This is a genomic window from Pseudomonas sp. LB-090624 (genome assembly GCF_003205205.1).
Classification (GTDB): domain Bacteria; phylum Pseudomonadota; class Gammaproteobacteria; order Pseudomonadales; family Pseudomonadaceae; genus Aquipseudomonas.
This window is the reverse complement of record NZ_QJRL01000005.1, coordinates 55,051-109,952: the sequence shown is the minus strand read 5'-3', so window position 1 is coordinate 109,952 and position 54,902 is coordinate 55,051. Positions and strand designations below refer to the sequence as shown.

General features: G+C 61.0%; 58 protein-coding genes, 3 tRNA genes and 3 pseudogenes (2 of these 64 only partly in view). 22 read left to right on the top strand and 42 right to left on the bottom strand.

Annotated features, from left to right (window positions below):
- Both DMX11_RS07680 and DMX11_RS07675 read right to left on the bottom strand, forming a co-directional pair.
- Window positions 1-752, bottom strand: the 5' portion of a protein-coding gene (locus DMX11_RS07680) for a mandelate racemase/muconate lactonizing enzyme family protein (RefSeq protein ID WP_110743941.1). Its footprint begins 436 nt before the window's first position; the window shows 752 of its 1,188 coding nt (coding positions 1-752); it begins with the start codon at window positions 750-752; its stop codon lies beyond the left edge, outside the window.
- 16 nt (window positions 753-768) lie between these two features.
- Window positions 769-2,154, bottom strand: a complete 1,386-nt coding sequence (locus DMX11_RS07675) for an MFS transporter (protein WP_110743940.1) — start codon at window positions 2,152-2,154, stop codon at window positions 769-771.
- 282 nt (window positions 2,155-2,436) lie between these two features.
- On the opposite strand from DMX11_RS07675, the gene DMX11_RS07670 reads away from it, so the two are divergent.
- Window positions 2,437-3,465 (top strand): LacI family DNA-binding transcriptional regulator, encoded by a 1,029-nt coding sequence (locus DMX11_RS07670; protein WP_110743939.1) that lies wholly within the window; start codon window positions 2,437-2,439, stop codon window positions 3,463-3,465.
- Window positions 3,466-3,682: 217 nt separating this feature from the next.
- Window positions 3,683-4,162, top strand: coding sequence for a hypothetical protein (locus tag DMX11_RS07665; RefSeq protein ID WP_177410720.1), 480 nt, complete (start codon window positions 3,683-3,685; stop codon window positions 4,160-4,162).
- 200 nt (window positions 4,163-4,362) lie between these two features.
- On the opposite strand, the pseudogene DMX11_RS07655 reads toward DMX11_RS07665, so the two are convergent.
- A pseudogene (locus tag DMX11_RS07655) lies at window positions 4,363-4,644 on the bottom strand (N-acetyltransferase family protein); the annotation flags it as partial.
- 89 nt (window positions 4,645-4,733) lie between these two features.
- Window positions 4,734-5,771, bottom strand: a pseudogene (locus DMX11_RS07650) (MFS transporter); the annotation flags it as partial.
- On the opposite strand from DMX11_RS07650, the pseudogene DMX11_RS07645 reads away from it, so the two are divergent.
- Window positions 5,749-5,931: pseudogene (locus DMX11_RS07645) on the top strand (site-specific integrase); the annotation flags it as partial. The pseudogenes DMX11_RS07650 and DMX11_RS07645 overlap by 23 nt on opposite strands.
- Before the next feature lie 82 nt (window positions 5,932-6,013).
- Here the strand turns inward: DMX11_RS07645 and DMX11_RS07640 are convergent.
- From DMX11_RS07640 to thrS, 9 genes are all read right to left on the bottom strand, one after another.
- A tRNA-Pro gene (locus tag DMX11_RS07640) sits at window positions 6,014-6,090 on the bottom strand.
- Window positions 6,091-6,203: 113 nt separating this feature from the next.
- Entirely contained in the window at window positions 6,204-6,560 is a 357-nt protein-coding gene (locus DMX11_RS07635) for a MerR family transcriptional regulator (protein WP_044046958.1), read from the bottom strand.
- A complete protein-coding gene (ihfA, locus tag DMX11_RS07630; RefSeq protein ID WP_003250679.1) occupies window positions 6,541-6,843 on the bottom strand; it encodes an integration host factor subunit alpha in 303 nt (100 codons plus the stop codon). Before ihfA ends, DMX11_RS07635 begins: the two co-directional genes overlap by 20 nt.
- Before the next feature lie 4 nt (window positions 6,844-6,847).
- Window positions 6,848-9,229, bottom strand: coding sequence for a phenylalanine--tRNA ligase subunit beta (gene pheT / locus DMX11_RS07625; RefSeq protein ID WP_110743937.1), 2,382 nt, complete (start codon window positions 9,227-9,229; stop codon window positions 6,848-6,850).
- 33 nt (window positions 9,230-9,262) lie between these two features.
- On the bottom strand, window positions 9,263-10,279 hold the full coding sequence (gene pheS, locus DMX11_RS07620; RefSeq protein ID WP_110743936.1) for a phenylalanine--tRNA ligase subunit alpha: 1,017 nt from the start codon (window positions 10,277-10,279) through the stop codon (window positions 9,263-9,265).
- Between the two features lie 109 nt (window positions 10,280-10,388).
- Window positions 10,389-10,745: a 50S ribosomal protein L20 gene (gene rplT / locus DMX11_RS07615; RefSeq protein ID WP_003250671.1), complete on the bottom strand. Its 357-nt coding sequence runs from the start codon at window positions 10,743-10,745 to the stop codon at window positions 10,389-10,391.
- Between the two features lie 27 nt (window positions 10,746-10,772).
- Entirely contained in the window at window positions 10,773-10,967 is a 195-nt protein-coding gene (gene rpmI, locus DMX11_RS07610) for a 50S ribosomal protein L35 (protein WP_003250667.1), read from the bottom strand.
- Window positions 10,968-11,029: 62 nt separating this feature from the next.
- On the bottom strand, window positions 11,030-11,581 hold the full coding sequence (gene infC / locus DMX11_RS07605; RefSeq protein ID WP_016711338.1) for a translation initiation factor IF-3: 552 nt from the start codon (window positions 11,579-11,581) through the stop codon (window positions 11,030-11,032).
- Window positions 11,581-13,503, bottom strand: a complete 1,923-nt coding sequence (gene thrS / locus DMX11_RS07600) for a threonine--tRNA ligase (protein WP_110743935.1) — start codon at window positions 13,501-13,503, stop codon at window positions 11,581-11,583. The genes infC and thrS overlap by 1 nt, the downstream gene beginning before the upstream one ends.
- A gap of 337 nt (window positions 13,504-13,840) precedes the next feature.
- On the opposite strand from thrS, the gene DMX11_RS07595 reads away from it, so the two are divergent.
- On the top strand, window positions 13,841-14,146 hold the full coding sequence (locus tag DMX11_RS07595; protein WP_110743934.1) for a hypothetical protein: 306 nt from the start codon (window positions 13,841-13,843) through the stop codon (window positions 14,144-14,146).
- A gap of 162 nt (window positions 14,147-14,308) precedes the next feature.
- On the top strand, window positions 14,309-14,521 hold the full coding sequence (locus DMX11_RS07590; protein ID WP_003250656.1) for a cold-shock protein: 213 nt from the start codon (window positions 14,309-14,311) through the stop codon (window positions 14,519-14,521).
- 146 nt (window positions 14,522-14,667) lie between these two features.
- Here the strand turns inward: DMX11_RS07590 and DMX11_RS07585 are convergent, their stop codons facing one another.
- Window positions 14,668-14,988: an I78 family peptidase inhibitor gene (locus tag DMX11_RS07585; protein WP_110743933.1), complete on the bottom strand. Its 321-nt coding sequence runs from the start codon at window positions 14,986-14,988 to the stop codon at window positions 14,668-14,670.
- A gap of 276 nt (window positions 14,989-15,264) precedes the next feature.
- Between DMX11_RS07585 and DMX11_RS07580 the strand changes: the two genes are divergently transcribed.
- Entirely contained in the window at window positions 15,265-15,477 is a 213-nt protein-coding gene (locus tag DMX11_RS07580; RefSeq protein ID WP_110743932.1) for a hypothetical protein, read from the top strand.
- Here DMX11_RS07580 and DMX11_RS07575 read toward each other — a convergent pair.
- The 7 genes from DMX11_RS07575 to DMX11_RS07545 form a co-directional block, all read right to left on the bottom strand.
- Entirely contained in the window at window positions 15,449-16,450 is a 1,002-nt protein-coding gene (locus DMX11_RS07575; RefSeq protein ID WP_110743931.1) for a nucleoside hydrolase, read from the bottom strand. The two genes, DMX11_RS07580 and DMX11_RS07575, sit on opposite strands and share 29 nt — an antisense overlap.
- 116 nt (window positions 16,451-16,566) lie before the next feature.
- Window positions 16,567-16,965, bottom strand: coding sequence for a D-ribose pyranase (gene rbsD, locus DMX11_RS07570; RefSeq protein ID WP_110743930.1), 399 nt, complete (start codon window positions 16,963-16,965; stop codon window positions 16,567-16,569).
- A complete protein-coding gene (rbsK, locus tag DMX11_RS07565; protein ID WP_110743929.1) occupies window positions 16,962-17,870 on the bottom strand; it encodes a ribokinase in 909 nt (302 codons plus the stop codon). Before rbsK ends, rbsD begins: the two co-directional genes overlap by 4 nt.
- A gap of 15 nt (window positions 17,871-17,885) precedes the next feature.
- The gene (locus DMX11_RS07560) at window positions 17,886-18,908 is read right to left on the bottom strand and encodes a LacI family DNA-binding transcriptional regulator (protein ID WP_110743928.1); all 1,023 of its coding nucleotides are present in this window, start codon (window positions 18,906-18,908) and stop codon (window positions 17,886-17,888) included.
- 4 nt (window positions 18,909-18,912) lie between these two features.
- The gene (locus DMX11_RS07555; protein WP_110743927.1) at window positions 18,913-19,908 is read right to left on the bottom strand and encodes an ABC transporter permease; all 996 of its coding nucleotides are present in this window, start codon (window positions 19,906-19,908) and stop codon (window positions 18,913-18,915) included.
- The gene (locus tag DMX11_RS07550; protein WP_110743926.1) at window positions 19,905-21,458 is read right to left on the bottom strand and encodes a sugar ABC transporter ATP-binding protein; all 1,554 of its coding nucleotides are present in this window, start codon (window positions 21,456-21,458) and stop codon (window positions 19,905-19,907) included. Before DMX11_RS07550 ends, DMX11_RS07555 begins: the two co-directional genes overlap by 4 nt.
- Before the next feature lie 20 nt (window positions 21,459-21,478).
- Entirely contained in the window at window positions 21,479-22,438 is a 960-nt protein-coding gene (locus tag DMX11_RS07545) for a sugar ABC transporter substrate-binding protein (protein WP_110743925.1), read from the bottom strand.
- 390 nt (window positions 22,439-22,828) lie between these two features.
- Here DMX11_RS07545 and DMX11_RS07540 point away from each other — a divergent pair, with 390 nt between their 5' ends.
- Window positions 22,829-23,917, top strand: a complete 1,089-nt coding sequence (locus DMX11_RS07540; protein ID WP_110743924.1) for an asparaginase — start codon at window positions 22,829-22,831, stop codon at window positions 23,915-23,917.
- A 111-nt stretch (window positions 23,918-24,028) separates the two neighbouring features.
- Here the strand turns inward: DMX11_RS07540 and DMX11_RS07535 are convergent, their stop codons facing one another.
- Window positions 24,029-26,137 carry a TonB-dependent receptor gene (locus DMX11_RS07535; protein ID WP_256590526.1) on the bottom strand — a complete coding sequence of 703 codons (2,109 nt, stop codon included), beginning with the start codon at window positions 26,135-26,137 and terminating at the stop codon, window positions 24,029-24,031.
- Between the two features lie 136 nt (window positions 26,138-26,273).
- Window positions 26,274-26,513, bottom strand: coding sequence for a UTRA domain-containing protein (locus DMX11_RS07530; RefSeq protein ID WP_158286161.1), 240 nt, complete (start codon window positions 26,511-26,513; stop codon window positions 26,274-26,276).
- 376 nt (window positions 26,514-26,889) lie between these two features.
- Here DMX11_RS07530 and DMX11_RS07525 point away from each other — a divergent pair, with 376 nt between their 5' ends.
- Together DMX11_RS07525 and DMX11_RS07520 are read left to right on the top strand one after the other, a co-directional pair.
- Window positions 26,890-27,126: a DUF1654 domain-containing protein gene (locus tag DMX11_RS07525; RefSeq protein WP_110743922.1), complete on the top strand. Its 237-nt coding sequence runs from the start codon at window positions 26,890-26,892 to the stop codon at window positions 27,124-27,126.
- A 153-nt stretch (window positions 27,127-27,279) separates the two neighbouring features.
- Window positions 27,280-28,287: a zinc-binding alcohol dehydrogenase family protein gene (locus tag DMX11_RS07520; RefSeq protein ID WP_110743921.1), complete on the top strand. Its 1,008-nt coding sequence runs from the start codon at window positions 27,280-27,282 to the stop codon at window positions 28,285-28,287.
- Between the two features lie 54 nt (window positions 28,288-28,341).
- On the opposite strand, the gene DMX11_RS07515 is transcribed toward DMX11_RS07520, so the two are convergent.
- Entirely contained in the window at window positions 28,342-28,614 is a 273-nt protein-coding gene (locus DMX11_RS07515) for a PepSY domain-containing protein (protein ID WP_110743920.1), read from the bottom strand.
- 373 nt (window positions 28,615-28,987) lie between these two features.
- On the opposite strand from DMX11_RS07515, the gene DMX11_RS07510 reads away from it, so the two are divergent.
- Window positions 28,988-31,399: a TonB-dependent receptor gene (locus tag DMX11_RS07510; protein WP_110743919.1), complete on the top strand. Its 2,412-nt coding sequence runs from the start codon at window positions 28,988-28,990 to the stop codon at window positions 31,397-31,399.
- A 113-nt stretch (window positions 31,400-31,512) separates the two neighbouring features.
- On the opposite strand, the gene DMX11_RS07505 is transcribed toward DMX11_RS07510, so the two are convergent.
- From DMX11_RS07505 to DMX11_RS07490, 3 genes are all read right to left on the bottom strand, one after another.
- On the bottom strand, window positions 31,513-31,911 hold the full coding sequence (locus DMX11_RS07505; RefSeq protein WP_110743918.1) for an NUDIX domain-containing protein: 399 nt from the start codon (window positions 31,909-31,911) through the stop codon (window positions 31,513-31,515).
- A gap of 519 nt (window positions 31,912-32,430) precedes the next feature.
- A complete protein-coding gene (locus tag DMX11_RS07495) occupies window positions 32,431-32,955 on the bottom strand; it encodes a hypothetical protein (protein WP_110743916.1) in 525 nt (174 codons plus the stop codon).
- 157 nt (window positions 32,956-33,112) lie between these two features.
- Window positions 33,113-34,663 (bottom strand): sensor histidine kinase, encoded by a 1,551-nt coding sequence (locus DMX11_RS07490; protein WP_110743915.1) that lies wholly within the window; start codon window positions 34,661-34,663, stop codon window positions 33,113-33,115.
- 180 nt (window positions 34,664-34,843) lie between these two features.
- Between DMX11_RS07490 and DMX11_RS07485 the strand changes: the two genes are divergently transcribed.
- Window positions 34,844-35,206 carry a response regulator gene (locus tag DMX11_RS07485; protein ID WP_110743914.1) on the top strand — a complete coding sequence of 121 codons (363 nt, stop codon included), beginning with the start codon at window positions 34,844-34,846 and terminating at the stop codon, window positions 35,204-35,206.
- A gap of 44 nt (window positions 35,207-35,250) precedes the next feature.
- On the opposite strand, the gene DMX11_RS07480 is transcribed toward DMX11_RS07485, so the two are convergent.
- From DMX11_RS07480 to DMX11_RS07465, 4 genes are all read right to left on the bottom strand, one after another.
- Complete coding sequence (locus DMX11_RS07480) at window positions 35,251-35,676, bottom strand: GTP pyrophosphokinase (RefSeq protein WP_110744086.1); 426 nt, start codon at window positions 35,674-35,676, stop codon at window positions 35,251-35,253.
- A 143-nt stretch (window positions 35,677-35,819) separates the two neighbouring features.
- Window positions 35,820-36,389, bottom strand: a complete 570-nt coding sequence (locus DMX11_RS07475; RefSeq protein WP_003250559.1) for an SPOR domain-containing protein — start codon at window positions 36,387-36,389, stop codon at window positions 35,820-35,822.
- A 132-nt stretch (window positions 36,390-36,521) separates the two neighbouring features.
- Window positions 36,522-36,598, bottom strand: a tRNA-Val gene (locus tag DMX11_RS07470).
- 167 nt (window positions 36,599-36,765) lie between these two features.
- Window positions 36,766-36,842: transfer RNA gene (locus DMX11_RS07465), tRNA-Val, on the bottom strand.
- Between the two features lie 201 nt (window positions 36,843-37,043).
- On the opposite strand from DMX11_RS07465, the gene DMX11_RS07460 reads away from it, so the two are divergent.
- The gene (locus tag DMX11_RS07460; protein WP_110743913.1) at window positions 37,044-38,327 is read left to right on the top strand and encodes an FAD-binding oxidoreductase; all 1,284 of its coding nucleotides are present in this window, start codon (window positions 37,044-37,046) and stop codon (window positions 38,325-38,327) included.
- Window positions 38,328-38,381: 54 nt separating this feature from the next.
- On the opposite strand, the gene DMX11_RS07455 is transcribed toward DMX11_RS07460, so the two are convergent.
- Window positions 38,382-39,059 carry a peptidase C39 family protein gene (locus DMX11_RS07455; RefSeq protein ID WP_110743912.1) on the bottom strand — a complete coding sequence of 226 codons (678 nt, stop codon included), beginning with the start codon at window positions 39,057-39,059 and terminating at the stop codon, window positions 38,382-38,384.
- 223 nt (window positions 39,060-39,282) lie between these two features.
- Between DMX11_RS07455 and DMX11_RS07450 the strand changes: the two genes are divergently transcribed.
- Window positions 39,283-39,462, top strand: coding sequence for a hypothetical protein (locus DMX11_RS07450; RefSeq protein WP_110743911.1), 180 nt, complete (start codon window positions 39,283-39,285; stop codon window positions 39,460-39,462).
- Between the two features lie 52 nt (window positions 39,463-39,514).
- On the opposite strand, the gene DMX11_RS07445 is transcribed toward DMX11_RS07450, so the two are convergent.
- Window positions 39,515-40,267, bottom strand: coding sequence for a TerC family protein (locus DMX11_RS07445; protein WP_110743910.1), 753 nt, complete (start codon window positions 40,265-40,267; stop codon window positions 39,515-39,517).
- A 28-nt stretch (window positions 40,268-40,295) separates the two neighbouring features.
- Complete coding sequence (locus DMX11_RS07440; RefSeq protein WP_110743909.1) at window positions 40,296-40,535, bottom strand: hypothetical protein; 240 nt, start codon at window positions 40,533-40,535, stop codon at window positions 40,296-40,298.
- Between the two features lie 134 nt (window positions 40,536-40,669).
- On the opposite strand from DMX11_RS07440, the gene nhaR reads away from it, so the two are divergent.
- The 3 genes from nhaR (at window position 40,670) to DMX11_RS07425 (ending at window position 43,664) form a co-directional block, all read left to right on the top strand.
- Window positions 40,670-41,563 carry a transcriptional activator NhaR gene (gene nhaR, locus DMX11_RS07435; protein WP_110743908.1) on the top strand — a complete coding sequence of 298 codons (894 nt, stop codon included), beginning with the start codon at window positions 40,670-40,672 and terminating at the stop codon, window positions 41,561-41,563.
- 79 nt (window positions 41,564-41,642) lie between these two features.
- Window positions 41,643-42,854, top strand: coding sequence for a serine/threonine transporter SstT (sstT, locus tag DMX11_RS07430; protein WP_110743907.1), 1,212 nt, complete (start codon window positions 41,643-41,645; stop codon window positions 42,852-42,854).
- Between the two features lie 162 nt (window positions 42,855-43,016).
- Window positions 43,017-43,664 carry a YceH family protein gene (locus tag DMX11_RS07425; RefSeq protein WP_110743906.1) on the top strand — a complete coding sequence of 216 codons (648 nt, stop codon included), beginning with the start codon at window positions 43,017-43,019 and terminating at the stop codon, window positions 43,662-43,664.
- Window positions 43,665-43,668: 4 nt separating this feature from the next.
- Here DMX11_RS07425 and DMX11_RS07420 read toward each other — a convergent pair whose 3' ends face one another.
- The 8 genes from DMX11_RS07420 to DMX11_RS07385 all read right to left on the bottom strand — a co-directional run bounded on the left by DMX11_RS07420 (window position 43,669) and on the right by DMX11_RS07385 (window position 51,115).
- Window positions 43,669-43,857 (bottom strand): hypothetical protein, encoded by a 189-nt coding sequence (locus DMX11_RS07420; RefSeq protein ID WP_110743905.1) that lies wholly within the window; start codon window positions 43,855-43,857, stop codon window positions 43,669-43,671.
- 94 nt (window positions 43,858-43,951) lie between these two features.
- The gene (gene ahpF, locus DMX11_RS07415; RefSeq protein WP_110743904.1) at window positions 43,952-45,529 is read right to left on the bottom strand and encodes an alkyl hydroperoxide reductase subunit F; all 1,578 of its coding nucleotides are present in this window, start codon (window positions 45,527-45,529) and stop codon (window positions 43,952-43,954) included.
- 125 nt (window positions 45,530-45,654) lie between these two features.
- Entirely contained in the window at window positions 45,655-46,218 is a 564-nt protein-coding gene (ahpC, locus tag DMX11_RS07410; RefSeq protein WP_003250537.1) for an alkyl hydroperoxide reductase subunit C, read from the bottom strand.
- Between the two features lie 283 nt (window positions 46,219-46,501).
- A complete protein-coding gene (gene gorA / locus DMX11_RS07405) occupies window positions 46,502-47,857 on the bottom strand; it encodes a glutathione-disulfide reductase (protein ID WP_110743903.1) in 1,356 nt (451 codons plus the stop codon).
- Window positions 47,858-48,043: 186 nt separating this feature from the next.
- Entirely contained in the window at window positions 48,044-48,883 is an 840-nt protein-coding gene (galU, locus tag DMX11_RS07400; protein WP_110743902.1) for a UTP--glucose-1-phosphate uridylyltransferase GalU, read from the bottom strand.
- 233 nt (window positions 48,884-49,116) lie between these two features.
- Window positions 49,117-50,031: a c-type cytochrome gene (locus tag DMX11_RS07395; RefSeq protein ID WP_110743901.1), complete on the bottom strand. Its 915-nt coding sequence runs from the start codon at window positions 50,029-50,031 to the stop codon at window positions 49,117-49,119.
- Window positions 50,028-50,678 carry a cytochrome c gene (locus tag DMX11_RS07390; RefSeq protein WP_110743900.1) on the bottom strand — a complete coding sequence of 217 codons (651 nt, stop codon included), beginning with the start codon at window positions 50,676-50,678 and terminating at the stop codon, window positions 50,028-50,030. Before DMX11_RS07390 ends, DMX11_RS07395 begins: the two co-directional genes overlap by 4 nt.
- 77 nt (window positions 50,679-50,755) lie before the next feature.
- Window positions 50,756-51,115 (bottom strand): hypothetical protein, encoded by a 360-nt coding sequence (locus tag DMX11_RS07385; protein WP_110744085.1) that lies wholly within the window; start codon window positions 51,113-51,115, stop codon window positions 50,756-50,758.
- A 159-nt stretch (window positions 51,116-51,274) separates the two neighbouring features.
- On the opposite strand from DMX11_RS07385, the gene DMX11_RS07380 reads away from it, so the two are divergent.
- From DMX11_RS07380 to modC, 6 genes are all read left to right on the top strand, one after another.
- Window positions 51,275-51,577: a DUF1883 domain-containing protein gene (locus tag DMX11_RS07380; RefSeq protein ID WP_110743899.1), complete on the top strand. Its 303-nt coding sequence runs from the start codon at window positions 51,275-51,277 to the stop codon at window positions 51,575-51,577.
- Between the two features lie 7 nt (window positions 51,578-51,584).
- The gene (locus DMX11_RS26025) at window positions 51,585-51,755 is read left to right on the top strand and encodes a hypothetical protein (RefSeq protein WP_165944137.1); all 171 of its coding nucleotides are present in this window, start codon (window positions 51,585-51,587) and stop codon (window positions 51,753-51,755) included.
- A 54-nt stretch (window positions 51,756-51,809) separates the two neighbouring features.
- On the top strand, window positions 51,810-52,886 hold the full coding sequence (locus tag DMX11_RS07375; protein ID WP_110743898.1) for a nitronate monooxygenase family protein: 1,077 nt from the start codon (window positions 51,810-51,812) through the stop codon (window positions 52,884-52,886).
- A gap of 102 nt (window positions 52,887-52,988) precedes the next feature.
- Complete coding sequence (gene modA / locus DMX11_RS07370; protein ID WP_110743897.1) at window positions 52,989-53,747, top strand: molybdate ABC transporter substrate-binding protein; 759 nt, start codon at window positions 52,989-52,991, stop codon at window positions 53,745-53,747.
- Window positions 53,747-54,427 carry a molybdate ABC transporter permease subunit gene (gene modB / locus DMX11_RS07365; RefSeq protein WP_110743896.1) on the top strand — a complete coding sequence of 227 codons (681 nt, stop codon included), beginning with the start codon at window positions 53,747-53,749 and terminating at the stop codon, window positions 54,425-54,427. Before modA ends, modB begins: the two co-directional genes overlap by 1 nt.
- Window position 54,428: 1 nt before the next feature.
- Window positions 54,429-54,902, top strand: partial view of a molybdenum ABC transporter ATP-binding protein gene (gene modC, locus DMX11_RS07360; RefSeq protein WP_110743895.1) — the 5' portion only. The gene runs 618 nt beyond the window's last position; only the first 474 of its 1,092 coding nucleotides appear in the window; it begins with the start codon at window positions 54,429-54,431; its stop codon lies beyond the right edge, outside the window.

The window sequence follows — 54,902 nt, the reverse complement described above, 5'->3', positions numbered from 1 at the left end:
GGCTCTTCGATCCAGGTCAGGTCGAACTGTTCGAGCTTGCGGCAGAAGCGCTGGGCGGTGACCCGGTCCCATTGCTGGTTGGCGTCGACCATCAGCGGGAAGCCTTCGCCCAGCTGCTCGCGTACCGCCTGCACACGTTTGAAATCGACGCTGGTGTCTGGCTGGCCAACCTTGATCTTGATACCGCCGATGCCGTTGCCACGGGAGGTTTGGACGTTCTCCAGGACTTTCTCCAGCGGCGTCGACAAGTAGCCGCCGGAGGTGTTGTAGCACTGCACTGAATCGCGGTGAGCACCGAGCAGCTTGGCCAGTGGCAGGCCAGCACGCTTGGCTTTCAAGTCCCACAGGGCGATGTCGAACGGCGCGATGGCCTGGGTGGTGAGACCACTGCGGCCCATCGAAGCGCCGGCCCAAAGCAGCTTGTTGTAGAGTTTGGCGATGTCGTTAGGGTCTTCGCCCAGCAGGTTCGGGGCGATTTCCTGGGCGTGAGCGTACATGCCCGGGCCGCCGGCGCGTTTGGAGTAGCCGAAGCCGATTCCTTCATGGCCATCGCGGGTGCGGATTTCGGCGAAAATGAAGGCGATTTCGGTCAGCGGCTTCTGCCGCCCGGTCAGCACCTTGGCATCGCTGATCGGCGCACCCAGTGGCAGCACGGTATAGGACAGCTTGATCCAAACAATGCTGTCGGTGGTGGCTGGCCCTGGTTGCAGGGCGGCGATTTTCGGGTCGATGTAGACGTTGCTTTCGATCATGAAGTCGTCCTCTGAATCACTGAGCGTGGGAAGGTTTGCCGGTCAAATCGGACAGCTGCAGGCGCTGGATGCGGCCGACGATCACCAGGTAGGAAAACGCCGCCAGCAGGCCATGGGCGCCGACGTAGATGAGTGCGCTGTTGAACGAGCCGCTGGAGTGCAGCAGGTAGCCGATGACCACTGGGGTGACGATGCCGGCGGTGTTACCCAGGGCGTTGAACACGCCGCCGGTCATGCCGATCATCTCCCGCGGGGCGGTGTCGGCCACCACGCTGAAACCGAGGTTGCCGAAGCCTTTGCCAAAGAACGCCAGGCTCATCACCGCGATGACCAGCCACTGGGCGTCGACGTAGTTGCACAGCATCATCGTCGAGCTCAGCAGCACGCCAGTGATGATCGGCGTCTTACGGGCGATGCTCAGCGACTTCGTACGGCGCAGCAGGTAGTCGGAGAAGAAGCCAGAGGACACCGCGCCGATCAGCCCACACAAGGCCGGGATGGAGGCCACTAGTCCCGCCTGGAGAATGTCGAAACCACGCTCCTTGACCAGGTAGATCGGGAACCAAGTCACGTAGAACCAAGTAACCGCGCTGACGCAGTACTGGCTGATGAACATGCCCAGCAGCATGCGACTCTTGAACAGCAGGCCCACTTCAGCCAACGAACTGCGGCGTTTTTCCTTGGGCAGAGAGGCCTGGGCCTCGAGATCGACCAGCGCATCGCCTTTGCGCAAGTAGTCGAGTTCCTCGCCATTCATCTTCGGGTGACTGACCGGCAGGTAATAGTTTTTCCACCAGATCGTGGCGATCCCGAACCCGACGATACCCATGACGATGAACACATACTGCCAACCGAAGGCATAGCAAAGCCAGCCCATGAATGGCGTGAAGAACGCCAGTGAGATGTATTGGGCGCTATTGAAGATGGCCCCAGCCATGCCCCGCTCCGCCGACGGGAACCAGGACGCGATCACCCGGGTGGACGCGGGACCCACGGGGGCTTCGGCCACGCCAAGCAAAAAGCGCAGGGCTAGCAGTAGCGGCACGATCATGCCGACGTAGTGCACCAGGCCCATGCATACCGTGAATGCCGACCAGATGCAGATGGCAAGGGCCATGCTTTTCTTCGAGCCGAAGCGATCGGCCAGCCAGCCGGAGGGAATCAGGAAAATCACATAGGCCCAGCTGAAAATGGAGAACAGGTAACCCATTTCCACCGAGCTGATGCCGAGCTCTTTGCTCATGTCGGAACCGGCCACAGACAGAGCGGCGCGGTCACCGCTGCTCAAGGCCAGGACCATGGTGATCAGAGCCAGGATCAGATAGCGATAGCGGGTAGCCGTGGTGGACGCGGCCACGGCACCGGGGGCAGGCCCGGCGGCGTAAGTGTCGTGGTTGTGCATCGCGATTGCCTCATTGTTTTTATTGGCGTCGTGCAGGGCCTTGCACCGGCACCTGCTTCGAATTCTGGCAGCTTGCAGCCCTGATAGAGAGCTGCCTCGGCCAATGACAGCGCTATCAAATGACAGCGCTGTCATTTATCCTATGCGTGATTCAACGCAAGGTGCAAATGAGAGTCCAGGTGAAATTCCCATGCATTGGGAATACTCCAAAGGGGCAGGAAAGCAGATGCCGTTCCGGTAGAATCGATTTACCCGCTCAATCCGCCCGCCTTGAGGCTCCGCATGCTGGAAAACCCCGTAATCACCACCGGTCCGAAATCGGCACCCGCCACCCTCGACGACGTGGCGAAGATGGCCAAGGTCTCGCCCATCACTGTTTCCCGGGTGATTAACCGACCGGAGTTGGTGTCGGAGAAAACTCAGAAAAAAGTGCGCAATGCCATCCGCAAGACCGGCTATGTGCCGAACATGCTGGCAGGCGCATTGGTTTCACAGCGCAGCCGACTGATCATCGTGGTGGTGCCGAACATTGCCAACCGTGCCTTCGTCGACACCATCACCCAACTTGGCCAGCGCCTGGCAACGGCGCGCTACCAGTTGCTTCTGAGCCAGTCGGACCTGGCACACAGCAGTGAAGCGGAACTGATCGATGCGATCCTCGCCCGACGCCCCGACGGCATCGTGCTGACCCGCCAACTGCAGAGCCCTGAAGCGCGGGATAAGCTGATTGCCCGTGGCATTCCGGTGGTAGAGACGTGGGAGCTGACGCAGGACCCGATCGATACCGTGGTCGGCTTTTCCCACGAAGCCGCCGGCCAGGCCATGGCCGAGCACATCATTGCACGCGGCCACCGTCGCGTCAGCCTGGTGTGGAGCGACGACGCCCGCGCCACCCGTCGGCGTCAGGCGTGTGTCGACACCCTGCGCGCAGCCTGCGTCGAAGTGGTCGCCTGCGAGCTTGAAGCAGTGCCGGTGAACATGGGAAATGGCCGTGAAGCCATGGCCCGGCTACTTGCGGCCAAGGTGCCGATGGATGCGGTTATCTGCAGCATCGACCTGCTCGCCCAGGGGGTCATGGCCGAGGCCCAGGCCAACGGTCTACGGGTGCCTCAGGACTTGGCGGTGATGGGCTTCGGTAACCTGGAATTCGCCGCCCATACACACCCGCGCTTGAGCACGGTGAATGTTGACGGCGGGCGCATTGGCTTGCGTACCGCAGAGTTGCTGCTGCAGAGGATCGAAGGCCGCCTGGGACGGCGGGAGCAGGTAGAGGATGTGGGCTTCAGCCTGGTGGTTCGCGAGAGCACTTGAAAGCTGCGCGCATCAATCGTCAGCCCAGCACAGCAACCGAGTCGCCACGTGATCCCAAGCCTGCTCGACTTCGGCCACGCTGCTCGCTCGAATGCCCCACCCCCTCGCCCACCGAGGCTTGGGCAGTAAGACTGCCCCTTGTAAGGCATCGATCTAGCTCAGCCCGTGGATGTCGTTCTCGGGCGTGTCGAAAATAGCGAAGCGACCAGCGGGCTCCGTGCAATCCGCAGACACATCGGGTAACCCTGCCATCCCAAACCAAATTGCCATCATGCCAAAGGGTGTCACCGATCTGGACAGGGCCCAGCAGTTCACCCGGGACGGTGCTCTGGATCACCGCGACACCGACACCCCGTGGCCGAAGGACTACATCGACGCCAGGACGCGGATCGGCGGCGATTGTAAGTATGTCGAGATCCGCGAAGCGCTGGACCAGCATCCTGACTTTGCTGAGTTCTACATGCAGAAGCCGAAGGCCTGGAACGGCAACAATTTGATCGGGCTGAAAGCCAATGGCGGCTGCACAAGCAACCTGAGCAAGGCTGTGCGCGTCGCCCGAGCAGACACAAACATGATGGGGCGTTGCGGCCAGACCTGCGGCATCGCCTGGCCCTGCGCATCCATCGACGCGCTGCCCGCCAGCGCCTCAACGCTTCCTGATAGGGTTCGGGATATACGCCGACGCCAAAATGCATGACGCGAGCACTACCAGCCAGGCAAGGTGCTGGCCAGGATACATCGCAGATAGGCCTCCCCATATCGCCAACAGCGCAAAGGCGATACGGCGCAAACGCTTCGGTGTGAGCCATTCCTGCATGGTTCCGAACCTTTCTCTAAACCGCATACCACTCTCCTTGTTTGGCAAGCGGCGAAGTATATCACCTGCCTGCCACGTCCACCCAGACGGCGCTGACCCTCGGCGACGTAGACCGTCACATCCACCGCCCAGCGGTACGCCGCCCGCGCCCGGTGCTGACTGGCGTAGGCGTAGCCGACTACCCGTCCCTCCAGCACCGCTACCAGATAAGGGTAGGTTTGCAGGGTCGTGGCGATCCGCTCACGCATTTGCTCCACGCTCGGCACTGCCTCTTTGAATGAAGTGGCCGTGTGGAGCACGATAGGCGCGTAAATGGCCTGGATATCTTCTGCACCCTCTGATCTGGCGACACGGATCTCGATTTCGCTATCAAACTATTGTTAATCAGTAATGCATGGGCAATCCATTGCAGTCGCTCCTTGGTTAGAACTTGTAATCACGTTGATCGCAGCTACTTGGCCCGCTGCGTGCGCAATATGAGCGCTGCGACTGCGCACCCGATCAGCGCCAGGCAAGAAACATAAAAGGCATCGCTGTAAGCCAGCAGGTAGGCTTCACGACGCACCGTGGCTGCCAACACTTCGAGTATCTGTTGCTGCGCCGGCAACCACGTCTGCAACGTCTGCCCCAGCCGCTCCTGCAGCCCTGGCGAAAACGCCGATACATGCTCGTAAACGCGCTCGCTGTGAAAACGCTCACGCGTTGCTACCACCTGGGTAAGGGCCGCGGTGCCAATCGCTCCGCCAAGGTTGCGCAACATCGAGAAAACCGCCGACGCCGAACCCGCCTCACGCTTGTCCAGCCCGGCCACCGCCAGCACCGAAAGCGCCACCATGATGAAAGGCTGTCCGATACCCCGCACCACCGTGGACGGAATGATGACGTTGTCCGCGCTGTCCGCGGTCAGGCCTGCGCCCAGCCAGCAGCCCAGCGCCATGATCAGAAAGCCGCTGGCTACCATGAATTTGGCGCTGGTCCAGACCATCAGGCGTGGCATGAGCGGTGCCAATGACAGCTGCACCACGCCGTAGGCAATCAGTGCCACACCCACATCGCTGGCGCTGAAACCCTGCAACTGGGACAGATAGTTGGGAACCAGAAAGACAAGCCCGAATGTCGCAGCACCGAAAACGAACATGGCAACGCTGGCAACGCCGAAGTTGTAATGTCCAAGCAGCCGCAGGTTGATGAACGCCTGCTTACCGTAGAGCTGCGTGCCCACGAACACCACCAGCGCGATGGCTGCGACCACAGCCATGGCCAGGATGTAGCGCGAACTGAACCAGTCCAGGCGCCCGCCTTCTTCCAGGACGATCTGCAGCCCACCCAGGCCCAGCACCATGGCCGTGATACCCAGCCAGTCGCCCTTGCGCAACAGTTCGAGCTTCATGGGCCTGGCTTCGATCGACCAAGATATGGCTGCCAGCAGCGCGATGCCAGGTACCAGCTGCAGGTAGAAGATCCATCGCCAGGAAGCAGCAGCTGTTAGCTTGGAAGATCGGAAGTCGTTACTTGGCCACAAGAGCGGAAGCGTGACCAGTCACTACTCCGGCGCGGAGATCGGCCAGATGATCGAGGCGGCAAACAAGGTATCGGCCACAGATTCACGCGGGCCGGTTCTGACGATCTTGAAAAGGAGAATTGGATGAGAAAAAAGGCGAAGTCACTCGAAAAGTCACTAGCCCCAGAAACAACAAAGCCACCCGGAGGTGGCTAAGTCGTTGAAATATATGGTCGGGACGGAGTGATTCGAACACTCGACCCCTTGCACCCCATGCAAGTGCGCTACCGGGCTGCGCTACGCCCCGACTGGGCTTTAAAGCATGTTCTCAATCTTGCCGAGAACGTTGAAGAATGTACCCTAACCTCCTGATAAATGAAAGCTTTTTCTCAAAAAAATTTCCATTCATCAGAATCCGGTTCACTTCTTCAAAACCACCAACACATCCTCCAATTCAACAATCATCTGCCGAATCAGCTGCTTGTACTGGCTGGATTCATCTTTAGCCTCATCACTGGAGAGCCGTAACCGCGCCCCGCCAATGGTGAACCCCTGCTCATAAAGCAGCGCACGAATCTGGCGGATCATCAGCACATCCTGGCGCTGGTAATACCGCCGGTTCCCCCGCCGCTTCACAGGGTTCAGCTGGTCGAACTCCTGCTCCCAATACCGCAGCACGTGTGGCTTTACGGCACACAACTCGCTCACTTCACCAATGGTGAAGTAGCGTTTGCCCGGTATAGGGGGCAGTTCGTCGTTATGGCTTGGTTCCAGCATAGGCCTCAACCCGGGCCTTCAACTTCTGCCCTGGACGAAAGGTGACGACGCGCCGTGCGGTGATCGGGATCTCTTCCCCTGTTTTGGGGTTGCGGCCCGGCCGCTGGCGTTTGTCGCGAAGGTCGAAGTTGCCGAATCCGGACAGCTTGACCTGCTCGTTCTCTTCAAGTGCGTGCCGAATTTCTTCAAAAAACAGCTCGACCAGCTCCTTGGCCTCACGCTTGTTAAGCCCCAGCTCCTCGTACAGCCTTTCGGCCATCTCAGCTTTCGTCAGAGCACCCATGCCGTTATTTCCTTAACGTGGTGTTCAACCTTTGTTCGAGCGAGGTGAGGATGTTTTGCAGGGTAGTGTTCACCTCATCGTCGTTAAGAGTGCGCGATGGATGCTGCCAGGTCAAGCCAACGGCAAGGCTTTTTCTATCAGGATCAATGCCTTTACCTTGGTACACATCAAACAGCCTGAGGTCTGTGAGCCATTCGCCTGCATTGTCACGAATTAATTCAAGCACCGCGCTAGAAGCGACGTCACGTCCTGCGATCAAAGCCAGGTCGCGGCGGGTTTCCGGGAACTTGGACAGTTCGCTGAATTTCGGCAGGCGGCCTTCGACCACGTCGCCCAGCACCAGCTCGAACAGGAACACCGGGCGGTCCAGGCCCAGGGCCTTGGCCAGCTCTGGGTGGATGGCGCCGAGGTAGCCGACCAGTTTGCCGTCACGCTCGATGGCAGCGGTCTGGCCTGGGTGCAGGGCTGGGTGTTTGCCGGCGCTGAAGGTGAAGTCGCTCAGGGCGCCGGAGTAGCCCAGCAGGGCTTCGACGTCGGCTTTGACGTCGAAGAAGTCGACGCCGTCGCGGCCGTTGGCCCAGCCTTCTGGCAGGCGGCTGCCGGTGATGACGCCGGCAATCATTGGTTGCTGCTGCAGGTCACCCAGCTGGCCGACGAAGCGCAGGCCGCTTTCGAACAGGCGCACGCGGTCTTGCTGGCGGTTCAGGTTGTGCTGCAGTGCCTTGACCAGGCCCGGCCACAGCGAGGCGCGCATGGCGGCCATGTCGCTGGAGATGGGGTTGGCTAGCAGCAGCGGCTCTACGCCAGGGCTGAACAGTTCGAACAGTTTCGGGTCGATGAAGCTATAGGTGATGGCTTCCTGGTAGCCGCGGGCAACCAGCAGGCGGCGCAGGGTCGGCAGGTCACCGCGGGTTTCCGGCTTGCCCTGTGGCGCCAGGCGGGCTTGCGGGTAGCGGACCGGCAGGTTGTTGTAGCCGTACAGGCGGGCCAGCTCTTCGATCAGGTCCACTTCCAGGCTGATGTCGAAGCGGTGGCTTGGCACGCTGACGGTCCACTGCACTTCCCCGCTCTTGGTCGTGGTCAACTCGAGGGCGTTGAGCAACTGCTCGACCTGAGCTGGGTCCATTTCCATGCCGAGCATCTGGGTGATGCGTTCGGCGCGCAGGGTGACCGGAGCTACTTGCGGCAGGTGCTGTTGGCTGACGGCTTCGACGATCGGGCCGGCTTCGCCGCCAACGGTTTCCAGCAGCAGCTGGGTGGCACGCTCCATGGCTTCGCGGGCCAGCTGCGAGTCGACGCCGCGCTCGTAGCGGTGCGAGGCATCGGTGTGCAGGCCGTAGGAACGGGCTTTACCGGCGACGGAAATCGGCTCGAAGAAGGCGCTTTCCAGGAACAGGTCGCGGGTTTTTTCGGTATTCACACCGCTGTGCTCGCCACCCATGACGCCGGCGATGGCCAGGGCGCGGGTGTGGTCGGCGATGACCAGGGTGTCGGCGCGCAGGGCCACTTCCTGGCCGTCGAGCAGGACGAGTTTTTCGCCCTCTTCGGCCATGCGTACGCGAATGCCGCCGTTGATTTCTGCCAGGTCGAAGGCGTGCATCGGCTGGCCGAGTTCGAGCATCACGTAGTTGGTGATGTCGACGGCGGCGTCGATGCTGCGAACGTCGCTGCGGCGCAGGCGCTCGACCATCCACAGTGGGGTTGGCTTGCTCAGGTCGACGTTACGGATAACGCGGCCGAGGTAGCGCGGGCAGGCAGCCGGGGCGCTGACTTCAACCGGGCGTACTTCGTCGTGGGCAGCGGCTACGGCCGGCACTACCGGGCGAGTGACCGGGGTGTCGTACAGGGCGCTAACGTCGCGGGCCAGGCCGGCGATGGACAGGCAGTCACCGCGGTTCGGCGTGAGGCCGATTTCGATGCTGGCGTCATCCAGGCTCAGGTAGGTACGAATGTTTTCGCCTACCGGGGCGTCGGCAGCCAGTTCCAGCAGGCCGTCGTTCTCTTCGCTGATTTCCAGCTCGGCTGCCGAGCACAGCATGCCGAACGACTCGACGCCGCGCAGCTTGGCCTTCTTGATCTTGAAGTCGCCCGACAGCTCGGCGCCGATCATGGCGAACGGCACCTTGATGCCTGGGCGGGCGTTAGGGGCGCCGCACACGACCTGGAAGGTTTCCTGGCCGTTGGTCACCTGGCACACGCGCAGCTTGTCGGCGTCCGGGTGTTGTTCGGTGGCGAGGATCTCGCCCACCACGATGCCGCTGAACTGGCCGGCAGCGGGGGTAACGCTGTCGACTTCGAGCCCGGCCATGGACAGGCGGGCGACCAGTTCGTCACGAGAGACTTGCGGGTTTACCCAACCGCGCAGCCACTGTTCACTGAATTTCATGCTGTTCTCCTGAAAGTTGCGTCGGGCATTGACCTAGCGGAATTGCGCGAGGAAGCGCAGGTCGTTGTCGAAGAACAGACGCAAATCGTTGACGCCATAGCGCAGCATGGCCAGGCGCTCGGCACCCATGCCGAAGGCGAAGCCCTGGAACTCTTCAGGGTCAATGCCGGACATGCGCAGCACGTTCGGGTGCACCATGCCGCAGCCCATCACTTCCAGCCAGCCGGTCTGCTTGCACACGCGGCAGCCTTTGCCGGAACACATCACACACTGGATGTCGACTTCGGCGGACGGCTCGGTGAAGGGGAAGAACGATGGGCGGAAACGCACCGCCAGTTCTTTCTCGAAGAACACGCGCAGGAATTCTTCGATGGTGCCCTTGAGGTCGGCGAAGTTGATATCGCGATCGATCAGCAGGCCTTCGACCTGGTGGAACATCGGCGAGTGGGTGATATCCGAGTCGCAACGGTACACGCGGCCTGGGCAGACAATGCGAATGGGCGGCTGGGTGGACTCCATGGTCCGCACCTGCACCGGCGAGGTGTGGGTACGCAGCAGCATGTTGGCATTGAAATAGAAGGTATCGTGCATCGCCCGGGCCGGGTGGTGGCCGGGGATGTTGAGCGCTTCGAAGTTGTGGTAGTCGTCTTCCACCTCTGGGCCTTCGGCGATGCCATAGCCAATGTGGGTGAAGAACTGCTCGATGCGCTCGAGGGTACGGGTGATCGGGTGCAGGCCACCGGTGGCCTGGCCGCGGCCTGGCAGGGTGACGTCAATGCATTCGGCAGCCAGGCGAGCGCTGAGCTCGGCTTCTTCAAAGGCGGCCTTGCGGGCATTGAGCACAACGGTAACGCGCTCTTTGGCGTCGTTGATCAGCGCGCCGACTTTCGGCCGCTCTTCGGCTGGCAGGTTGCCCAGGGTCTTCATCACCTGGGTCAGCTCGCCCTTCTTGCCGAGATAATTAACCCGGATCTGTTCCAGGGCATTGATGTCTTCAGCGCGCTCCACGGCCTCTAGGGCTTGGGAGACCAGCGCATCCAGGTTTTCCATGTACAGACTCCAGATACGAAAATAGGGGAAGAGCTTTGAAGGCTCTTCCCCTATCGATGACGTTCAATGCCCGACGGCGCTAGCGCCGCCGGGTGATTGTCGCGGGTACTTAAGCCAGAACGGCTTTAGCTTTCTCGACAATCGCAGCAAACGCCGCTTTTTCGTTCACTGCCAGATCGGCCAGAACCTTACGGTCGATTTCGATCGAAGCCTTTTTCAGGCCAGCAATCAGACGGCTGTAGGACAGACCGTTGGTGCGGGCACCGGCGTTGATACGAGCGATCCACAGTGCGCGGAACTGACGCTTCTTCTGACGACGGTCACGGTAGGCATATTGACCAGCCTTGATGACAGCCTGCTTGGCAACGCGGAATACGCGCGAGCGTGCACCGTAGTAGCCTTTAGCCAGTTTCAGAATTTTCTTGTGACGCTTACGAGCGATGACGCCACGCTTAACACGAGCCATGAGTAACTTCCTCTATCTAAACCAGAATTAACGTACGCGCAGCATGCGCTCGACTTTTGCCACGTCAGACGGGTGCAGCAGGCTGGCACCGCGCAGTTGACGCTTACGCTTGGTCGACATTTTGGTCAGGATGTGGCTCTTGAAAGCGTGCTTGTGCTTGAAGCCGGAAGCGGTCTTCAGGAAGCGCTTCGCAGCACCGCTCTTGGTTTTCATTTTTGGCATGTTGGAACTCCGCATTCGATAAAAATTACACAATAATCATCAGGCCTGCCGTGCCCGGGAGATTACTTCTTCTTTTTGGGGGCGATGACCATCATAAGCTGGCGTCCTTCCATCTTAGGATGCTGCTCAACGGCGCCGTATTCAGCCAGGTCAGCTTCAACCCGCTTCAACAGCTCCATGCCCAGTTCCTGGTGGGCCATCTCACGACCACGGAATCTCAGAGAGATCTTGGCCTTGTCCCCATCGGTAAGGAAACGTACCAGGTTGCGTAGTTTTACCTGGTAATCCCCTTCTTCCGTCCCTGGACGAAACTTGATTTCTTTGATCTGGATCTGCTTCTGGTTTTTCTTGGCTTCGTTGGCCTGCTTCTTCTTCTCGAAGAGGTGCTTGCCGTAGTCCATCACCTTGCAGACAGGCGGTACTGCGTCTGCAGAGATCTCCACCAGATCCAGCTTCGCTTCTTCAGCGATACGAAGCGCTTCATCAATCGAGACGATGCCAACCTGCTCGCCGTCTGCGCCAATTAACCGAACCTCGCGGGCCGAGATATTCTCGTTGATCGGGGCCTTCGGTACAGCACGCTTATCGTTTCTCATTTCACGCTTAATAGTCATTACTCCGATTCTTGGCGACCACGCCGGGAAACCGCATGTGTCAGCAGCTCAGCGAACTGGGCGACGGGCATGGAGCCCAGGTCAGCGCCTTCGCGAGTGCGCACAGCGACGGTTTGCGTTTCGACTTCGCGATCCCCTATAACCAAAAGGTACGGGACCTTGAGCAAAGTATGCTCGCGGATTTTAAAGCCGATCTTCTCATTTCTCAAGTCCGACTTGGCACGGAAACCGCTACCGTTCAGGGTATTTTCCACCTCGAGGGCGAAATCGGCCTGTTTGTCGGTGATGTTCATGATCACCGCCTGGGTCGGCGCCAGCCACGCCGGGAACACCCCAGCGTAGTGCTCGATCAGCATGCCGATGAAGCGTTCGAACGAACCGAGGATGGCGCGGTGCAACATGACCGGGCGCACTCGGCTGTTATCTTCGGCGATATAGCTGGCATCCAGGCGCTCTGGCAGGTTCGGGTCGTACTGCAGGGTACCACACTGCCAGTTACGGCCGAGGCAGTCGCGCAGGGTGAACTCGATTTTCGGGCCGTAGAAGGCGCCCTCGCCTGGCTGGTATTCCCACTCCAGGCCCGATTCGTTCAGGGCGTCGGCCAGTGCACCTTCGGCGCGGTCCCACAACTCTTCGGAGCCCACGCGCTTGGCCGGGCGGGTCGACAGCTTCATGGCAATGTCGGTGAAGCCGAAGTCCTTGTACACATCCAGGGTCAGCTTGATGAAGTCGGCGGCTTCCTTCTTCACCTGTTCTTCGGTGCAGAAGATGTGCGCGTCGTCTTGCACGAAGCCACGCACGCGCATGATGCCGTGCAGGGCGCCGGACGGCTCGTTACGGTGGCAGGCACCGAACTCGGCCAGGCGCAGCGGCAGGTCGCGGTAGCTTTTCAGGCCCTGGTTGAACACCTGCACGTGGCACGGGCAGTTCATCGGCTTCACCGCGTAGTCACGGCTTTCCGACGAAGTGGTGAACATGTTCTCGGCATAGTTGGACCAGTGGCCGGAACGCTCCCAGAGAATGCGGTCGACAACCTGCGGGGTCTTGATTTCCTGGTAGCCGTTTACGCGCTGGACCTGACGCATGTACTGCTCGAGTACCTGGTACACGGTCCAGCCGTTGGCGTGCCAGAACACCATGCCCGGGGCTTCTTCCTGAAGGTGGAACAGGTCGAGCTGCTTGCCGATCTTGCGGTGGTCGCGTTTTTCAGCTTCTTCGATGCGCTGGATGTAGGCAGCCAGCTGCTTCTTGTCAGCCCAGGCAGTGCCGTACACGCGCTGCAGCTGCTCGTTCTTGGCATCGCCACGCCAGTAGGCGCCGGACAGCTTGGTCAGCTTGAATGCCTTGAGGAAGCGGGTATTCGGCACGTGCGGGCCACGGCACATGTCGACGTATTCTTCATGGTAGTACAGACCCATGGCCTGCTCATCCGGCATGTCTTCGACCAGGCGCAGCTTGTAGTCTTCGCCACGGGCGGTGAACACGTCGATGACTTCGGCGCGCGGGGTGACTTTCTTGACGACGTCGTAGTCCTTTTCGATCAGCTCCATCATGCGCTTTTCGATGGCGGCCATGTCTTCTGGGGTGAAGGGGCGCTCGTAGGCGATGTCGTAATAGAAGCCTTCGTCAATGACCGGGCCGATGACCATCTTGGCGGTCGGATACAGCTGCTTCACTGCGTGGCCAACCAAGTGGGCGCACGAGTGACGGATGATCTCCAGTCCCTCTGCATCTTTAGGGGTGATGATCTGCAGGGTGGCGTCTTGGCTGATCAGGTCGCACGCGTCGACCAGTTTGCCATCGACCTTGCCGGCCACGGTGGCCTTGGCCAGGCCAGCACCGATGGATGCGGCAACGTCGGCTACGGATACGGCGTGATCAAACGAACGTTGACTGCCATCGGGAAGAGTAATAACGGGCATGGCGCCTCCTCTCCTAGTGGTGACCCCTACCAAAGGTCACGTGGGTTGGGATGAGCCAGTACAAGATCCGACCTGCCTTCCTTAAAAGGAAGCCTGCCTCACAGTGGCAGAAGCCTTTCGGCTTGCGAGGGACGAACCAGAGTGACTGGAAAGAAAAAAGATAGCTGCGGCCGGCAACGGCGCGACCACAAGCCGAGCATGCTAGCACGCGGGTTGCACCCCAGGCAGAAATATTTGGCAATTACATCTTTCGGGTGAACTAACGCGGAAAAAGTCCTATCAGACCTTGGGAAGCAACCTACTCTTGATGAGACCTTAACCCAAGGAGTAACTGGTTATGCGAGTTCCGTCTCTTCTGGCCCTGGCGGCCGCTGGCGCCCTGCTGCTGCCGGTGGCTGCGAACGCTGGCAACTTCCCACCGGGGAAAGAGGCCGGTTACATGGCTCAGTGCACGCAAGTGGCCAGCGGCCAGGGCGTTGACGCTGCGACCGCGAAAAAACACTGCGACTGTGGCGCTCAAGCCATCAAGAAGAATTTCACCGACGCTGAAATTGCCGACCTGGACAGCCAGGATGGCGTGGACGCGAAACTGATGCAAAAGGCGCAAACCGTTGTAAAACAGGCCTGCGCGCCGAAGAGCTGAAACCTTAAAGCCAGGCCGGGCCGCCGATTCTTTGAGCTGGATCAATATCCTGCGAAGGTAAAAGGCGCTAGATGCGCAGAATTAGACTATGATGTGTCCCGTGCTCCGTAGCCTCGGCCGCATTGCACCACTGAAAAAACTAAATGTTCTGGAGATTCACCCATGTCCAATCGCCAACAAGGCACCGTCAAATGGTTCAATGATGAGAAAGGCTACGGCTTCATCACCCCAGCAGGCGGCGGCGACGACCTGTTCGTTCACTTCAAAGCCATCGAATCCGACGGCTTCAAGAGCCTGAAAGAAGGCCAGACTGTTTCCTTCGTCGCCGAGCGCGGCCAGAAGGGCATGCAGGCTGCACAGGTTCGTCCGGAGTAATTCGGATAGCTGTAAAAAAACCCGCCCTTGTGGCGGGTTTTTTTATGGCCGATTGCATCATCTGAGCAGGGACGGGATTGCCCGTGAAACAGACTGCAGGGTGGATGGCACAGGCTTCGCCCGCAGTGACCACGCCTGCCCGTGCATCAACCGCAGTTGACGCGGGTGACCTTGCCCTGCTCGTCCACGTTCAGGTTCAAGCGCTCGGAGCGGTATTCCAGCGTTACCACATCGTGCGGCTTGAGAATGCGCGCCATCTGCGAACCACTGGCCTTGCGTGCTTGTTCCAAAAGCTCGGCACTGCCCTGCTTGCCAATGGCGAAGTCTGCGCCGCTGGCTTCGCAGCGGCCATCGTTGCCAGCTGGGGTGGCCGGTGCAGCCCCCCCACCAGCGTCACCACCAGTGCTGCAACCAGCCAGGACAGCAGCCACCGCCAGGGTTGCCAGGTAAGCACGGGTACGGAACATGAAGCCTCCTAATTCGGTCTGGGAACTGTCTGATCCGACAGTTCCGCTCATCGTTTGTTGCAAAACCGATCAAGTCTGCCTGAATGCTAGCACCGAAGGCGAAACGCAATCGTGACTGGATTTTGCACAACCCGCTGCGTTTGCCATATGCTTAGCTCGCACGGTCACTGGCGCAAAGCCATGATTTGCTGCAAGAAGTGGAGCGCATCCCGCCTCCATCGAGCACCAGGGTCAGGTGTTCATTCCTTCGTTCCGGGCCCCTAGCGAGAGCTTTTCATGAGCAGCCACAGCATCGATGCCGATATCAAGGTCAAGTGGGCCGAGGGCCAGAGTGCGTACAGCCCAGGCACACCAGAGGAGTTGCTGCTGATTGGCATCGACCTGCTGGTGCGCGATCGCGGCGCCGAGGCGGCGCGCAGCTTCATCGAGCAAGTGCTGGAGCGCTATGCACCGCACGCGGCTATTCCAATCGCGCCAACCGGGCGCTGAGCAGGTCGAACAGGCCCTGGGCATCGCCCTGCTCCACCCACAGCACGTTGGCCGGCTGCTTGAGCACACCGTACCAGTCGGCGATGGTTTGCCCGAAAGTCGGGCCTTCGCGGCTGTCGATGCTCACATGGATGCGCCGCCCACTGAACAGTTCGGGCTTCAACAGGTAGGCGATGACACTGGCGTCGTGCACCGGGCCGCCGGGCATGCCGTACAGGTCCATGTCGTGGGTGATGTAGGCGTTGAGGATATCGACCACACGCTTGCTGGCCTGGTTGTTCACGGCGGCCAGTTGCTTGAGGCGCGCGTCGCTGGTGAGCAGCTTGTGGGTAACGTCCAGCGGCAGGTAGGTGAGCGGCACGCCACTGGCCAGCACCACTTCGGCCGCATGCGGGTCGGCGTAGAGGTTGAATTCCGCCGCCGGGGTGATGTTGCCGCCATTGAAATGGGCGCCGCCCATGACCACCACTTGCTTGATGCCTTTGACGATGTCCGGGCGTTGGATCAGCGCCAGGGCCAGGTTGGTCTGCGGGCCGAGCATGGCCAGGGTGATGCTGTGGGGCTTGGCAGTACCGAGGGTGTCGACCAGGTATTGCACCGCATTGCCTTGGGCCAGTGGCGCTTTGGGCTCGTGCACCTGCACGCCGGTGAGGCCTTCTTCACCATGGACCTCGGCGGCGTAGATGGGTGCGCGTACCAGCGGACGGCCTGCGCCTGCGTACACGGGAATGTCTTCGCGGCCGGCCCACTCACGGGCCAGGCGGGCGTTGCGCGAAGTTTTATCCAGGCGCACATTGCCAGCAACGGTGGTGATGGCGCGGATGTTGAGGTCTTCGGGCGAGGCCATGGCCAGGAACAGCGCGACCACGTCGTCGGCGCCGGGGTCGGTGTCGATGATCAGGTCGATGGGGGCGGCCTGGAGGGTGGTGGCTGTGGCCATGAAGGCGATTCCTTGTAGCAGGGGCTTCAGCATAAGTCAGGCACTCCTTGTTGCCAGAGCGGATCATGCAGGTAAACCGAATCTCTCAAGGGAGCGGGTATGCCCGCGCCCATGGGAATTGCGCAAGCCTTAAAGTACCGTTTCGGCTGTCAGAACGTGACGCCGGAGACCAGGGCGATGTTGCTGTACGGCTGGCACTCCCCCGTACGCACCACCGCGCGGGCACTGCGCGACAGCACTTTGAAATCCTCATGGTTCAACCATTCGCGCTTGCCCAGCTTGCCCTTCAGGCGCTCGATCTCGACCAACGCTGGCGGCACTACTTTCTGCATTTCTTCAGCCAGCACATGCCGCTCTACCTGCAACTCGCTCAACACCACCCGCAACACACTGGCGAAATCCGGCAAGCCCGGAGTAATTGCCAAGTCGATCAGCTCGACCCCGGGCGGCACCGGCAGCCCGGCATCGCCGATCACCAGAATATCGCCATGCCCCATGCCGGCGATGGTCCGCGACAGGGCCACGTTCAGCAGTTGCGTTTTCTTCATGGCGTCAACTCCGCAAGGTAAGGGATCGACGGTTGCGCGCCAGCCCGCGTAACCGACAGCGCAGCTGCACGCTGGCCGAAGGCGATAGCCTCGCCCTCTTCCCACCCTCGGACCAGACCCGCAGCAAAACCGCCGATGAAGGTGTCGCCAGCAGCGGTAGTGTCCAGCGGCTGCACCACAGGCGCCGGATAGTGCTGATGCCCATTGGCAGTAACCAGCAAGGCCCCCTGTGCGCCCAGGGTGATGATCACTTTACCCGCCCCAAGCTGCAACAAACGCTCACCGGCAAGCAAGGCGCTGCGCTGGTCGGTGACAGGGATGCCAGTCAAGGCTTCGGCCTCGCTTTCGTTAGGGGTGAGGTAATCAATGCAGGCGAACCAGTCCGCGGGCAACGGGCCGGTGGCGGGCGCCGGGTTCAGGATCACCTGCTTACCCAGCTGACGCCCCCTGGCCAGGGTCCAGGCCACGGTTTCTTCCGGCACTTCCAGCTGGCAGATGACCACCTCGGCTGCCTGCAACAGCGCATCGAAGCGCTGGACCACTTCCGGCGTCAGCAGGCCATTGCCACCCGGGATGATGACAATGCAGTTCTGGCTGGCGGCATCCACGGTAATCAAGGCCACCCCGCTGGACACCCCAGGGCAGGTGCTGACGCCCTGGCAGTCGATGCCCTCGACATACAGCGCCCGGTGCAACTGCCGACCGTAATCATCGTCGCCGACATTGCCGATCATCGCCACACTGCCGCCCAGCCGCGCCACCGCTACGGCCTGGTTGGCGCCCTTGCCGCCCGGCACGGTGAAAAAACTTTCGCCGGGCAGTGTTTCGCCTGCGCGGGGCAGGCGCTGGGCGCGGACCACCAGGTCCATATTGAGGCTGCCGACCACCACGACCTTGGCATTCATGACATTTCCTTAGCGTTAGCGGTAATCGTTGAACAGGTCCGGGCGCGGCCCGGTGGACTCACGCAGCACAATGCGCGGTGCAACAATGCGTTGCTCCGCCGCCCCTTGCCGGGGGGTGCCGATACGCGTCAGCAGCAGCGAGGCGGCGCTCTCGCCCAATTCGCGGATCGACTGGCCGACCGTGGTCAGCGGCGGGTACACGTAGCGGCTGAGTTCGATGTCGTCGAAGCCAATCACCGACAACTCGCCAGGCACGTTGATGTTGCGCTCGGCGGCGGCACGCAGCACGCCGAAACCGATCATGTCGTTACCGGCAAAAATCGCCGTGGGCCGCTTGCCGTCCAGCACCTGCGCTGCTGTCGCATGGCCGCCTGGGCTGGTGAAATCACAATGCCGCACGCGGTTGCCCAGCACCGGCGCCCCCACCTCGGCCATGGCCCGGCGAAAACCGCTCAGGCGCAGCTGGGTCACCCCGGTTTCTGCGGGGCCGCCAATATAGGCGATATCGCGATGGCCCAGCTCCAGCAGGTGCTGGGTGGCAAGGTAGGCGCCCTGCTCATGGTCGATGCGCACCAGGTCGGCATCGACGCCTTCCAGTTCACGGTCGACGATGACCATGGGTGTGCGCACGCTGGCCAGGCTTTGCAGCAGGTCGCTGTCCTGCCCCACCGAAGCCACTACCAGGCCATCGATGCGCTTTTCCAGCAGCACGCGCAGGTAGCTGCGCTGCTTTTGAGGGTTGTCGTCGGAGTTGCACAAAATCACGCAGTAGCCGTTGCGCTCGCAGGCGTCCTCGATCCCACGGGCCAGTTCGGCGAAGTATGGGTTGACGCTGTTGGGCACCAGCAGGCCGATGGTGGCAGTGCTGCGCGCTTTCAACGAACGCGCCACCGCGCTGGGCACGTAATCGAGCTCGATGATGGCGGCTTCCACTTTCAGCCGCACCTGCTCGCTGACGGGCCGGGTCTTGTTCAATACATGGGACACGGTGGTGTACGAAATACCGGCCAGTGCCGCGACGTCTTTGATGGTTGCCATGTTGTCAGTTCCGCCGGCCTGCACGCCGGCTACGGTAAGTGTCGAGCACCACGGCGATGACGATCACCGCCCCGGTGATGATGCGTTTGGTGGGTTCGCTGGCACCGATCTGGGCCAGCCCGGCAGCCAGGACCGAAATGATCAGTACCCCAAAGAACGTGCTGATGACCGAGCCGCGCCCGCCCATCAGGCTGGTGCCGCCGATCACCACGGCGGCGATCACCTGCAGCTCCAGGCCGGAGCCGGCATTGGGGTCGGCCGCTTCCAGCCGGGAAATCTGAAACAGCGCGGCCAGACCGGCGAGCAGGCCCATCAGGGCGAACACCAGCACTTTGTATGGGCGCGGGTCGATACCCGCGAGGCGAACGGCCTCTTCGTTGGTGCCGATGCCGATCAGGTAGCGGCCAAACACCGTGCGGGTCAGGACCAGATGGGCCAGCACGATTACCAGCAAGGCGATCACGAACGCCGGCGAAATGCCAAAGGCCACCGGGTTGGAGAACCAGGCATAGGCATCGCCGATATAGGCGGTGCGCGAGTCGGTGAACTGGTAGGCCAGGCCGCGGGCCATTTCCAGCACACCGAGTGAAACGATGAACGACGGGATGCGCCAGGCCACGGTAACGCCACCGGTGATGCTGCCCGCCAGCGCGGCCACGGCCATGCCCAACAGCGCCGAAGGCAGCACGCCCCAGCCCCAGCCGAGAATCGCCACACTCACCGTAGAGGCGGCCAAGGCCAGCACCGAACCCACCGACAGGTCGATGCCGCCGATGATGAGCACGAAGGTCATGCCCACCGCCAGCACCATCAGGTCGGGGATCTGGTTGGCCAGGGTGCTGAAGGTGTTGTACGACCAGAAGTGGCTGCTGAGGAACGAGAAGAGCACGATCATCGCCAGCAAGGCGCCGGCCAGGCCCAAGTAGGTGCCCAGGCCAAAATAAGTGCCACTGCGGCGCACGGGGGCGGCGCCTTGGCTGTCGAGCGGGGTGGTTTTCATGCGTTCATCCTGGGGGCTGCCTCATGCAGCAGTGCGTCACGTTTCTGGTAACCAGCAAAGGCAGCGGCCAGTAGCTGGTCCTGGCTCCAGTGATCACGGTCGAAGGTGTCGATCAGACGGCCGGCAGACAGCACCGCAATGCGGTCGCAGATCAGCATCAGCTCGCGCAGGTCGCTGGACACCACTACCAGCGCCTTGCCCTGGCGTGCCAGTTCGGCCAGCAGGCCATAGATGTCGAACTTGGCGCCAACGTCGATACCACGGGTGGGTTCGTCGAACAGCAGCACCTGGCAGTCGCGCTCAAGCCAGCGGCCGATCACCACCTTCTGCTGGTTGCCGCCAGACAGCTCACCGACGATTTGCTGCGCGCCGGCACTGCGAATGCGCATGGCCCGGATCTGCCGCTCGGCCAGGGCCTTCTCCGCCTCGCCATCGAGTATGCCGGCCCGCGACACGGCACCAAGGTTGCCCAAGGCGATATTGGCGCTGATCGACTGAGTCAACAGCAGACCTTCGCCCTTACGGTCTTCGGTAATCAGCGCGATACCGGCCCTGACCGCAGCCTTGGGCGAATCGATGGAGATGGGCTGCGGGGGCTGGCCCAGTGCAATGCTGCCGCTTTCGGCACGGTCGGCGCCGTAGATCAGGCGCAACAGCTCGGTGCGCCCGGCACCGATCAGGCCAGAGATACCGAAGATCTCCCCTGCCCTGACCTCGAACGAGACCTCACGCACCTTGTCACCACGGCTGAGCCTGTCGACCTTGAGCAATGGTGCGCCGATCTGCCGGCGGCCAAGGTCAATATGCTCGCCCAGCTCGCGGCCAACCATCAGGTTGACCAGCTCGGCGCTGCTGTAGCGCTGGATAGGTTCGTCGCACACCAACTTGCCGTCGCGCAGCACGACGATGCGCTGGGCCACGCGTTGCAGCTCTTCCAGGCGGTGCGAGATGTAGACGATGGCCACGCCACGCTCGCGCAGGCGCTCGATCTGGGTGAACAGCAGCTCCACCTCACGTGCGGTGAGCATGGCGGTGGGTTCGTCGAAGATCAGCACATGGCAGTCACCGATCAGGTTGCGGGCGATTTCGACCATTTGCTGATGGCCGATGCCCAGCTCACCAACCGGTGTATCCGGGTCGATTGCGTCGAGGCCGACCTGGGCCATCGCGGCCGTCGCCAGTTGGCGCAGGCGCTTGTGGCTGATCCAGCCAAAGCGGCTGGGTAGGTTGTCGAGGAACAAGTTCTCAGCCACCGTCAGCGTAGGCAGCAGGTTCAGCTCCTGCATGACCATGCGCACCCCAAGGCGCTCGGCGTCTCGCCGGCTGGCCGGCGCGTAGGCCTGCCCGCGATAGACCATCTGCCCGGTGGTGGGGGTTTCCAGGCCGCTGATCAGCTTGGACAACGTGCTCTTGCCCGCACCGTTTTCGCCGGTCAGGGCCAGCACTTCGCCGGCCCGCAGGGTCAGGCTGACCTCGCCCAGCACCGGCTGGGCGTAGGTCTTGCCCAAACCGCTGGCGGCTAGCACTACTTCATTGGCCGATGCAGGCATGGCCGTTTCTCCAGGCAGTGTCAGGGCTTCTTGGTGATAAGTTCGACCGGGGTCTGGATCACGTTGTCGGCATCCACGTCAGGTTTTTCGCCATTGACCATTTTCAATGCCGCCTGAATACCGAATACGGCTTGTTGGCTGGCAGCCTGGTCGAGGGTGGCGAGCACACGGCCGTCGGCGAGCATCGGCTTGATGGCGTTGATGTTGTCGTAGCCCACCACTTGCACCTGGCCAGCCTTGCCAGCAGCACGAACGGCCGACACGGCGCCCAGCGCCATGCTGTCGTTACCGGCCAGCAGGGCCTTCAGGTCGGGGTACTCGTTGAGCATGGAGGCGGCGACGGCGTTGCCTTTGTCGATTTCCCAGTTGCCGCTTTGCACCGACACGATTTTCATCTGTGCAGCGTTCATGGCGTCTTTGAAGCCGGCGGTGCGCTGCTGGGCGTTGGTGGTGGTCGGCACACCTTCGATGATGCCGACCTGGTCGCCGGGCTTGAGCTTCTGGCTGGCCAGGTAATCACCGACCAGACGTGCGCCCTTGCGGTTGTCGGGGCCGACAAAGGGCACGCTGATGCCCTTGCTCTTGAGCAATTCAGGGTCCAGGCGGTTGTCGATATTGACCACCACCACACCTTTGTCCATGGCCTTCTTCACTGCCGATACCAATGCTTTGGAATCGGCCGGGGCAATCACCAGGGCCTTGGCGCCGGAGTTGACCATTTGCTCGACGATGCGGATCTGCTCGGATGTGTCGGTTTCGTTCTTGATGCCGTTGGCGATCAGGTCGAAATCATCAGCGTGGGCTTTTTGGTAATCCTTGGCGCCGTCTTCCATGGTGCGGAAAAACTCGTTGGCCAGCGATTTCATGACCAGAGCGACCTTGGGCTTTTCTTCGGCGTGGGCGGCCGACACAGGCAGGGCGAATGACAACGAGGAAAGGACAGCGAGGACGAGCAGACGACCGGGGAACGGCAGTTTCATGGACGATGACTCCGAATCTTGTTTTTTTATCGGATCGCAAACGTTTGCGGTACCTAACTATGGAAACAGGACCGTGGTTTGTCAAATCCGTTTGGCTGTCGGAGGCCAACGACTTCTGCTGCTGATTATCCAGATTTTTCCGAAAAACCGAACACCTTTTCCTATGCTTGTTCGGATTTACGAACGTCGCAGAAGCAGCCTGCCGTCGTAATGGGCCGCGTAACACACCCAACTGCCTGTGCCGAAGCGCCGATTTCCCGGGGCAATGCTCCCCTTTACCGATGGCAGGCTGCCACTGTGCAAGCAGCGCATACCGGCTTGGTACGAAAGATGCCTTGAAGCCTGGGCGACTCAATAATCATCTCACCGGAAAGAGAGAGAACAATAACGATGAATGCCGCACTTAAAACCTTCGCCCCCAGCGCGCTCGCGCTGCTGCTGATCCTGCCCGCCACCGCCTCCGCCAAGGAAGCCGAAAACCAGCAAAAGCTGGCCAACGTGGTCATCCTCGCCACCGGCGGCACCATTGCCGGTGCCGGCGCCAGCGCCGCCAACAGCGCCACCTACCAGGCTGCCAAGCTGGGCGTAGACAAACTGATTGCCGGCGTCCCGGAACTGGCCGACATTGCCAACGTGCGCGGCGAGCAGGTCATGCAGATCGCCTCGGAAAGCATCAGCAACGACGACCTGCTGAAACTGGGCAAACGCGTCGCCGAGCTGGCCGATAGCAAGGATGTCGACGGCATCGTCATTACCCACGGCACCGACACCCTGGAAGAAACAGCCTACTTCCTCAACCTGGTCGAGAAGACCGACAAGCCGATCGTGGTGGTTGGCTCGATGCGCCCGGGCACCGCCATGTCCGCCGACGGCATGCTCAACCTTTACAATGCCGTGGCCGTTGCAGGCGACAAGCAGTCGCGGGGCAAGGGCGTGCTGGTGACCATGAACGACGAGATCCAGTCCGGCCGTGACGTCAGCAAGTCGGTCAACATCAAGACCGAAGCGTTCAAGAGCGCCTGGGGCCCGATGGGCATGGTCGTGGAAGGCAAGTCGTACTGGTTCCGCCTGCCGGCCAAGCGCCACACGGTCAACTCCGAGTTCGACATCAAGCAGATCAGCAGCTTGCCGCAGGTGGACATCGCCTATGGCTATGGCAACGTCACCGACACCGCCTACAAGGCATTGGCACAGAACGGCGCCAAAGCGCTGATCCATGCCGGCACCGGCAACGGTTCGGTGTCGTCGCGGGTGGTGCCGGCGCTGCAGGAACTGCGCAAGAACGGTGTGCAGATCATTCGCTCGTCGCACGTCAACCAGGGTGGTTTCGTGCTGCGTAACGCCGAACAGCCGGACGACAAGAACGACTGGGTCGTGGCCCATGACTTGAACCCGCAGAAGGCGCGGATCCTTGCGATGGTGGCGATGACCAAGACCCAGGACAGCAAAGAGCTGCAGCGCATCTTCTGGGAGTACTGATTGCAAAATGGGTCGGCCGGTGCCCCTGTGCACCGGCCATCCCTTGCCGCCCAGGTAGCGAGCTGCGCCGCTGACACATGGGTGTGGGTAAAACATCCAGCATGTTGGCGGCTACCTGAACTGGTACGCCAACCCAGCCCCTGCGTACCACGAGCGCCCAGGCGCAGCCTCGTAGTAACGCCCGTTGCTATCCCCGACAATCACCGACCCCACATATTGCCGGTCAAACAGGTTGTCTAGCCGCACCAGCTGGTGGAACGTCCATGCCCCCACATGCTGTTCAAAGCGTGTACGCCAGTTGAACACCGCGTATGCCGGTGCTGCCTTGGCGTCGTTGCTGTCGTCCACATACACCTTGCTGCGGTACTGCCCTTCAATCCCCATGCTCACCGACGCAGCAGGCTTCCACACCAGCTCGCCATAAAGGTTGTCCAACGGCACACCTGGAAGCCGGTTACCACTTTCGATGGCCTGGCTGACATCCTCGGCGTAGCGTGCATCGGTGCGGGTGTACACCACGGTAGCCTGCCACTGCGCATTCAAGTCGCTCTGCAGGCTCGCCTCGAAGCCTCGCCGTAGGGTACGCCCGGCATTGCGGTAGCTGGTGCGGCCGTCGGTAGCGCTGGCCACGACAATTTCGTCATCGGTATGAATCTCATAAAGCGCCGCATTCAGCCGCGTACGTTCGTTCAGCCGATACTTCACACCCATTTCATACTGCCGGCTGGTAGCGGGCTTGAGCCCGAAGTTGAAGCTTTCGACTTCCCCCGGCGCGTAGGCCATCTCGGCTTGGGTGGGCGTCTCGAAGCCCTTGCCAACGCTCACGTAGCCACGCAGGTCTGGCGTGAACGCGTACATCACCGACAGCGAAGGCGTGGCCTGCTGATACTTTTTCGAACCGCTGGCATCGCCGTTTACCAGGTAATGGTCATCGACGCGCATGTTCATGGTGCTGTAGCGCAGCCCCAGTTCGCTGGTCCAGTTGCCGATTTCCCAATGCGCCTGCAGGTAAGGGTCCAGGCTGGTGGCGGTGTCCTGCTCGTCACGCCGCAGTTCGCCTTTCACGCCCAGCTGGTCACCGCTGAAGTTCTGGTAGCCGCGGCGCTCGTCCTTGCTCTGATCGTAATCGGCGCCCACAGTGAAGGTCAGGTCGCCAGGCACGTTGGCAACCGGCTGGATCCAGCGCAGGGTGCCGCCATGGAACTCACGGTCAAAGTCGACCACGCCGCCGCCACGCTGGCTGTTGGAGGCCACCGACCTTGGAATGGACAAATACTGCACGACGCTGCGTTGCCCCGCGTACAGGTTGAACTGCAAGGTAGCGTCGCCGAAGTAGCGCTCGTAGTTCATGCCCACCTGCTGGTGGTCGATGCTTTTGCGCGTGTTGTAGGTTTGCGCCGCTGCGGCGGTGGAACGCGGGTCGTGCTTGTAGGCCTCCCAGGTCTGTCCTAGCGGGTCCTGGGTGTTGTTCTGTTCAAGGCTGCTGTAGATCAGCGCCATGCGCGAATCGTCATCAGGCTTGAAGTTGACCTTGGCGAAGGTCTGGTCACGGCGCGCGGCACTGTGGTCGCGGTAGCCATCGGTGTCCATGCGCGAGGCATCCAGCACGAACCCGGCAGCGTCGTTGCCGCCCTCGGCGGACAGGTGGTTCTTGTTGAAGCCGTCGCTGCCGAACGTGGTTTCGGCCCCCACACGGGCCGGGCCCTGGCCATCGCGGCTGAACATCTGGACCACCCCGCCGGCGTTGCTGCCATACAGCGTGGCGGCCGGGCCGCGCAACACCTCGATGCGCTCGGCCACGTCCAGGTTCAGCGTAGCCGCCTGCCCTTGGCCGTCGGGGGTACTGGCCGGGATGCCATCACTGATCAGCTTGATGCCGCGCACACCGAATGCCGAGCGTGCGCCATAACCTCGCGAGGAAACCTGCAGGTCCTGGGCATAGTTCTGGCGGTTTTGCACCACCAGCCCTGGGACCTTGGTCAGCACCTCCGACAGGTTGACGCCAAGCTGGCCATCGGTGCCACGGGACAGGTCGACGGTGTCGACCGAAAACGGCAGGTCGAAGGAGCTGGTCGGCGCGTAGACGCCGGTGACTACCACTGGGTCGATCAACAGTGCATTGGAACCCTCGGCAGCGGCATGGCACGGGGCACTGATGCCCAATGTCAGAAAAACCAACCGCCCACAATGGGCGGGTAAGCGTAAAACAAGCGGATACATTCAAAACTTCCATAAACCCAGCGGCCTTCAGGGCCGCTTCGCAGCTCGTCGTCGGCAGGTCAGGCGCCCACACGTACAGCGCGAAACCTCTCAGCTGCGCTGCACCTTTGGGCGCCCGGTTTGCCGGGAACGGGCACTAAATTCGATTGATGTAGCAATGGCCTTGAGTGCTGACCACAGACACCCGCTTTTCGATCGCCCTGCCCTGGTAATCCAGGGCGGTACGCACGATCTGCAGCAGCGGCGCCCCAGTTGCGATACCCAGCGCCTGCGCCTGGCTGGCATCGGCGCTAATGGCAAAGATCCGCTCCTGGGCATGGGCGACCGTCGCGCCAAAGCGCTGCTGGTACAACCGGTACAGGGTGTTGGGCAACACCTCGGGCTGCCGCTCGAGGCCAATACGAGCACCTGCACGCGCACAACGTCAAGACCAAGCGGTGGTAAGCATGCAACTCAATGGGCGCACTTTCCTGGGCTACTGGGCCAGCGGGCAGCAGAGACTTTGTGGCAGTGGATCCGCAGCGGGCAACCGCCGCACAGCGAATGCCTGCCGATCGAACCGGTCGTGCGCGGCACCACTGCACCGCCGCAGCCTGGGTAACGGCGCCTCGCCGGTGTAAGTGGTGGCTTACGCTGGACACAACCGCGCATGGCTCCACGCAGGCCTGAACGCAGCTTTCACCTGACAAGCTGTTGCGAAATTACTTACACTCAAATACTGTACGCACATACAGCACAACAAGGAAACTCCTGTGTCCAGCACCGCCACCCCGAGCAGCTATGAACAGCTGGGTGTACGCATCCAGAAGATCATCAACAGCCCCACCGCCCAGCGCAGCCGCGCGGCGCTGATCTTCCGCCTGGAACAGGAAAGCCCGGACGACTGGGAAACCTTGCTCGAAGAAATCGCCGAGAACGACAATGTCACCCTCGCCCACCGTGACGATGGCGGCGTGCAGATTTTCTGGACCGTGCCAAAGGAAGACTGACCACGCATGCGCAGTCGCCGGTCTGCCAGTGGCATCCGTGCACTGCCGCCACTTTCACTCCAAGCGACAAAGTCTTACTGCTTTGAGGCTGTTTTTCGAGGGAATAGAAGCGAATAGCCTAGGCCCACTTTCGAATCAGATAGAGGTAGTGCCATGAAGGCTATCGTTTACTCCCAACCCGGGTTACCTATCCAGCACGCCCAGTCTCTGTATGACGCGGAACTCCCGCAGCCAATCCTCGGCGCCCGTGATCTGCTCGTCGAAGTCCGGGCTATTGCCGTCAACCCGGTCGATACGAAAATCCGGGCCAGCCGTGGTGGTGAGCAACCGCAGGTTCTTGGCTGGGATGCGGTCGGTGTTGTCCGCGAGACGGGCTCGGAGGTCACGCTTTTCAGCCCTGGGGACGAGGTGTTCTACGCCGGAGCCATCGACCGACCTGGCAGCTATAGCGAACTCCATGTGGTGGACGAGCGCATCGTCGGCCACAAGCCTCGCAGCCTGGACAATGCCGGTGCTGCCGCTTTGCCACTCACCTCCATCACTGCATGGGAATTGCTGTTCGACCGTTTGGCAGTAGCAGAAAATGGCGGCGCAGGCCAGAGCCTTCTCGTCATCGGGGCTGCGGGTGGGGTAGGCTCGATCCTGGTACAACTGGCAAGGCAGTTGACGCAGCTTACCGTCATAGGCACCGCGTCCAGGCCCGAGACGCAAAGCTGGGTGAAAGCGCTGGGCGCCCATCATGTGATCGATCACTCTGAGTCGATCCCGCTTCAGCTCGAAGAGCTCGCGCTGACGTCTGTTGATTACGTGATCAGTCTGACCCACACCGACACCTACTTGCCGCAGTTGGTGGAAGTGCTTCGCCCACAAGGCAAGCTCGCGCTGATCGATGACCCCGCGCAGCTGGATGTCATGCCACTCAAGCGCAAATCGCTGTCATTGCACTGGGAGCTCATGTTCACCCGCTCGCTGTACAAAACCGACGACATGGTCAAGCAGCACCAACTTCTCGAACGGGTTTCGCAACTGGTCGATGAAGGGGTACTGAAAACGACTGTTGGGGAGCATCTCGGACGCATTTGCGCCGACAATCTCAAACGTGCCCACGCTTTGATCGAAAGCGGCAAGGCCCGAGGCAAGATTGTCCTGGAAGGGTTTTGATCCATGCTCAAAAAAGCCCGCGTGATCGCGCGGGCTCTCTTGCATGGCGCGTAATCAGTTATCCAGTTCGTCCTTGATGACTTTGCCATCGTGTGGGTCGACCTGGAACTCATATTGTTTGCCGTCAGCTTTCAACCCCTCACCTTCCCAATGACCATCATCGGCCTCGATCTTGGTGATCTGCGTGTAGCCGGCGCCTTTCAGGGTGGCCTCAGCCTGGTCCTTGGTTACCTTCCAGTCAGCGCCAGGCTGGTCTGCCCACGCTGAAGTGCTTGCCAGTGCGCCAACAATGGCAAGGCCAGTGAACAGTCGGGTCATCGCTTTCATCGCTAACATCCTTTCTGGTGACAGTTAACGATCCGACCCGCCCCCTGCTCTCGTCGTTCACTTTATGTGCGCAGCGACGATATGGTGCAGGACGTGGCTCACCTCAAGGGCGCCAACGGCGTTCACGCCCGGGCAATGCAGCGCAGGCCTGGCCAGATTTTGATGCACGTGAAGATCCTCGCTTAGCCCTCGTTGATGTGGTGGGGCCTCTTGAGCTCGTGCTCTAAACGTGTGGCGAGCCATCCAAACCGAAAAACATTCATTGACACTGCGACTTCAAGGAAAGAATATCACGCCGCCTTATGGGAAGTGTTCTCATTATCATTACACTTCCTATTGGAGGCCTGCTTTCCTTACAAACTGGAGTCAATGGATGTCCGCTTGTTTGTCGTCTACCGCTATCAGCATTCGCCGAGCTGCACTGGCGTTCAGTCTCTCAGGGTCTTTGCTAGCGGCTACCAGTGTCCACGCGGACGCTGTCAGTTACAGCATTCCGGCAGGGTCTCTGGCCAATGCCCTGAACCACTTTGCGAGTGCCAGCGGAGTGGCGGTCAGCTTCAGCAGTGAGGACGTAGCCGGGTTGCGCAGCGAGGGGTTGCGAGGCAATTACGACCTGCAACAAGGTTTCGCTCAACTACTGGAAGGTAGCGGCCTGCAGGTACAACAGGCGGGTGGCAACCGCTACAGCGTGGTTCGCCCAAGCCAGAACGGCTTGATGGAGCTTTCCGCCACGACGATTTCCAGCGCCGGGCTGGGTGCCACCACTGAAGGCACCGGCAGTTACACCACAGGCTCGGCCAATACCGCGACCGGGCTACGACTCTCGCACCGTGAAACGCCACAATCCGTCAGTGTGATCACACGCCAGCAGATCGAAGATCAGAACCTCAACAGCGTTGCCCAGGTGCTTGAACAAACCCCGGGTGTAGTCGTTGACAGCATGGGCCCTGCTGGTAGTGATGCAAACCATATCTACGTGCGCGGTTTCGAGGTAGACAGCATCCAGGTGGATGGTATCAACAGGCCCGATAGCTACGGGTTCCGGGACGACCTCGCCGACATGGTGTCCTATGACCGGGTAGAAGTGGTACGGGGTGCCACAGGGCTGATGTCCGGCACAGGCGATCCTGGTGCGACGGTCAACCTGATTCGCAAGAAGCCGACGCTGGAAACGCAACGGAAACTGACCCTCAAGGCTGGTTCCTGGGACGACTACCGCCAGGAATTGGACATGTCTGGCAAGTTGTCGGAAAGCGGCAGCTTACGCGGGCGGATCGTCGCGTCGAACACCAACAGCCAGAGCTACGTCGACCGCCAATCCTTGGAAAAGCAAGCGTTCTACGGGGTACTGGAATGGGACATCACTGAAAGTACGATGCTTACAGTGGGCGCGGAATACCAGGAGATGGACAACGACGGTGCCGGTAACCACGGTTTCCCGATGTACAACTCCGACGGCAGTCACTTCAGCCCGTCCCGCTCGTTCAACTCCGCCTCGGACTGGAGTTATCACAAGCGTCGCACCAAGACGGTATTCACCACACTGGAGCATCAGCTGGACAACGGCTGGCAGTTGAAGCTCAATGCCGAGCACAACCGCCGCAGCTATGACGACGCCTTCGCTACCGCAGCCAGCGGCACCGTCAACCCCGACGGCAGTGGCATCACTACCTGGACAGGGCGCTGGGCGGGCGAGCCGCGTCAGACCTCGTTCGACCTGTCAGCCGCAGGCCCTTTTGAACTGTTCGCCCGCGAGCACCAGGCTTATCTTGGGGCCAGTCACTACAGGGCCTATTACCGTAACGACGGCTACCCGCTGTGGTCATACCAGACCATCGACGACATCAACAGCTGGGACGGATCGCTGGCGATCCCGGAGGCCATTCACACCAAGTCGACGCAAGACGCCCTAGATGAAACCCAGGATGGTTTGGTCGCCTCGGTGCGCTGGAGCCTGGCCGACGATCTGTCGCTCATCACCGGGGCACGGGTAATCGACTGGAAACGTGATGAAACCTCGACCACCCTATCCAGCGGCGACACCAGCCGCACCTCGCGAAGCGAGACGGGGGTTGTCACGCCGTACCTTGGCCTGGTGTACGACCTCGACGACAACTGGTCGGCTTACGCCAGCTACACCACCATTTTCAAACCACAGAGCAAACAGACCGTCTCTGGCAGTTACATCGACCCATTGGAGGGTGTGAACTACGAGCTGGGCCTGAAAAGCGAGTTCTGGGACAAGCGTCTGAATACTGCATTCAGCATTTTCGAAGTACAGCAAGATAACTTCGCGGTTGCAGATGGCGACAATCCGGCGCCGAACGGCGACCAGGCCTACCGTGCCGAATCGGGTACCAAGACGCGCGGTTTCGAAATGGAAGTGGCCGGCGAGATCCTTCCCGATTGGCAGGTATCGGCCAGCTACACCTATGCCGTCAGCAAGGATTCCGATGGCGACCGCCTGAACACTGAGGTACCGCGAGACACCCTTAAAATGTTCACCACCTACCGTCTACAGGCGCTGCCGCAGGTGAAGGTGGGCGGCGGTGTGCGCTGGCAGGGGCGCGAGTACTACAAGGGGGCTGGCCCAAATGGCGAGACGTTTACCCAAGATCCCTACAGCATCGTCGACTTGATGGCGCAATACGCGTTCACCCCTCAAACCAGCGTCTCGTTGAACCTCAACAACGTCTTCGACAAGACCTACTACACCGCCATCGGCGCACGTGGATGGTATGGGTCGCCGCGTAGTGCCACCGCCACATTGGTATACGCGTTCTGAGTCATCGCCTGCTGAAATGGGGCCGCTCATCGCGCAACCGATCAGCCAGCGCTGATGCATGCTCTAGTTCCAGGACCCTGGCAAACGTCCTGGCCAGGGGCTTGAAAGAAGTTCTACGCAATCAGCGCTGGCAATTGAGTCGATAGCAGCCCAGCGGCTGTTGCATTCAGCATCGATGGGTTCAGCTTGTCTCTGAGCACCCACTTGCAAGCCACGATCTCGTTGCGAGCCATGGGCCTTTCTTCATCATCGAAATGCGTGGTGAACACGTGGTGCACAGTCAACCCGACCTGAACAGTGCACAGAGGAAGCAAGCCATGGCCCGCAATGGACGTTTCTTCATGGAGTTCCCGGGCAGCGGCTGCAAGAGGCGACTCTCCCGGCTCGATGAGACCGCCAGGAAAATTCCATTTCCGGCTCTTTTTCCTGACCAAGAGAATTCTGCCACTTCGAAGACAGATGATCGTTGCCCTGGCCTTGATCTTGACCTTACGCGCCTTTTTGTCCCGCATGCACACACTCAGCTCGTCAATAGGTTCATATCCGTCTCGTTGTAGCGACTGGAGACTGACTCCCTGAAGACTCACCTTGATGACGACTCGTTCAACCTGATAGGCACAGCCAACATCTGGGGATATCGAAGCCGGCACTAGTTGTCTGAGTCAGATAGAGGTTGAAGGGGCCGACAGAGTGCCGACAACCTGTAACCCTTGCTGCGGGTCGGAAGACACAAACGCTCACATCAGAAACTGAACGAGGTCGAAAAACATGGTAAATCAGATTGCCGAGCTCGACGGATACCTGGCACTCCTCGCCCAGATAGCTGACGAGCTTGAACAGCAAGTAGCGCCCTGCCCCATGACTCAGCCGTTGCTGATAGCGTGGTTGACGGAGTGGGTTCGAAGCCCAGATGCATTAAGGGAAATCAGGCGCGGGTTGCCTCACCTTCCCCCGGCATTGATCTCGGGCTACAGCAGCTGGATCCACCTGGGTGGCGGTCAGTAGGTCGCTGCGCAGGCGCAAGCAGCCGATCATGCCAGTTGAATGTAAACCGAGTAACTCCCAAGCAGCACCCAGAATACAAGGAAGATCCATGGCGTGCGGAGGGAAAACAGCAAGGACTTGCGATGCCCCGCCTGCGATGTCTCCGCCTCGCAGAACAGCGGCGACTCATCATAGGCCAAGCCCATCATCGGTTCGCTGCGCAGCAGATGGCTCTGTTTCAGCTGCCAATGCTCGATGATTCGATAAGCTGCACGAATGCCTGGCCAGGCATTCAGAGAACTGAGGATGCCCAACAACGCCAGGAAGGCCGGCACCATCAGGGTGAACATCTCTCCCCAACTCTGGTTCAGGTTACCCATGGATGAAACGAACGCGATGACCAGAAAGGACTGCGCAGCCAAGTAGGCGTCCGTTCGGTTGGCCAGAATACTGGTTTCGTATTGAATCTCTCTGCGGTAAAAATCCAGGCGTTCCTTGGGTGAACCGAACATTCTGGCATTGCGCTCGGCGACCTCATGTTCTGGGGTTTCCGGCGTGATGATTCGAGGCACTGCACTGCTCCTGAACGTCGTTCACGCCTGGGGCATGAGTGATGACCGACTGTCTGCAGTAGAACGGTGCCGCGCCTGAAAATTCATTGCGAGATGCAGTGGCGCCCCCTTCAGTCACATCCCGAACCCCACCGCCATTGCCACATTCACCCGCAGCCTAGAGTTTGAAACGCACATGAATGCAGCTCTTGCCGTCCAGTCGCTCCACCGTCACCGCTGAGCTTCCATACCCGGAATAGCTTCTGACCAGCCGCATTCCCAGGCCTGTGCCCGTGGGTTTCGGATAGGTATCAGGAAATCCCTGGCCTTCGTCCTTCACCGTCAGGCGGGCATGATCCCCAGCGTGCTTGACCACGACCTCAACGGTACCTTTGCCATACTTCAGTGCATTGGTGATGAGCTCAGAGAGCACCAGGCCCAGAGGTGCCATTCGCTCGGGCGGCAACAGGAAGTCGTCAGCCTGGAGGACAATTTCTCGATCAGCCAGAGCGCGGCCAAGATCGCCCAACAATGCGTTCAGGTACACCGCTGCCATGACGCCTTTGTCTGCTGCAGAGTGATAAAGACGCTCATGCACGCTGGCTATGGTGACCACCCGGCCTGCCGCCGTCTCCAGCTGTTGCTTCACCGCCGTATCCGGCGTGAGATTCGCCTGCAGCAACAGCAATGTATTCACCAGGTGCAGGCTGTTCTTCACCCGGTGGTGTATCTCCTCCAGGTAAAGGTCACTGGCATTCTGCCGGGAATTCTGGGCGTCAATCAGCGATAGCAATTGATCTTCGTACTGATGACGCTCGGTAATGTCTCGGGACACCGCGATAAGCCTTTCCAGCTGACCGTCTGCGGCGAGGATCGGTGCCACCGTTACATCCCACCATTTGGGCTCGTCCGGCGCGGTCGGGAAAAACGCTTCGAACCTCGCCGTCTCGCCTAAAGCGACCTTGGACAGCGCATCCTGCACCAGCGGCTTGGACTCCTCAGGCCAAAACTCAGACCAGGCCTGGCCTTTGACGTCAGGTAAAGCGGCCAGGTGCATGAGCTCCAGACCTTTTTCATTCATGAACTCAATCACGCCATCGGGCGACAGAATCTTCACGCAGTCAGGGCTGGCATTCAGAAAGCTTTCTGAATAGGGATCGGGATGCGGTGCATTAACGCCTGTCGCAATGCGGTCAACAGCCAGGGAGATGACGTTGGCAATCCCCTCCAGGAAGACCAGGTCGCTTTCAACGAAATCATCGCCATTGCTGCTGTCCGCTTCAAGCACACCGAACGGCCCCAGCGGGCCCCGTATGGGGACATTAATGGCCCGCTCGATCCCGTATTTTTTCAGCAGATCCGGGGTACGAAAGCGCTCCTCCAGGCCCAGGTGGTTGGACAGGACGGGGCGGTAGGTGGAAAGTGCATACCCTGCCGGGCTGGCTATGTCGCCGCCAACGGTCGCATGCCCGATGTCAGACTCATCCCAGCCCACCCCATGGGACAGGACATAGTCATCACTGTCCGCAAGCGGCTGAAGGATTTTGGCGAAACGCGTGTTCATGCCTTCCGCGACCACGGCGCAGGCTCGGGTGAGCAAAGCATCAACGTCGTCCACCTTGAGGGACATGACGCCGAACTCCACAACCAGCTCATGCTGTCGGTGCAGCCTGGCATGGGATTTTTTCAAGGCAGCCCGAATAGTTTCTTCCGGCGGTAGCTGTTGCATAACCTCTCCATCCAGATGCGCAGTGACAACAGAGTGTGACTTCTGCCGTGCCAGCGTTTCGCTTATCGCCCTGAAACCATAGACGTTAATCGGGGCAAGCAGGTGCTATGCCACTCATCGCCCGGCAGCAACCAAGCAGAGGCGCTACAGCCCAATGGGTATGAGACACGAGTTCGCCCCATGCCCAGCCATATTCTGCTAGTCGAAGACGATGAATTACTAAGGGAGCTGACTGCCGAAAGCCTTTCGTCACTGTACGCCCTTCAGATTACATGTTGCGCAAATGGTGACGAGGCGTTGGCATTTCTGTGCAACGGGCCGGCCGTCAAGCTGGTATTCACCGACATCCACATGCCAGGGAAGGTGGACGGATTGCAGCTGGCTCGGGAGGTCTGGCGCAGGTGGCCCGCTGTTCCCGTACTGCTCACCTCGGGCGATGCAGTGATTCCGCCCGAGTCCTTACCCTGCAAGGCTGCATTTTTGCCCAAGCCCTGGACTTTTGAGCAGGTGGCGGAGGAAATTGAAAAGCTGCTGCATGCCTGATCACCCACTGGCAATGCGACCCCAGAAAGGCGTGTGGCTGAGCCTCAGGCCAATCCCTGCAGGTAGGCGCTTGCCTCCCGGTAACGGGCCAAACGTGCCAGATCGGCGGGGCCTGGGCATGGGATGCGCGAAAGATCGCTATTGTCGGCAAGGTCAGCTAACTTGACGGTGCGCGCCAATGGGTCATCGCCCAAGCGCACCACGAAGTCCTGGTAGGCTTCACCCTCGCGGCGGCTAAGCGCCAGCAAGGCGGCAAGAATCTTTAGTGCGAAGCCCTCACGCGCCAGATCCGAAAGGGTCAGCGGGGTATCTTCGATCACATCGTGAAGCACCGCGACAATTCGTTGTTCTGGTGTGGCAACCCGCATCATCACGCGTAGCGGGTGAAGGATATACGCCGCCCCACCCTTGTCGTATTGCCCTTCATGCGCCCTGGCGGCCACGGCAATGGCCCGTTCCAGTGTAGACATGCGGCGCTCCCCGTTCAGCATCACCCAACCCAAGCATAGCCAAGATGTGTGAACAGGGTCTATCACGTGCTCTGGTACGGCGGTTTGCCCGACCTCCACGGCCAAGCGCGGCCCAGGACCGCTTCGAATTGCGGGCTTGGGGCTTAGCGTGCTGCCCCGTGCTGGATAACCACCGAGTCAGTTCCCAGCTTGGCCATCACTTCATCCCGGCGCGCCTGCGCTTCTTCACGGGTGGGGAACGGCCCCATCAGCACCACCGGTTTGCCGTCGCGGTACTCCACCGAAGACGGGATGCCCTTTTCGATCAGGCGTGCAGTCATATCGCTGAGGGCACCCATGTTGGCCCCCTGAACCACTTCAACATCCCAGCCCTGGGGTGCCGGTTGGTCGGCCAGCGCTTCTGCGCGGCGCTGCAGGTCAGCGCCGCCGCACAGCTCGCGGATGCGCAGGTTGTTGCCGGTGTCGTCGACAATGATGTCGTACTGGCCATCGCGCTTGATCGCCACGTAGCTGCGATAGGCCTCGTACTGCCCGGCATCGTCCTTGCCGCGGACCTGGCCGCAGATGGTGCCCTGGGTGTCGATCCGCACGTTGCCGAACTTGGCCGTCTTGGGGTTGTGCAGGTGCTCGGCCACCTGCTTGTGCACGCCTTCGACCTCGTTCTCACAGCCCGCCAGGGCGAGCACTGCCATTACCACAGCCAGTTTGCGCACGCGTGTACCTCCAGATTCGAAGGTGCGGATTCTAGCATGCCGGGCCATGGCCGAAGCGCGACCAAAGGTTACAGGCTGCTTCGTGGGCAAATGCAAAAAGGGCGATCATTGCTGATCGCCCTTTTTGGGATTTGGTAGGCACAATTGGACTCGAACCAACGACCCCCACCATGTCAAGGTGGTGCTCTAACCAACTGAGCTATGTGCCTGTCGTGTGGTGCGCATATTAGTGACCGGATGCGTACCTGTAAAGCGTTTTTTTCAGAAAAATCAAAACCTTTCGAAGGTACTGCGGAATGCCTGGACGATGATCATGGGCTACGAAACAAGCCAATGAAAAAAGGGGCGACCCTTGCGGATCACCCCTTCTTCGATTTGGTAGGCACAATTGGACTCGAACCAACGACCCCCACCATGTCAAGGTGGTGCTCTAACCAACTGAGCTATGTGCCTGTCGTGTGGTGCGCATTCTACGCATTCCAAAAACCCTGTCAACACTTTTTTTCGCGCTAAGCTACTGAATCTAAACCTCTTTATAGAGAAGCGCTGGTCGGGGCCCAGTAAAGGATTTTCAACAGACGACTAGCGGGTGTTTATTATTATTGATAGCATCGGTACATTCGTTAAAAATATAAAACACGAGGTTTCTGCAGCATGGCTAACACCCCCTACCCCCAGTCCTACTACGCCGCCTCGGCCAACCCGGTGCCGCCACGTCCGGCGCTGCAGGGTGAGGTGGAAACCGATGTGTGCATCATCGGCGCCGGCTACACCGGCCTCTCCAGCGCCCTGTTCCTGCTGGAGAATGGCTTCAAGGTGAGCATCGTGGAAGCGGCCAAGGTCGGCTTCGGCGCGTCGGGCCGCAACGGCGGCCAGATCGTCAACAGCTACAGCCGTGACATCGACGTCATCGAACGCACTGTCGGCCCAAAGCAGGCACAATTGCTGGGCCACATGGCCTTCGAAGGCGGCCGCATCATTCGTGAGCGTGTGGCCAAGTACAACATTCAGTGCGACCTGAAAGACGGTGGCGTGTTCGCTGCCCTGACCAGCAAGCAAATGGGCCACCTGGAGTCGCAAAAGCGCCTGTGGGAACGCTTTGGCCACAACCAGCTGGAGCTCATGGACCAGAAGCGCATCCGTGAAGTAGTGGCTTGCGACAGCTACATCGGCGGCATGCTCGACATGAGCGGCGGCCACATCCACCCGCTTAACCTGGCCCTGGGCGAAGCTGCCGCAGTCGAGTCGCTGGGCGGCATCATCTACGAACAAACCCCGGCCATCCGCATCGAGCGTGGTGCCAACCCAGTGGTGCACACCCCGCAGGGCAAGGTCCGCGCCAAGTTCATCATCGTCGCGGGCAATGCCTACCTGGGCAACCTGGTGCCAGAACTGGCGGCCAAGTCCATGCCATGCGGTACCCAGGTGATCACCACCGAACCGTTGGGCGAGGAGCTGGCACGTACCCTGCTGCCGCAGGACTACTGCGTAGAAGACTGCAACTACCTGCTCGACTACTACCGCCTGACCAGCGACAAGCGCCTGATCTTCGGCGGTGGCGTGGTGTACGGCGCGCGTGACCCGGCCAACATCGAAGCGATCATCCGCCCGAAGATGCTCAAGGCCTTCCCGCAGCTGAAGAACGTGAAGATCGACTACGCCTGGACCGGCAACTTCCTGCTGACCCTCTCGCGCTTGCCACAGGTTGGCCGTATCGGCGACAACATCTACTACTCGCAGGGTTGCTCGGGCCACGGCGTGACCTACACCCACCTGGCGGGCAAGGTACTGGCCGAGGCCCTGCGTGGCCAGGCCGAGCGTTTCGACGCCTTTGCCGGCCTGCCGCACTACCCGTTCCCAGGTGGCCAGATGCTGCGTGTACCGTTCAGCGCCATCGGTGCCTGGTACTACAGCCTGCGAGATCGCCTGGGCTTCTGATACCAGCAGGGTCCTGTCGTGGGCAAGCCGGCGACAGGACCAGCACAGGTAACACTACTTATCCAGGCTGCTCACCGCCTGCCTGGCCGCAATCTCCTGCCCCGCCCGCGACAGCTCATCTGCCGCCTGCAACCAGCGCTGGCGATCCACCTGGGCCGGCAATTGCCGGGGTGGCTGCACCAGCACTGCCCAACTCCCCTGCTTCGCCCAGGCCGAGGCAAAATCGTCGAACGCCATGACCTGCCGCCGGTGCATGCCCGAGCGCAACAGTACCCGCTGCTTGTAGCGGTCATAGCCGATCAGGACCGCATAGCGTGGCTCGGCCCACCAGGCCGAACCGTCTTCGTAACGCAGCAGCACCGGGTTGCCCGCCGCCACTTGGGTCAATAGCGCGTCCAGCTGTTTGTCCAGTGGGTACACCACCATGCCATAGTCCCGCGCCACGCGCGGTATGCCGGTGTCCAGCGCCTCGGCCCCCTGCGGTAGGTTCAACGGTTTGTCCAGCAGCCCCGGGGTGATCGGTGCACCCTGTTGCGACAGCACTGCCGCCAGGGCCATGGCCCCGCTATGGTTGGCGTTACCACGGTAGAACGGCACGCTACTGATTTCGACCCGCTGCGGCAGGCCCTTGAGGTTGGCGGGCGGCGCGCTGGCACAGCCAGCCAGTGAAGCCGCCACGACAACGGCAGCCAGCCACCGACGGTGAGCGGTCTTGAAGGAATGTTGCGGCATGGACACTCGCTTGCTTCAACGCCAGGCAGGCAGCGCCCGGCTCTGGCAAACGATCATAGGTCCCACAGCGGCGCGGGTATAGTCCGACAGCGGCTTGGAGCGAATCGGACCAAGAGATAGACCTTTGTTCGATGGAACGTCACAGGCGAAGGGCTAGACTAAAGCAGTGTCTGGAAGGCAAGCACTGGCCAATCGAGGGCTTGCCGTAGAGATGGAGGCACAAATGAGCCTGACCCTGGCAATCCTCATGCTGGTAGGCATGTGGCTGAGCGTCGCAGCCGCCATGCTTTGGGGCGTACTGCGCATCGTGCGGCGTCATGCACACCATCACCACCTGCCACCTCAGGCCCCGCCCAAGCCAGAGCCCGTGCGGCGGGCGCGGCGGCATGCCGGGGTGCACTGACACTGGATTTGATCAAGACTGGGAACGGGGCGCCAGGCGCCCCGTCGTTACATCAGCCTTCAGTCGCTTCACGCTTCAACCGCGCCCGACGCGCCAGGATGTTGAGGATCTCGATCACCGTCGAGAACGCCATCGCCGCATACACATAACCTTTCGGTACATGGGCGCCAAAGCCTTCGGCGATCAGCGTCATGCCGATCATGATCAGGAAGCCCAGGGCCAGCATCACCACGGTCGGGTTGTCATTGATGAAGTTCGCCAGTGGGTCGGCGGCCACCATCATCACGATCACGGCAGTGATCACGGCAATGATCATGATCGGCAAGTGCTCGGTCATGCCCACGGCGGTGATGATGCTGTCGACCGAGAAGACAATGTCCAGCAGCAAAATCTGGAAAATCGCCGCTGCAAAACCCAGGGTAACTGTCGAGCCGACCTTGGCTTCTTCCTTGGCGCCGTGCGGGTCGACGTTCTCGTGGATCTCTTTGGTCGCCTTCCACAGCAGGAACAGGCCACCGGCGATCAGGATCACATCCTTCCACGAGAAGGCGTTGCCAAACACTTCGAACACCGGGTCGGTCAACTGCACGATCCAGGCCACCGTACTCAGCAAGGCCAGGCGCATGATCAGGGCCATGCTGATACCAATCCGCCGCGCCTTGGATCGGTACGCCACCGGCAGTTTGTTGGTCAGGATCGAGATGAAGATCAGGTTGTCGATACCCAGTACAACTTCCATGGCTACCAGCGTAGCCAGGGCAATCCAGGCGGTAGGGCTAGCGGCGAGTTCCAGCAAATATTCCATTGTTCAGATCCTGCAGCGGCGGTTAGGGTCAAATTTCCTGGGTTTCTTCTTTCTTTTCGGCATCCTTGGGCTTTTGCCCTTGGGTGCCAATGGCATCGCTCAACGCTTGCTGGGCGGCCTTGTTGGTGTCGTCGATGGCCTGCTTGGCCGATTGCGCTGCCTGGTCGAGCATTTGCTGGGCGGATTTCTCGGCTTGGTCGCAACCGGCCAGGGTGAACAGGGCCAAGGCCAGTACCAGCGGCGTGCCGATGGATTTGAATTGCAGCATGGGTTCCTCGCTTGTCGATATTCCGGCGGCGCACAGGGCGCCTGATGGAGGTGAATTCTAGACAAGGCAATACATCAGGAAAATTCGTATTTTCAGCGGTTATACTTCGGTTTTTACGAACCTGGAAAGCACTGATGCTCAACTATCGGCAGCTGCACTACTTTTGGGCGGTGGCCAAGACCGGCAGCATCGCCCGCGCCAGCGAGCAACTGAACCTGACCCCGCAAACCATCAGCGGGCAGATAAGCCTGTTCGAACAAACCTACGGTCTGGAATTGTTCCAGCGCGTGGGCCGGCAGTTGGAGCTGACCGAAACCGGGCGCCAGACACTGGTCTATGCCGAACAGATGTTCCAGCTGGGCGGTGAGCTGGAGGCCATGCTGCGCGCTGGCCCACAGGAGCAGATCCTGTTCCGGGTGGGTGTGGCCGACGTGGTGCCCAAGTCCATTGTGTATCGTTTGCTGGCACCGACCATGGAGCTGGACGATGTGCTGCGCATCAATTGCCGCGAAGACAAGCTCGAGCGGCTGCTTGCCGACCTGGCGATCCAGCGCCTGGACCTGGTGATTTCCGACAGCCCCATGCCGAACAACCTGGACATCAAGGGCTACAGCCAGAAGCTTGGCGAGTGCGGGCTGAGCTTTTTTGCCACCCCGGCGCTGGCCCAGCGTCACGGGGGGGCCTTCCCAGCCTGTTTGCAGGACGCCCCACTGTTGATTCCCGGCCCGGAAACCGTGGTGCGCAGCCGTCTGCTGCGCTGGCTGGGCGAGCAACACGTACAGCCGCGGATTGTCGGCGAATTCGATGACAGCGCCTTGATGCAGGCGTTCGGGCAGTCCGGCAGCGGGATATTCGTCGCCCCCAGCGTCATTGCCGAAGAAGTGTGCCGCCAGTACGGCGTGCGGCTGATCGGGCAGACGGAAGCCGTTCATGAGTCGTTCTACGCGATTTCGGTGGAGCGCAAGGTCAAGCATCCAGGAATCGTGGCCATCACCGAGGGCGCGCGCCGGGAGTTGTTTCACTGGTGACCGTGCAGCGGGGGGCGCAGGCCAGCACTGCGCTTATGGTAAAGTCCGCCCCTTTCCAGAATTCGAGACGCTGCTGCACATGACCCCTGTTTTCCGCTTCCTCAACCGCACCAGCCTGGTGACGCAAATCGTCATCGGCCTGCTTGCCGGTATCGCCCTGGCCCTGCTGGCGCCCAGTGTGGCCCGCGACCTGGGCTTCTTTGGCAAAGTGTTCGTCAGCGCCCTCAAAGCGGTGGCGCCCGTGCTGGTGTTCATCCTGGTCATGGCTTCGATCGCCAACCACCGGCATGGCCAGGAAACCCACATTCGCCCGATCCTCTGGCTGTACCTGCTGGGCACCTTTGCCGCAGCAGTGGTGGCCGTGTTCGCCAGTATGCTGTTCCCGTCCAACCTGGCGCTGAGCACCGGCGAGGCTACGTTGAGCGCGCCTGGCGGTATCAGCGAGGTGTTGCTGAACCTGCTGCTGAGCGCAGTCGACAACCCGATCAACGCCCTGCTCAATGCCAATTTCATCGGCATACTGACCTGGGCCATCGGCCTGGGCATAGCCCTGCGTCATGCCGGTGAAACCACCCGTACCGTGGTCGACGACCTGTCCAACGGCGTAACCTTGATCGTCCGCGTGGTCATTCGCTTCGCCCCGCTGGGCATCTTTGGTCTGGTCAGCGCTACCCTGGCGCAATCCGGCCTCGACGCTCTGCTCGGCTACCTGCACCTGCTGGCGGTGCTGATTGGCTGCATGCTGTTCGTGGCACTGGTGATGAACCCGCTGATCGTGTACTGGAAGATTCGCCGCAACCCTTACCCGCTGACCCTGCTGTGCCTGCGCGAAAGCGGCATTACCGCATTCTTCACCCGCAGTTCGGCGGCCAACATTCCGGTCAACATGGCACTGTCGGAGCGCCTTGGCCTGCATGAAGACACCTACTCGGTGTCGATCCCGCTGGGTGCGACCATCAACATGGCCGGTGCGGCGATCACCATTACCGTGCTGACCCTGGCGGCAGTGCATACCTTGGGTATTCCGGTAGACCTGCCTACCGCCGTGCTGCTCAGCGTGGTGGCGGCAGTGTGTGCCTGCGGTGCTTCGGGTGTGGCGGGTGGTTCGCTGCTGCTGATACCGCTGGCATGCAGCCTGTTTGGTATACCCAGCGAAATTGCCATGCAGGTGGTGGCGGTGGGCTTCATCATTGGCGTGCTGCAGGACTCGGCCGAGACGGCACTGAATTCCTCGACCGATGTTCTGTTCACCGCGGCGGCCTGCCTGGCTGAAGAGCGGCGTAACGCTTGATGATACCCGGGCCGATTTGCGGCCGACCGCGACACCAGCCCGCCCCTACAGAAGAGCGCATTGCTCTGTAGCGGCGGGCTTGCGCTTTCAAGACGCAGATGATTGCTTAAGCCAGGCGCTTTACCTAGGCTAGTGGCCTTTCCCCAGCAATGAGACAGGGCCATGTCAGAACACGAAACCGCCGGCGAAGGCCGCTTCACCAGCATCGAGATTCGCGTGCTCGGCGCGTTGATCGAAAAGCAGGCCACCAGCCCCGAAAGCTACCCGCTGACCCTCAATGCCCTGGTCCTGGCCTGTAACCAGAAGACCAGCCGCGAGCCGGTGATGAACCTGACCCAGGGCCAGGTCGGCCAGGCCTTGCGCGCCCTCGAAGGGCAGGACATGACCCGCCTGCAGATGGGCAGCCGCGCCGATCGCTGGGAGCAACGGGTGGACAAGGCATTGGAGCTGGTGCCGGCGCAACTGGTGCTGATGGGCCTGATGTTCCTGCGCGGCCCACAAACCCTCAACGAACTGCTGACCCGCAGTAACCGCCTGCATGACTTCGACGACACCGAGCAGATCCAGCACCAGCTAGAGCGCCTGATCTCTCGTGACCTGGCCTTGCACCTGCCACGCCAGCCCGGCCAGCGCGAAGACCGCTACACCCATGCCCTGGGCGACCCGGCAGAGATCGAGGCGATCCTCGCTGCACGTCAGCACGAAGGTAGCGCCCGCAGCGGTGGCGGCAGTGTGTCGGAAGACCGTATCGAAGCCCTCGAAGCCCGCATCGCGGCGCTGGAAGCGCGCCTGGCCGAGCTGGAAGGCTGAGCCTTTACGGCTCGAGGTCGGGGAAGTGACGGCAGCTCTTGCGCTCGGCCAGCTCCCGGTCACTGGGGCGCTGGTCGACGAACACGGTGCGGCCGTCGGCGTAGATTTCCAGGTATCCCCAGTGCAGGTCTTGCTCTGTTTGACCGGGCTTTGGCGGGACTAGCCACCAGGGTTCGCGGCTGATCAGGGTCATGCGGGTGATTCCTGAGGGTATTTACAGTAATCATAGACACCCCCAGGCTTCAAAGGCCCTATCGCTGGCGTGCCGGCGATAGGGCAACGCAGGCTTATGCGGGCGCCGAGGTGCGAATCAGGTGATCGAAGGCCGCCAGCGAGGCCTTGGCCCCCTCTCCCACCGCAATCACGATCTGCTTGTACGGCACAGTCGTCACGTCACCCGCGGCGAACACACCCGGGATGCTGGTCTGGCCCTTGGCATCGACCATGATCTCGCCACGCGACGACAGCTCGACAGTACCCTTCAGCCAGTCTGTGTTCGGCAACAGGCCGATCTGCACGAAGATACCTTCCAGCGCCAGTTCATGCTGCTCGTCCGTGGAACGGTCCTTGTAGCGCAGGCCAGTCACTTTTTCACCATTGCCCAGCACCTCAGTGGTCAGTGCACTGGTGATCACTTTCACGTTTGGCAGGCTGTGCAGCTTGCGTTGCAACACCGCATCGGCACGCAGCTGGCTGTCGAACTCGATCAGCGTCACCTGGGCAACGATACCGGCCAGGTCAATGGCCGCTTCCACGCCCGAATTGCCGCCACCGATCACCGCCACGCGCTTGCCCTTGAACAGCGGGCCGTCACAGTGCGGGCAGTAGGCCACGCCGCGTGCGCGGTATTCCTGCTCACCCGGCACGTTCATTTCGCGCCAGCGAGCCCCGGTGGCCAGGATGACGGTCTTGGCCTTGAGTGAAGCACCGCCAGCCAGGCGCACTTCGTGCAGACCGCCATCGTTAGCCGGGATCAGCGCTTCGCCACGCTGCAGGTTCATGATGTCGACATCGTATTGCTTGACGTGCTCTTCCAATGCCGTGGCCAGCTTCGGCCCTTCGGTTTCCTGCACCGAGATGAAGTTCTCGATGGCCAAGGTGTCCAGCACTTGGCCACCAAAACGCTCGGCAGCCACACCTGTACGGATGCCTTTGCGTGCTGCGTAAATGGCAGCTGCCGCGCCAGCGGGGCCACCGCCGACCACCAGCACGTCGAAAGCGTCCTTGGCGTTGATTTTCTCGGCCTGGCGGGCCCCGGCGCTGGTGTCGATCTTGGCGAGGATTTCTTCCAGGCCCATACGGCCCTGGCCAAAGATTTCGCCGTTCAGGTAAATGCTCGGCACCGCCATGATCTTGCGCGATTCCACTTCAGCCTGGAACAGCGCACCGTCGATGGCCACGTGACGCACGTTGGGGTTCAGCACCGCCATCAGGTTCAGCGCCTGGACCACGTCCGGGCAGTTCTGGCAAGACAGCGAGAAGTAGGTCTCGAAGGTGAACTCGCCTTCCAGCGCCTGGATCTGCTCGATCACTTCGGCACTGGCCTTGGACGGGTGGCCACCGACTTGCAGCAGCGCCAGTACCAGAGAGGTGAACTCGTGGCCCATGGGTATGCCGGCGAAGCGCAGGCTGATGCCGTTGCCATTCAGGTCAGCACCCGGGCGGTTCAGCGAGAACGATGGGCGACGGGCATCGGTACCGTCCGCGCTGAAGGTAATAAGGTTCGACAGGCCGGCGATTTCCACCAGCAGGTCGTGCAATTCGCGGGACTTCGCGCCGTCGTCGAGGGAGGCAACGATCTCGATCGGCTGGGTGACCCGCTCCAGGTAGGTTTTCAGTTGCGATTTAAGCGTGGCGTCCAACATACGGGCGATTCCTTTTTCAAAACTCGGATACAAAAACGCCCAGGCGATGTCGCCCGGGCGCTTTTACGGGGCGGTAGGTACTTCAGCTTTGGCGGCTGGTTACCGCCCGCGGGGTGCGCATGACCTTAGATCTTGCCTACGAGGTCGAGCGATGGCGCCAGAGTGGCTTCGCCTTCTTTCCACTTGGCCGGGCAAACTTCGCCTGGGTGGGCGGCAACGTACTGTGCAGCCTTCACTTTACGCAGCAGTTCGGCAGCATCGCGGCCTACACCACCGTCGTTCAGTTCGACGATCTTGATCTGGCCTTCCGGGTTGATCACGAAGGTACCGCGATCGGCCAGGCCGGCTTCTTCGATCAGCACGTCGAAGTTGCGCGAGATGACGTGAGTCGGGTCACCGATCAGAGGGTATTCGATCTTGCCGATGGTGTCGGAAGTGTCGTGCCAGGCTTTGTGGGTGAAGTGAGTGTCGGTGGACACACCGTAGATTTCCACGCCCAGTTTCTGGAATTCGGCGTAGTTGTCGGCAAGGTCACCCAGCTCGGTCGGGCAGACAAAGGTGAAGTCGGCCGGGTAGAAGAACACGACGGACCACTTGCCTTTCAGGTCGGCTTCGCTGACCTGCACGAACTCGCCTTTGTGGTAGGCGGTGGCGTTGAACGGTTTGACCTGGCTGTTGATGATTGGCATGAGAGACGCTCCTTCATGGGGTTGGAATCAGTTGATGGATAGAATCCTAACTAATCATCCCGCTGAAGGCTCATTGGCAAAGCTCATGCTTGTGATTGGTTTTGGCTATAACCATTGTTTATTAATAGAAGGGAATGGGCTGAGCAAAGGATTGCGGAGTCTGTAGCGGAACAAGGAGGGCCAAGCCCAAGTCCCCGGAAACCGACGCCGTGGTGGATGGCAAGGGCTTCGCCCGTGTTCGCGGGACAAGCCCGCTCCCACAGGGATCGCGCTTGATTCGCGGTCAGCGCGTGGCTGTGCGCATGGTCACGAACTCTTCAGCCGCCGTGGGGTGCACGCCGATGGTTTCGTCGAACTGCTGCTTGGTTGCACCGGCCTTCAGGGCAATCCCCAGGCCCTGGATAATCTCACCAGCGTCAGGGCCGACCATATGGCAGCCCAACACCTTGTCAGTCTCGGCATCGACCACCAGCTTCATCAGGGTCTTTTCCTGAATGTCGGTCAGGGTCAGCTTCATGGCGCGGAAGCGGCTTTCAAACACCTGCACCTTGTGCCCGGCCTCCAGTGCCTGCTCCTCGGTCAGGCCAACGGTACCGATTGGCGGCTGGCTGAACACTGCGGTCGGGATGTTCTGGTAGTCCACCGGGCGATACTGCTCCGGCTTGAACAGACGCCGCGCCACGGCCATACCTTCGGCCAAAGCCACCGGGGTGAGCTGCACACGGCCGATCACATCACCAATGGCCAAGATCGACGGTGCAGTGGTCTGGTACTGCTCGTCAACCCGGATATAGCCGCGTCCATCCAGCTCGACACCGGTATTTTCCAGGCCCAGGCCGTCCAGCATCGGGCGCCGCCCAGTGGCGTAGAACACGCAGTCGGCGACCAACTCGCGGCCGTCCTTGAGGGTGGCCTTGAGGCTGCCGTCCTCCAGCTGGTCGATACGCTGGATATCGGCATTGAACTGCAAGTCGAGGCCACGCTTTTCCAGTTCTTCCTTCAGGTGTGTGCGCACCGAACCATCGAAGCCGCGCAGGAACAGGTCGCCGCGGTACAACAGCGTGGTATCGGCACCCAGCCCCTGGAAGATACCGGCGAACTCGACGGCGATGTAGCCACCGCCCACCACCAGCACACGCCGAGGCAGGTCCTTGAGGTAGAAGGCTTCATTGGAGGTGATGGCCAGTTCCTTACCCGGAATGTCCGGCACCTGCGGCCAGCCACCGGTAGCGATGAGGATGTGCCCGGCGCTGTAGCGTTGGCCGTCCACTTCTACCTCATGGTCGCCGGTAAGGCGCGCATGGCCCTGCAGCAGGGTCACCCCGCTGTTGACCAGCAGGTTGCGGTAGATGCCATTGAGGCGCTCGATCTCGCGGTTCTTGTTGGCAATCAGGGTGCCCCAGTCGAAATGCCCTTCTTCCAAGGTCCAACCGAAACCTGCAGCCTGCTCCAGTTCGTCGGCAACATGCGCGCCGTACACCAGCAGTTTTTTCGGTACACATCCGACGTTGACGCAGGTACCGCCCAGGTAGCGGCTTTCGGCCACTGCCACTTTTGCGCCGAAGCCGGCGGCAAAGCGCGCCGCGCGCACCCCACCGGACCCGGCGCCAATCACGAACAGATCAAAATCGTAGGCCATGTATTCACTCTCCTAGGCAGGCGCCCAGCATAACGCACTGGGGCCGCTTTGCGACCCTTCGCCGGCACGCTCGCTCGCACAGGACTACGCAACCTAGAAGGCCTGCACGTACCTGTAGAGCGGGCATGCCCGCGAAGGGCCGCAACGCGGCCCCAGTTATGAACGCTGATACGAGTAGCGGCTTACTCAGTAAGCCTTGCCAGTCTTGTAGTAGTTCTCGAAGCAGAAGTTGGTCGCATCGATGTAGCCTTCGGCACCACCGCAGTCAAACCGCTGGCCCTTGAACTTGTAGGCGATTACGCAGCCGTTTTGCGCCTGTTGCATCAGCGCATCGGTGATCTGGATTTCGCCGCCCTTGCCTGGCGGAGTGTTCTTGATGATGTCGAAAATGTCCGGGGTCAGGATGTAACGACCGATGATCGCCAGGTTCGACGGTGCATCTTCCGGCGCAGGCTTCTCTACCATGTTTGTGACACGGTAAATGTCGTCACGGATCATGTCGCCGGCAATGACGCCGTACTTGTTGGTTTCCTGCGGATCGACTTCCTGAATGGCGATGATCGAGCAGCGGAACTGGTTGTACAGCTTGACCATCTGGGTCAGCACGCCGTCACCTTCCGGATTGACGCACAAGTCGTCCGCCAGCACCACGGCAAACGGCTCGTCACCGATCAGCGGGCGACCCGTGAGGATAGCGTGGCCCAAGCCCTTCATTTCGGTTTGACGGGTGTAGGAGAACGAGCACTCGTTGAGCAGGCGACGGATACCGACCAGGTATTTTTCCTTGTCGGTGCCCTTGATCTGGTTTTCCAGCTCGTAGCTGATGTCGAAGTGGTCTTCGAGCGCGCGCTTGCCGCGCCCGGTAACGATGGAAATTTCGCTCAGACCCGCATCCAATGCTTCTTCAACGCCATACTGGATCAGTGGCTTGTTGACCACCGGCAGCATTTCCTTGGGCATGGCTTTGGTAGCAGGCAGGAAACGAGTGCCGTAACCGGCTGCCGGGAACAAGCATTTCTTGATCATATACGTCCTTACAAAAGGCTAGGCCTGTGGAATTCGGCGCAGTCTAATCAGGCGGCACGCACCTTACAATGCCTCACCTGTGGCCGACCGATGGGAAGATAGAGATAACCCAGTGTAGATAGTTCCGGGGGATCGTAAATATTGCTGTCATACATGACCGGTGGATGACAGCACAAGCCTCTGTGCCGGCCCCGCGGCGTGTGAGCCCTGGCGGAGGCCGGCACAGATACGCATCAGTGACCAGTCCCTTGCCCGATCAGCCCCCCATCGACCTCTTGACCATACAGGTTCACCCCGTCGTTGGCATGAAACTTCACCCGCGTCTTCTCGATGGAGCCTTCTACCAGCCGCGGGTCCTGTGGGCGCTCATGGCGGTTGATCCACGCCGCCACATCCCAGGCCTGCTCGTCGCTCAGGCTGCCCGGCTTGCCCAACGGCATGTTGTACTTGATGAACGAAGCGGCGGTGTTGATACGGTGCATGCCAGCGCCCCAGTTGTAGGAATCCTTGCCCCACAGCGGTGGCATCACGTACTCGCCAGCCACTTTCTGCCCTTCGCCGTTGTTGCCGTGGCAGATCGCACACTGCTCAGCGTAAACCTGCTGGCCGCGCTTGAAGTCATGACCGCCCTTGGGCTGCGCCACCTCGGGGTAGCCACGCCCGGCAATTTCCACACCGGTCGGCGCCTTGGTCGACAGCCAGTATGAATACACCGCCAGCGCAGTCATTTGCGGGCTGTCGGCAGCTGGCGGCCTGCCGTTCATGCTGAACTGGAAGCAGCCCTGGATACGCTCGGCAAAGGTGTTGACCTTGTCGTTTTTCTTGCGGTACGCCGGGTACATCGGGTACGCACCCCAAAGCGGTGCAGAGTGCGCGAGGCGCCCCTGGTCGAGGTGGCAATTGCTGCAGTTCATGCCATTGCCTACGGCTTCGGGCATCAGCCGGCGGGTGTCGACGAAAAGGGCATGCCCTTCGCGCACCATCTTGCCAAAGGCATTGTCAGGCAGCTCGCGCTCAGCGGGTGGCACGAACCGTGGCGGCGCCTGCACGCCGGGCACCCTCAGCTGCGATTGGTCTTCCATGGCGATGGGCGCGGCCTGGGGGCAACTCACAACCAGCAGTAACAAGGCGGGAATCGTCGCTCTCATGGCTTGACCTCCTGGCTGACGGGGCGGGCGAAGAACTCGGCAACGGCCTTGATTTCGTCTTCGGTCATGGCCTTGGCCACGCCGACCATCAACTGGTTGGGGTCATTACGGCGGCTGCCGTCGCGCCAGGCATCGAGCTGCGCCGCCAGATAACTGGCGGGCTGGCCGGTCAACGGTGGGAAATGCTCGCCCACCCCGCCGCCGCCGGGGCCGTGGCATTGCACGCAGCCGGGAATGTGCCGGCTCCAGTCGCCGTAAAGGGCCATGCGGGTGGTGGGGTCATCAGCAATCTGCTGACGGCGCAGATCGCCAGGGGGGTCTGCGGGCAGGCTGGCCAGGTAGGCACTGACGGCGGTGATTTCCTCTTCGCTCAGGGCCTTGGCCAGCGGCTCCATCACCGGCTGCTTGCGGGTGCCACTGCGCCAGTCGTGCAATTGCTTGCTGAGATACCCTGCCGGAAGCCCGGCCAAGCGGGGGAAGCCGGCAGCGGCAATGCCCTTGCCGTCCGGGCCATGGCAGCCAATGCAAGCCATGGCAGCGGGGTTAGCCCCGCCCTGGGTGAAGATTTTCTGGCCATCGGCGGCATGCGCCACAGGCCAGGCCAGGATCAGCAGGCTGCCGATCACTGCGCATCTCAACGGTACCATCACGACGCTCCTTTTCTTTTGTTATATGTTTAGGCTTAAAACATATAAGCAAAGAAAGAAGGGGCCGTTGCCTCAGATCAACTTCCGGAGATGCACTGGGTAGCCGCCGTGCGCACATCACCCAGGCGCAGCGGGAAATTGTTCAGCCGCTCGTGCAGCTTGATGCTGCTGCCGCTACCACGTTTGTCGATGTCCACCAATGCGGCCGGGCCAGCAGCTGCGGTGATTTTCTGCGGCACGATCAGTCGCAGGCCGTCGCCACGCTGCTCTTCGACCAGCGGGTCACGGGTATCGGCCAGCTTTTGCTTGATGCAATCGGCGTAGGCGCGCGGGCTCTTGCCAGAGATCACGTCCATCGTTTCATGCGACTGTTCCAGTTCGGCAACACTTACACAGCCGCCCAGCGTTAGCGACAACGCCGCCACCATCCACTTCATTTGCAGCACCTCTGCCATCAAGAATACGCTTCGACCACCGCCAGGCGGTTTTGCTCCCTGCTTTGGCAGATTTATCTACGCCTGGCGAACAGCGCGGCAGTGTAACGGCACATCGTGGTATCGTTTGCGTTTGCAGATACAGACCTTGCGGAGCATCACATGAAATTCGTACACCAGCGCGAGCACCTCAACGAGGACGACATCGTCGTCATCGAGTGCTCCCAGCGCTGCAATATCCGCCTGATGAACGACGCCAATTTCCGCAGCTTCAAGAACGGCGGCCGTCATACCTACCACGGCGGCCATTTCGAAAAGTTCCCGGCGAAGATCACCGTGCCCAGCACCGGTTTCTGGAACATCACCATCGATACCGTAACCACGCGCCCGATCTCGGTAACCCGCAAGCCGACCCTGACCCACAAGATCAAGGTCATCCGTCGTTCGTCGTCGAAACTCAGATAAGACCACCATGACCCAGACCATCAAGTACGTCATCAAATACAAGCTCGACGGCCAGCGCCGCTGGGATTTCGCACTGATGCCCGATGCCTCCCAAGCGCAAGCGCTTGAGGCCCTGCGCAAGATTCACGGCGAAGACGCCGACAAGATCAGCGACATCCAGGTCAGCAAGGCCCTGTAGCAGCCGCCACAAGCGCCCGCCGCCGCACCGTTCGCCCCACGCAAGGAGTATCGCATGAGCCACTGGCCCGACCGCCGTATCCTCGACCTGCTGGGCGTCGAACTGCCCATTCTGCAGGCGCCCATGGCGGGCGCGACCGGCTCGCCCATGGCCGTTGCCGTGGGCTTGGCCGGTGGGCTGGGCGCCCTGCCCTGCGCCATGCTGAACGGGGAGCAGGTGCGCGCCGAGATCGCAGCGTTCCGCGCAGGCTGCCCGGGGCGCCCGCTGAACCTGAACTTCTTCTGCCATCAGCCGCCAGCGCCGGACGCCGAGCGTGATGCGCGCTGGAAGCAGGCGCTTGAGCCTTACTACAAGGAAGTGGGTGCCGATTTCGCCGCGCCAACACCCGTTTCCAACCGTGCGCCATTCGACGAGCACAGCTGCCAGTTGGTCGAAGAGCTGCGCCCACAGGTGGTGAGCTTCCACTTCGGCCTGCCTCAAGCCGAACTGCTGCAGCGGGTCAAGGCCAGCGGCGCTAAGGTACTGTCCAGTGCCACTACCGTTGAAGAAGCGGTCTGGCTGGAACGCAACGGCTGCGACGCGATCATTGCCATGGGTTATGAAGCCGGTGGCCATCGCGGCATGTTCCTTAGCGATGACATCACCAGCCAGATCGGCACCTTCGCCTTGGTGCCACAGGTGGTCGATGCCGTCAGCGTGCCCGTGATTGCTGCAGGTGGCATTGGCGACCACCGCGGCCTGGTGGCCGCATTGGCCCTGGGCGCCTCTGCCGTGCAGATTGGTACGGCGTACCTGTTCTGCCCCGAGGCCAAGGTTTCGCCAGCCCATCGCCGGGCGCTGGACAGCGCGCCTGCCAGCGACACGGCGCTGACCAACCTGTTCACCGGCCGCCCGGCGCGTGGCATCAACAACCGCATCATGCGTGAGCTGGGGCCAATGAGCCCACTGGCGCCACGTTTCCCGTTGGCGGGTGGGGCATTGATGCCATTGCGGGCGATCACCGATCCGCAGGGTAACAGTGATTTCAGCAATTTGTGGTCGGGCCAGGCACTGAGATTGGGGCGGCATATGCCGGCTGAGGCGCTGACTCGGGAAATTGCTGCAAACGCACTGATCTCGCTTGGCCAGTAAGCCGCGTTCTTGAACAGGCCGGGCATCATCAAGCCCCTTCCCGACAATTGGCCTATCGCTATATAGTTGAAGATATAACGATAATCTCAAGGAGCTGTCTTCATGCGTATCCGCCCTTCACACCTGGCCTTCACCGCCCTGGCCAGCCTGTTCATCTTCAACTCTGCCTGGGCCGATGAAGTCCAGGTCGCGGTCGCAGCGAACTTCACAGCGCCAATCCAGGCCATTGCCAAGGACTTCGAGAAGGACACCGGCCACAAGCTGGTCGCCGCCTACGGCGCCACCGGGCAGTTCTATGCCCAGATCAAGAACGGCGCGCCGTTCGAGGTGTTTCTCGCCGCCGACGACAGCACTCCGGCAAAGCTTGAAGACGAAAAGGAAATCGTCCCCGGCTCGCGCTTCACCTATGCCGTAGGCACCTTGGCCCTGTGGTCGGCGAAGGACGGGTATGTAGATGCCAAGGGTGAAGTATTGAAGAAGAACGCATTCAACCACCTGTCCATTGCCAACCCCAAAGCGGCACCGTACGGCCTGGCCGCCACGCAGGTGCTGGACAAACTCAAGCTCACCGACGCCACCAAAGGCAAGATCGTCGAGGGCCAGAACATCACCCAGGCCTTCCAGTTCGTCTCCACCGGCAACGCCGAACTGGGCTTCGTGGCCCTGTCGCAGATCTACAAGGACGGCAAGGTGACCAATGGCTCGGCCTGGATCGTGCCGTCCAACCTGCACGACCCGATCCGCCAGGACGCCGTGATCCTTAACAAAGGCAAGGACAATGCGGCCGCCAAGGCACTGGTCGAATACCTCAAGGGCCCGAAAGCCGCAGCGGTGATCAAGTCCTACGGTTATGAAATCTGATGCCCCTGGATGCCAGTGACCTGGGAGCGATCTGGCTGACCATCAAGCTGGCCAGCCTCACCACCTTGATCCTGCTGATCATTGGCACGCCCATCGCCTGGTGGCTGGCGCGCACGCGCTCATGGCTGCGCGGGCCGGTGGGCGCGTTGGTGGCGCTGCCGCTGGTGCTGCCACCGACGGTGATCGGGTTTTATCTGCTGATCGCCCTCGGCCCGCACGGCTGGCTCGGTCAGGCCACCCAGGCGATGGGCCTGGGGACTGTGGTGTTCAGCTTCACCGGCCTGGTAATCGGTTCGACCGTGTATTCCATGCCCTTCGTGGTCCAGCCGCTGCAGAACGCCTTCGGCGCCATCGGCCAGCGCCCGCTGGAGGTGGCGGCAACGCTGCGCGCCAGCCCCTGGGACACCTTCATCCATGTTGTGCTGCCGTTGGCTCGCCCAGGCTTCATTACCGCCAGCATCCTTGGCTTCGCCCACACCGTGGGCGAGTTCGGTGTGGTACTGATGATCGGTGGCAACATCCCCGACAAGACCCGCGTGGTTTCGGTGCAGATCTTCGATCACGTCGAAGCCATGGAGTACTCGCAAGCCCACTGGCTGGCCGGTGCCATGCTGGTGTTCTCTTTCCTGGTGCTGCTCCTGCTGTACGCCGGGCGCCGTGGCAAAGCTGGCTGGAGCTGAAATGACTGCATCGATAGTGGCCCGCCTGAAGCTGGCGCGCGACGATTTTACCCTGGACGTAGACCTGCACCTGCCCGGGCGCGGTATCAGCGCGCTGTTCGGCCATTCCGGTTCAGGGAAGACCAGCTGCCTGCGCTGCCTGGCGGGGCTGGAACGCGCCGCCAGCGCCTACATCGAGGTGAACGGCGAGGTCTGGGAAGACAGCAGCCGCGGCTACTTCCAGGCACCCCACCTGCGGCCGGTGGGCTACGTGTTCCAAGAGGCCAGCCTGTTCCCGCACCTGTCGGTGCGCGGCAACCTGGAGTTCGGCTGGCGGCGGGTGGCCGCCGCCGAACGCAAGGTCAGCCTCGATCAGGCCTGCCAGTTGCTGGGTATCGGCCCCCTGCTGGCGCGTCGCCCCGCGACGTTGTCCGGTGGCGAAGCGCAGCGTGTGGGCATTGCCCGCGCCCTGCTCAGCAGCCCGCGGCTGTTGTTG

Bases quoted from the DNA above. Each gene is read 5' to 3' on its own strand.
- DMX11_RS07675 (WP_110743940.1), bottom strand. From the start codon at position 2,154: ATGCACAACCACGACACTTACGCCGCCGGGCCTGCCCCCGGTGCCGTG.
- DMX11_RS07670 (WP_110743939.1), top strand. From the start codon at position 2,437: ATGCTGGAAAACCCCGTAATCACCACCGGTCCGAAATCGGCACCCGCC.
- DMX11_RS07635 (WP_044046958.1), bottom strand. From the start codon at position 6,560: ATGCTGGAACCAAGCCATAACGACGAACTGCCCCCTATACCGGGCAAA.
- ihfA (WP_003250679.1), bottom strand. From the start codon at position 6,843: ATGGGTGCTCTGACGAAAGCTGAGATGGCCGAAAGGCTGTACGAGGAG.
- pheT (WP_110743937.1), bottom strand. From the start codon at position 9,229: ATGAAATTCAGTGAACAGTGGCTGCGCGGTTGGGTAAACCCGCAAGTC.
- pheS (WP_110743936.1), bottom strand. From the start codon at position 10,279: ATGGAAAACCTGGATGCGCTGGTCTCCCAAGCCCTAGAGGCCGTGGAG.
- rplT (WP_003250671.1), bottom strand. From the start codon at position 10,745: ATGGCTCGTGTTAAGCGTGGCGTCATCGCTCGTAAGCGTCACAAGAAA.
- rpmI (WP_003250667.1), bottom strand. From the start codon at position 10,967: ATGCCAAAAATGAAAACCAAGAGCGGTGCTGCGAAGCGCTTCCTGAAG.
- infC (WP_016711338.1), bottom strand. From the start codon at position 11,581: ATGACTATTAAGCGTGAAATGAGAAACGATAAGCGTGCTGTACCGAAG.
- thrS (WP_110743935.1), bottom strand. From the start codon at position 13,503: ATGCCCGTTATTACTCTTCCCGATGGCAGTCAACGTTCGTTTGATCAC.
- DMX11_RS07595 (WP_110743934.1), top strand. From the start codon at position 13,841: ATGCGAGTTCCGTCTCTTCTGGCCCTGGCGGCCGCTGGCGCCCTGCTG.
- DMX11_RS07590 (WP_003250656.1), top strand. From the start codon at position 14,309: ATGTCCAATCGCCAACAAGGCACCGTCAAATGGTTCAATGATGAGAAA.
- DMX11_RS07585 (WP_110743933.1), bottom strand. From the start codon at position 14,988: ATGTTCCGTACCCGTGCTTACCTGGCAACCCTGGCGGTGGCTGCTGTC.
- DMX11_RS07580 (WP_110743932.1), top strand. From the start codon at position 15,265: ATGAGCAGCCACAGCATCGATGCCGATATCAAGGTCAAGTGGGCCGAG.
- DMX11_RS07575 (WP_110743931.1), bottom strand. From the start codon at position 16,450: ATGCTGAAGCCCCTGCTACAAGGAATCGCCTTCATGGCCACAGCCACC.
- rbsD (WP_110743930.1), bottom strand. From the start codon at position 16,965: ATGAAGAAAACGCAACTGCTGAACGTGGCCCTGTCGCGGACCATCGCC.
- rbsK (WP_110743929.1), bottom strand. From the start codon at position 17,870: ATGAATGCCAAGGTCGTGGTGGTCGGCAGCCTCAATATGGACCTGGTG.
- DMX11_RS07560 (WP_110743928.1), bottom strand. From the start codon at position 18,908: ATGGCAACCATCAAAGACGTCGCGGCACTGGCCGGTATTTCGTACACC.
- DMX11_RS07555 (WP_110743927.1), bottom strand. From the start codon at position 19,908: ATGAAAACCACCCCGCTCGACAGCCAAGGCGCCGCCCCCGTGCGCCGC.
- DMX11_RS07550 (WP_110743926.1), bottom strand. From the start codon at position 21,458: ATGCCTGCATCGGCCAATGAAGTAGTGCTAGCCGCCAGCGGTTTGGGC.
- DMX11_RS07545 (WP_110743925.1), bottom strand. From the start codon at position 22,438: ATGAAACTGCCGTTCCCCGGTCGTCTGCTCGTCCTCGCTGTCCTTTCC.
- DMX11_RS07540 (WP_110743924.1), top strand. From the start codon at position 22,829: ATGAATGCCGCACTTAAAACCTTCGCCCCCAGCGCGCTCGCGCTGCTG.
- DMX11_RS07535 (WP_256590526.1), bottom strand. From the start codon at position 26,137: ATGTATCCGCTTGTTTTACGCTTACCCGCCCATTGTGGGCGGTTGGTT.
- DMX11_RS07520 (WP_110743921.1), top strand. From the start codon at position 27,280: ATGAAGGCTATCGTTTACTCCCAACCCGGGTTACCTATCCAGCACGCC.
- DMX11_RS07515 (WP_110743920.1), bottom strand. From the start codon at position 28,614: ATGAAAGCGATGACCCGACTGTTCACTGGCCTTGCCATTGTTGGCGCA.
- DMX11_RS07510 (WP_110743919.1), top strand. From the start codon at position 28,988: ATGTCCGCTTGTTTGTCGTCTACCGCTATCAGCATTCGCCGAGCTGCA.
- DMX11_RS07505 (WP_110743918.1), bottom strand. From the start codon at position 31,911: ATGCGGGACAAAAAGGCGCGTAAGGTCAAGATCAAGGCCAGGGCAACG.
- DMX11_RS07490 (WP_110743915.1), bottom strand. From the start codon at position 34,663: ATGCAACAGCTACCGCCGGAAGAAACTATTCGGGCTGCCTTGAAAAAA.
- DMX11_RS07485 (WP_110743914.1), top strand. From the start codon at position 34,844: ATGCCCAGCCATATTCTGCTAGTCGAAGACGATGAATTACTAAGGGAG.
- DMX11_RS07480 (WP_110744086.1), bottom strand. From the start codon at position 35,676: ATGTCTACACTGGAACGGGCCATTGCCGTGGCCGCCAGGGCGCATGAA.
- DMX11_RS07460 (WP_110743913.1), top strand. From the start codon at position 37,044: ATGGCTAACACCCCCTACCCCCAGTCCTACTACGCCGCCTCGGCCAAC.
- DMX11_RS07455 (WP_110743912.1), bottom strand. From the start codon at position 39,059: ATGCCGCAACATTCCTTCAAGACCGCTCACCGTCGGTGGCTGGCTGCC.
- DMX11_RS07450 (WP_110743911.1), top strand. From the start codon at position 39,283: ATGAGCCTGACCCTGGCAATCCTCATGCTGGTAGGCATGTGGCTGAGC.
- DMX11_RS07445 (WP_110743910.1), bottom strand. From the start codon at position 40,267: ATGGAATATTTGCTGGAACTCGCCGCTAGCCCTACCGCCTGGATTGCC.
- DMX11_RS07440 (WP_110743909.1), bottom strand. From the start codon at position 40,535: ATGCTGCAATTCAAATCCATCGGCACGCCGCTGGTACTGGCCTTGGCC.
- nhaR (WP_110743908.1), top strand. From the start codon at position 40,670: ATGCTCAACTATCGGCAGCTGCACTACTTTTGGGCGGTGGCCAAGACC.
- sstT (WP_110743907.1), top strand. From the start codon at position 41,643: ATGACCCCTGTTTTCCGCTTCCTCAACCGCACCAGCCTGGTGACGCAA.
- DMX11_RS07425 (WP_110743906.1), top strand. From the start codon at position 43,017: ATGTCAGAACACGAAACCGCCGGCGAAGGCCGCTTCACCAGCATCGAG.
- DMX11_RS07420 (WP_110743905.1), bottom strand. From the start codon at position 43,857: ATGACCCTGATCAGCCGCGAACCCTGGTGGCTAGTCCCGCCAAAGCCC.
- ahpF (WP_110743904.1), bottom strand. From the start codon at position 45,529: ATGTTGGACGCCACGCTTAAATCGCAACTGAAAACCTACCTGGAGCGG.
- ahpC (WP_003250537.1), bottom strand. From the start codon at position 46,218: ATGCCAATCATCAACAGCCAGGTCAAACCGTTCAACGCCACCGCCTAC.
- gorA (WP_110743903.1), bottom strand. From the start codon at position 47,857: ATGGCCTACGATTTTGATCTGTTCGTGATTGGCGCCGGGTCCGGTGGG.
- galU (WP_110743902.1), bottom strand. From the start codon at position 48,883: ATGATCAAGAAATGCTTGTTCCCGGCAGCCGGTTACGGCACTCGTTTC.
- DMX11_RS07395 (WP_110743901.1), bottom strand. From the start codon at position 50,031: ATGAGAGCGACGATTCCCGCCTTGTTACTGCTGGTTGTGAGTTGCCCC.
- DMX11_RS07390 (WP_110743900.1), bottom strand. From the start codon at position 50,678: ATGGTACCGTTGAGATGCGCAGTGATCGGCAGCCTGCTGATCCTGGCC.
- DMX11_RS07385 (WP_110744085.1), bottom strand. From the start codon at position 51,115: ATGAAGTGGATGGTGGCGGCGTTGTCGCTAACGCTGGGCGGCTGTGTA.
- DMX11_RS07380 (WP_110743899.1), top strand. From the start codon at position 51,275: ATGAAATTCGTACACCAGCGCGAGCACCTCAACGAGGACGACATCGTC.
- DMX11_RS26025 (WP_165944137.1), top strand. From the start codon at position 51,585: ATGACCCAGACCATCAAGTACGTCATCAAATACAAGCTCGACGGCCAG.
- DMX11_RS07375 (WP_110743898.1), top strand. From the start codon at position 51,810: ATGAGCCACTGGCCCGACCGCCGTATCCTCGACCTGCTGGGCGTCGAA.
- modA (WP_110743897.1), top strand. From the start codon at position 52,989: ATGCGTATCCGCCCTTCACACCTGGCCTTCACCGCCCTGGCCAGCCTG.
- modB (WP_110743896.1), top strand. From the start codon at position 53,747: ATGCCCCTGGATGCCAGTGACCTGGGAGCGATCTGGCTGACCATCAAG.